The following is a 56,301-nucleotide window of genomic DNA, read 5'->3' as shown; positions in this document are numbered from 1 at the left end:
CCCGCTTGCGGGCATGCCATCGCGCTTACAGCTGCGTAGCGCTGAAGTAATGCTCCGGTTTGGCAATGCGGTCCTGCGCCGCCACCACCTGCAATTCATACTCGTGCATATTTTTGGTGGCCAGCATGATTTCATACACTGCCGCAGTAACGTGCTCAAGGGCATCGCGCAGGCTGGCGCCCTGCAGTAGCTTAACCAGCAGCAGGCCGCTAGTCACATCGCCCACGCCGACCGGCTGACGGCTGCCAAAATCGACCAGCGGGCGGCTGATATGCCAGGCCTCATCCGCTGTCACCAGCAACATCTCAAAGCGATCCATACTCATACCGGCCCGCGCCAGATGCTTCACCAGCACCACCTGTGGCCCTAGTGCTATCAGCTCACGCGCCGCGCTAACGGCTTCGTCAACGTTGGCTACCGGATGGCCGCACAGGATCTCCAATTCGACAAGATTCGGCGCGATGATATCACTGGCCGGCAGCGCATAGCGTACGTGGAATTCAGCCACCCCGGGGGCGACGATACAGCCTTTTTCCGGGTGGCCCATCACCGGGTCGCAAAAATATTTCGCTGCCGGATTCGCCGCTTTAACCTGACGCACGATGCCGAGAATATGTTCGCCCTGCTCGGCGGAGCCAAGATAGCCGCTCAGTACCGCATCGCAGCTCTGCAGCTTATCGATATCGGCAATCCCCTGCACGATTTCGGTCAGATGCGAAGGCGGCATGACGCAGCCGGTCCATTTGCCGTACTGCGTATGGTTGGAGAACTGAACGGTATTGAGGGGCCAGACGTTGGCGCCGAGGCGGCGCATCGGAAATTCAGCGGCGCTGTTGCCCGCATGGCCAAACACAACGTGAGACTGAATGGCGAGGATGTTCTTCATTTTCTTACCACAACCCTAAAAAGAAAAAAGGGCGTGGTTTCCCACGCCCTGGTTTTATTTTTTATTTCCAGCAGACCAGGCAGTAATTCTTCTTACCGCGACGCAGTAAGGTGTAGCGGCCGAACAGGCGGTCGCTATCACTGAATACATATTCCGGATCGGACTGTTTTTCACCGTTAATGGTCACCGCGTTAGAGGCTACGGTTTTACGCGCCTGACCGCGGGACGGCTGCAGCTCGGAATCCACCAGCGCCTGCAGGAGATCGGCGCCTTTTTCCATTTCGATCATCGGCACGCCATCCTGCGCCAGCTGTTCGAAATCTGCTTCGCTCAGGTCGCTCAGATTACCGTTAAACAGGCTTTCGGTAATGCGCTTAGCCGCTTCCAGGCCTTCTTCGCCGTGGACCAGACGCGTCACCTGCTCTGCCAGCACGTACTGCGCGCGCGGCGCTTTACCGCTGTTTTTATCTTCTTCTTCCAGCGCATTGATCTCGGCAATGTCCATGAAGGTGAAGAACTTCAGGAAGCGATAAACGTCTGCGTCGGCGGTGTTAATCCAGAACTGGTAGAATTTGTACGGACTGGTTTTCTTCGGATCCAGCCATACCGCGCCGCCTTCTGTTTTACCGAACTTGGTGCCGTCGGCCTTGGTGATCAGCGGAACGGTCAAACCGAAGACCTGATTCTGGTGCAAACGACGAGTCAGGTCGATACCTGAAGTGATGTTGCCCCACTGATCGGAACCACCGATTTGCAGCGTCACGCCGTGCAGTTTATTCAGGCAAGCAAAGTCATAACCCTGCAGCAGGTTATAGGAAAACTCGGTGAAAGAGATCCCCTGATCGTCACGGTTCAGACGCTGCTTCACCGCTTCTTTGTTGATCATCTGGTTCACAGAGAAGTGCTTGCCGATATCACGCAGGAAGGTCAGCACGTTCATGCCGCCGAACCAGTCGTAGTTATTCGCGGCAATCGCCGAGTTGTCGCCGCAGTTGAAATCGAGGAATGGCGCAACCTGTTTACGGATTTTATCCACCCACTGCTGCACGGTATCTTCGGTATTGAGTTTACGCTCAGCGGCTTTAAAGCTCGGGTCGCCAATCAGACCGGTCGCGCCGCCGACCAGCGCCACAGGCTTATGGCCTGCCTGCTGGAAGCGTTTCAGGCATAACAATGGAACAAGATGCCCCAAGTGCAAGCTGTCAGCGGTAGGATCGAAGCCGCAATAGAGCGCGATCGGGCCTTGCGCCAGTCGCTCTGCTAACGCTTCCTCGTCCGTCACCTGGGCTACCAGCCCCCGCTCTTGCAATTGTTTAATCAAGTTACTGCTTGCCATCAAATTCTCCATGTATAAACGACTGCACCTTTGCCGGTACACGACTTTTCGCCAGACGCGAAAGGTACATAGAATAAAGCGCCGGAGCACGTAGCACCAGCGCTTAAAACAACATTTTGCGTCCTTTATGGCGCCAGACGGTCGATTTGCCAGCCATCATTTTGCCGCTGGTATAAAAAGCGGTCGTGCAGACGATGTTCACCGCCCTGCCAGAACTCCATTTGTTCAATACTGACGCGGAAACCGCCCCAGAAACTTGGCAACGGGACTTCGCCTTGCTGGAATTTCTGTTTAAGCTCGAGGAATTTACTTTCCAGGATCCCACGAGCGGAGATACGGCTGGACTGTTGGGAGACCCAGGCGCCAATCTGGCTATCGCGCGGTCGGCTGTGGAAATACTTAACCACTTCCAGCGTCGACAGACGTTCTGCCTGGCCTATTACCATCACCTGGCGCTCCAGCATATGCCAGGGAAACAGCAGGCTGATATGGGGATTTTTTTCGATCTGGTGCGCCTTACGGCTGCCCAGGTTGGTATAAAACACCAGCCCTTTTTCATCATAGTGTTTTAACAATACGATGCGTTGATAGGGCTGGCCGTTTTCATCAACGGTCGCGACTACCATCGCCGTCGGGTCGGCGAGCTTAGCGTCGCAGGCCTGACGCAACCAACGTTCAAATAACGTCAGGGGTTCAGCGGGAAGATCGTGGCGACGAAGGCCGCCACGGGTATATTCACGGCGCAGATGCGCGATTTGCTGCAATTCGTCGTTATCAGACATAACCATTGAGATCGTTGTCATAGGGTGGCGTTATTGTGCGCCCCCGCTACGGAAATCTCAACGTTTGGCGGTTTGTAACTGGCAGTTGTCCAGTACGGCGCGGTCGCGCTTATACACGGTGGCGCTGTCGCCCTTCGACCAGAAGACATAAACGCCATCAGTGTAACGAGAACCGGAAGCCGAGAGCCCCTGGGTCAGATTGAGTTGCTGATTATCATAGATAAAGCTCACCTGCTGACGAGCGTTGTTCAGATGGACGGTCAGCGGTTTTTGATCGCACTGATATTCAAGGGTGTCGGTCTGCATCCGTTCAACGAATTGGTTGTAATAGCTACACCCCGCCAGCATAAAAGGAACTACCGCAATAAGAAATTTTTTCATGAGTATGCCTTCGACTTTCCCGGTCAGGAGGGCAAACCGCCCTCCCGGAATTTCGTCCAGTTTACCGGTAAATAAAAAATAGCGACTTCAGTTAACTCTGATTCTGCGCTCGATTCGCGGGATAAATGGCGCCAAGAATGGTCGCTTCGCTGGCGCCGGTGACGGAAGGAAGATTACCCGGCAGGCCGGCAAGCGTACGCCATGCCAGCCACGCAAAAGCCAACGCTTCCATATCGTCACCGCTGATACCGGCATCATCGGTGGTCGTGACTTCCGTTCCTGGCAGCAGCGCCGCCAGACGCGCCATCAACAGCGGATTACGCGCCCCGCCGCCGCAAACTAACAAACGCTCGCAGCCGCCGCTTAACAAAACCTGCTCACTGATGGTCACCGCCGTCAGTTCAGTCAGCGTGGCCTGAACATCCTGCCCTCGCAGATTAGCGTAACGTGCCAGATGTTTTTCCAGCCAACCATAATTGAAATACTCGCGACCGGTGCTCTTCGGCGCGGGTAACGCAAACCACGGGTCGCTTAGCATATCCTGCAGCAGCGGTAACAATACTTTGCCTTCACTGGCCCATTGCGCGTCTTTATCGTAGGGTTTACCGCACTGGCGCCAAATCCAGGCGTCCATCAACATATTTCCCGGTCCGGTGTCGTAACCGCGTACCGGCTGCCCTGGAACCAGCAAGGAAAGGTTGGCTATGCCGCCGATGTTAAGCACCATACGTCTTTCAACCGGGTGCGCCAGCAGCGCCTGATGGAAAGCCGGGACAAGGGGCGCGCCCTGGCCGCCAAGCGCCATATCGCGGCGGCGGAAATCCCCCACCACGGTCACGCCGGTATGCGCTGCGATCTGATTGTTATCGCCTATTTGCATCGTGTGCGGCGCATCGCCGGTCGGTTCATGCCACACTGTCTGGCCATGGCAACCGATAGCGACAACATCCTCAGGCTGAAGATTTTGCTGGCGCATCAGCGCTAATACTGCATCCGAAAAAAGCCGTCCCAAACGGGTATCGAGTCGCCCCAGTTGCGACAAGGTCAGCTGTTGCCCCTGGCAAATCGCTAAAATATCTTCTTTCAGATTGACCGGGATGGGGTACGAGAGGCTCGCCTGCTGCGCCACCATGTTTTCATTTATTGCCGCCAGAACAACATCAACGCCATCAAGGCTGGTGCCAGACATTACGCCAATAAAACGACCTGATTTCATACGCCTACCCTCATTCCATGACTTTTGCAGTGCCATCAGTGCATCATAAAGCAGCGTGCAATGCTATGGCGCACTAATACTTTTTAACAATAGTTCTGCCGCGACAATTTGTTATGTAAAGTACTTACGTTTATCCGTCGTTAAAGCGAACCTTATTATTTTTAAACAGTCCATAAGGAAGCTATGCCAGCGAACGCTTAAATGCCATATAATTGACCACATGGAAGTTCACTGGAACATTTTGGTACACAGGAGATTCATAAATGATTTTACGTGTTTTGGCTGTCTCGATGATTGGCTTAACCCTGGCGGGTTGCGTCAGCAGCAGCGGTCTATCCGGCGATGTTTACACAGCATCAGAAGCCAAGCAGGTGCAAAGCGTGACCTACGGTACCATCGTACATACCCGTGCGGTCCAGATCCAAAGCGGCGATGACAGCAATGCTATCGGCGCGATTGGCGGCGCGGTACTCGGCGGCTTCCTTGGTAATACCATCGGCGGCGGTACCGGTCGTTCTCTTGCAACTGCTGCAGGCGCGGTTGCCGGCGGCGTAGCCGGTCAGGGCGTACAGGGCGCGATGAACAAAACGCAGGGCGTTGAGCTGGAGATCCGCAAAGATGACGGTAATACCATCATGGTGGTTCAGAAACAGGGCAGCACCCCGTTCTCCGTCGGCCAGCGCGTAGCCATTGCCGGCAGCGGTAGTCAAGTGACGGTTTCCCCGCGTTAAGCCTCCCTAATGCGGCCTTAATTGGCCGCATTAATTCCCCAGATTCATTATTTATCACCAAAACATTCATCATACATATATCAATATTATTGATGTTTCTGCACAGCAACTTGCGTTTGCGCAATATTTCCCGTTGATTAATTCGTTAGCCTGAAGATGTTTTTCATTTAGCGACCAGCGCGTCGTTTTTATCCGCCCTTTTATCGCGGGAGTTTGCCTGTGCCTCTGAATTTAAACCGGTTATCGCACCGCTTATTTGCTTATATCTTTGCCTGCAGCCTGGCAATTATTACGATTGATTTACTATCTCATTCAGTCGTTAATCGTATTCCTACGACTTCATCACCACTTTTTCCTTTGTTGACAATAATATTAATGATTTTTCATATTACTATTGCCTGTTTCATGAGCATGAAATATTGGTGTGATAAAAACCGCCTGTATTTAATGCCTATCGCCATCGCCTTTGCCAGCTCCGCCCTGCTGATGCTGGGTACCCTGAGCAGCTATCCCGGCTGGCTATTGTACAACAGCGAATATATTGTTAAACAAAATGACGCACTGATCTTTTATTCATTCCGTAATATCCTGATGGCGGTGTTGTTCATCACCGCTATTGTTATATACCGTTTTCGTCAGTATCTTAATCAAGCGTCCGGCGCACATACTATAGTACTGACGGGGTGTTTTCTTTTTAGTGCTATCACTCTTATTTTGTCGTGGCTACACTCCAGTAACAGTCCATTATTAAGCATCGATTTCATCGACGATCTCACCAGCACTTTTACTCCGTTATGGCATAACTGGATGGGCTGGTTGCTTTTTTTAGTCTGGGTAGTGACATTGGTATTATTGGTTACTCTCACCCGGCTAAGAAATATATTCTGGTACAGCGGGGCATTTTTCTGCGCCGCCTATTTGTTTACGCTAAACGTATTACTCACAGCGACAAATAGCCAACATATCATCGCATGGAATCAGGCACGCCTGTTCGAAACCTTAAGTACCTTATTTATGCTGTTCGTCCTGTTAAGCGACGTTTTTCTTCTCTATCGCGACTCTAACAACAAATACATCAATTCATATCAGAACTCTATCCGCGATCCGCTGACCAGACTGTACAACCGCAGCTACTTTTACGACACGCTCAACGGTCTGCTGCCGCAAGTTTCAGCAACACAACCGCTGTCGGTTATCGTCAGCGATCTCGACCACTTTAAGCGTATCAATGACAACTACGGTCATGTTCAGGGTGACAAGGTGATTCAGTTTACCGCCGACGTATTACGGACGCACGTGCGCCATGATGATATTGCCGCGCGCATCGGCGGCGAAGAGTTCGCCCTGCTGCTGGTAAATACCCATGCTGATGATGCGCTGGCGATAGCCGAGCGAATTCGTCAGATGGTCAGCGCCGGACAGACATCGCTGCCGGAACGAATGACCATTAGCATGGGAGTTTACACCGTTACAAGCTCAAGCATTGGGGCTGAGGAGTGCGTCAAGCGCGCGGATACGGCTATGTACGCGGCGAAAAACGGTGGCCGCGACCGCGTGGTGGTCTGGCAGGAATAATAGAAAGGGCTTTGCGAACGCAAAGCCCTTTTCCCGGCTAGTCTTTTGCCTGAAGATCGAGGATATTGTTTTCAAGTTTACGGATTAAGTTGAGTAGCGTTTCGACTTCCTGCTTTGAGACACCCGCAAGGATTTCATCACGCGTTTTGCCAATCACCGCTTCCATTTCATTGATCAGCGGTTCAGCCTTTTCCGTTAACTTAATACGTTTCGCCCGGCGATCGTTTGCACAAGTCTGGCGAGAAATGAGCCCTTTCTCCTCCAGTTGATCCAGCGTGCGCACCAAAGAGGGCTGTTCGATACCAATGGCCTTGGCCAGCTGGATTTGCGACTGCTCAGGAGGTAGCTGATGAATGTTATGCAGCGTGACCCAGTGCGTCTGCGTTAACTCCAGAGGTTTCAGGCGATGGTCGATCAGCGCGCGCCAAACGCGTACCAAACGTGCCAGATCAGAACCAAGTGGCGATTCCAATTTCATCTCCTTATAATTAGCTTGCTAAGTTATTATACTGCTTTTAGAATAGTGTGCAGCATTTAAATTACCAAAACAAATGAATTACTTGATTCACTAAATTCAAGACAATGATTTACAATGTGAACTAATTCATCACCAAGAACATTATCCCTGCAACGGCAAAGGATTTTTGCTTGTGAAACTGAGTCTTAACACTCCCGGATTGTCGCTACAGGACCTGGTGTTCGGCGCTTCTATCTATTTTCCCCCGTTATTTAAAGCCGTCGTGCTTGGTTTCTTTATCTGGTTAATCGTTCATCGTCAGCTACGCGACTGGATGTATGCCGGCGAAATCTGGCATCCCCTGCTGATGGACCTTTCCCTGTTTGCGCTGGCCGTTTGCCTGGCGCTGGTTCTCCTGACTCTCCTGTGATGCTCATTTCATGAAGAAACTAAAATATCTCTCAACCTTAATTATTGCCGCTATTGCGATTATCGCCGCCTGGCTGGTATGGAACTACTACACCCAGTCTCCGTGGACGCGCGATGGCAAAATTCGCGCCGAACAGGTCGGTATCACCCCGCAGATTTCCGGCAGTATTTTGCAGTTGAATGTTAAAGATAACCAATTGGTCAAAGCCGGCGACGTTTTGTTCCGTATTGACGATACGCCGTATCGCATCTCGGTATTAAACGCACAAGCGCAGCTGGCAAAAGCCAAAGCCGAACTGGCTAAAGCCAAAGCCGAGCAGACTAAAGCCGCCAGCGATGTCGCTCGTCGCCGCAGTCTTTCGCAAAACTTCATATCTGCTGAAGATATGGAAACCGTTAATACCACTCTGAATACCGCCAATACGACTTATGAAGCGGCAAAAGCGGTGGTTGGCGTAGCGCAAGCCGCGCTGGAGCATGCGCAGTGGCAGCTGGCGCAAACCGTGGTCAAAGCCCCGGTTGATGGCTGGATCACTAATTTGTCAACGCGAGTCGGGGATTACGCCTCCGTCGGCCATCCGGTATTTGCGTTGGTTGATAGTCATTCTTTTTATGTTCTGGGTTATTTTGAAGAGACCAAACTGCGTCACATCCGCGAAGGTGATAGCGCTCAGGTCGTTCTCTATAGCAGCAAACAAACGTTACAGGGTCACGTCTCCAGTATCGGCCGCGCCATCGTTGACCAGAGCGTTGAAGGCGGTTCGGCGCTGGTCGCTAATATTAAACCCAACATTCCATGGGTACGCCTTGCGCAACGCGTACCGGTACGTATCGAGTTCGATAAACTCCCTGCGGATGTCACGTTGGTTTCAGGTACCACCTGTACCGTGTCAATTGGCGGACAATAATGAAGCTGCAGGCTCTGCGCTGGCAATCACTGCCGTGGTTTAAGGCCAGTCGCCCGCAATGGCGCTACGCATTGCGCAACGGCATTGCCATGTGTCTGGCGCTCAGCATCGCCTATGCGTTGGACCTTGATGAGCCCTACTGGGCGATGACCTCGGCCGCGGTAGTCAGCTTCCCGACCGTCGGCGGCGTTATCAGTAAGAGTTTTGGACGTATCGCCGGCAGCCTGCTCGGCGCCTGCGCCGCCCTGCTACTGGCCGGCCATACCCTTAATGACCCCTGGCTATTCCTATTCAGTATCTCAGCCTGGATTGCGCTCTGTACCTGGGCCTGCGCGATGTTTACCAATAATGTCGCTTACGCCTTTCAGCTGGCAGGCTATACCTGCGCCATTATCGCCTTCCCGGTTATTAATGTTACCGACGCGAATGAACTGTGGACTATCGCTCAGTCGCGTGTCTGTGAAGTGATTGTGGGGATATTGTCCGGCGGATTCATGATGATGATCCTGCCCAGTACCTCGGATGGCGTCACGCTGCTGACGGCACTGAAGAATATGCACTCCCGATTATTAGAGCATGCCAGCCTGCTGTGGGTGCCGGAAACCACCGATGCGATTCGTAGCGCTCATGAAAGCGTCATCGGCCAGATCCTGACCATGAATCTGCTGCGTATCCAGGCCTTCTGGAGCCACTACCGTTTCAGACGGCAAAATCCATTGCTGAATTATCTGCTACACCAGCAGTTGCGAATGACCAGCGTCATCTCCAGCCTGCGGCGAATGTTATTGAACTGGCCGGATGCGCCCGGTAATACGCGGGCGGTGCTCGAAACGCTACTCAGCGAGCTCGCCAACCCGCACGCGACTGCTTATAGCGTGGCGCGGATACTGGTGCCGCTTGCTCCTGGCCCCAACGCCGACTATCGCCATCTGGCGTTCTGGAAACGGCTGCGCTATTTCTGTCGTATCTATCTCGAAAGCAGCCGCTGGATCCGCCGCATCGAGAATGCCAGCGCTATCACCGAGTTTAACGTCCCTTCGGCGCCTGCGTTGTCGCGTCATACCGATCAGGCGGAGGCGTTATGGAACGGCTTGCGTACCTTCTGCGCGTTGGTGGCCGTGGGTGCCTGGGGCATCAGCACCCAATGGCAGGCCTGCGCCGCCGCGCTTACCCTTGCCGCCATTAGCTGCGTACTGTACTCGGTGTCACCTTCGCCTTTTAAATCGCTCACCTTATTGATGCGTACCCTGGTGCTGTTGTCGCTGTTCAGCTTTGTGGTGAAGTTTGGCTTAATGGTGCAGATAACCGACCTGTGGCAGTTTTTACTGTTTCTGTTCCCGCTGCTCACCACCATGCAATTATTGAAACTTCAAATGCCGAAGTTCGCAGGGCTATGGGGGCAGTTAATCGTCTTTATGGGATCGTTTATTTCGGTCACCAACCCTCCGGTCTATGACTTCGCCTCGTTTCTTAATGATAATCTCAGCAAAATCATCGGCGTCGGTCTTGCATGGCTTGCCTTTGCGATTATCAGTCCCGGTTCGGATGCGCGGAAAAGCCGCCGCCATATTCGTGCGTTACGGCGTCACTTCGTCGATCAGCTGAGCCGCCGCCCGCAGCATAGCGAGCACGAATTTGAGTCACTGGTGTACCACCACATTAGCCAGTTAAGCAGCAGCCAGGACGCACTGGCGCGACGTTGGCTGCTGCGCTGGGGCGTGGTGCTGCTCAACTGCTCGCATGTCGTGTGGCAACTACGTGATTGGGAGACACGCTCCGATCCGCTTTCACAAGTGCGCGACTTGTGTATTAGCCTGCTACGCGACGTCATGAGCGAACGCGGCGTCCAGCAACGCCCACTTGCCTCGACGTTACTGGAACTGCAGCGGATATGCGATACCCTTAACCACCATCATCAGCCGGCGGCTAAAGAGCTGGCGGCGATTATCTGGCGGTTATACTGCTCGCTATCGCAGTTAGAACAGGCGCCGATTGCCGGCACCATTACCGAACGGGCTACTTAATCACCCCGCAGGCAAAACGCTCGCCGCCGCCGCCCAGCGGCTGTGGACTATCGGCCATATTATCACCTCCGACATGCACCATCAGCGCTTTGCCCTTCACTTCCGCGAGCGTTTTCAGGCGCGGGGCAATAACTGGTTGATTAGCCACGCCATCGTCGTTCACCACCAGCAGAGGGAGATCGCCGAGATGCCCCGCCCCTAATGGCCCTTCATGTTTGCCGGTATGTTGCGGGTCGAAATGCCCGCCCGCCGCGCCGGCGGCGACCGCTTTACCGTCTTTTATCGCCGGCTGGCAGCTCCCTTCAGCATGAATATGAAAACCGTGTTTACCCGGCGGTAACGCGCGTAAATCAGGAGCAAATTCGAGTCCCCTGTCGGTTTCAGTAATTTTAACGCTGCCGACGGCCTGGCCAACGCTTTGGCTGGTGACAAGATTGAGGGTGACATCTTCACTGGCGGCCTGAGCGCCAGCGCAAAATGCGAGAGTGAAAATAGCGAGTAAACATCGTTGCATAACACCTCCGGATTGGCTGTTTCCCTGATAAGTGTAAACCAGGCAGCGGCATCCGGAGGCGTAATCTGGCTTATGGGACGTCGTATCCCAGCGCCGCTTTGCGAATGCGGAACCACTGCTGGCGCGTCATATGCAGTTTTTCCGCGACAATCGCCGAGCGCACGCGCTCGATTTTCCCCGAGCCGATAATCGGCAACGGTTTCGACGGCAGGCGCAACACCCACGCGTAAACTACCTGTTCGATGCTTTCGGCGTTAAGCTCCTGGGCAATTTGCGCCAGTTCGTCGCGCAGCGGCTGGAAGCTCTCGTCGTTGAACAGGCGTCCGCCGCCGAGGCAGGACCAGGCCATCGGGCGAATGCGTAGCTGCTGCAGTTGATCGAGGGTGCCGTCAAGCAGCAGCGGCTGATATACCGGCGAGAGCTCGACCTGGTTAGTCGCCAGGGTGAAAGGCAGGCGCGATTGTAAAAGCGTAAACTGCGCCGGCGTAAAGTTAGACACGCCAAAGTGGCGCACTTTCCCACTATGATGTAGCGCGAGGAAAGCCTCAGCGACCTCGTCGGCATCCATCAATGGATCCGGGCGGTGAATCAGCAGTAAATCGAGATGATCGGTCGCCAGGTTGCGCAGGGATTGCTCGGCGCTGAGAATGATATGGTCACGGTCAGTAATATAGTGGCCAATGGTATTTTCCGCACGCGCTTTGGTAGCAATGCCGCATTTGCTGACGATTTCCATTCGGCTACGTAGATGCGGAGCTCGTTTAAGCGCTTCGCCAAAGGCAGATTCGCATTGATAATCGCCGTAGATATCAGCGTGGTCGACGGTAGTAATTCCCAGATCCAGGTGCTGCTCAATAAAGCCGACCAGCGCCTCGGCGGACATATTCCAGTCCATTAGCCGCCAGTAACCCATAACAAAACGTGAAAATTCCGGCCCCTGCGGAGCCATAGCAATACGCTGAACCATAAACGCTTCCTCGACAAAAAAGTGCTCTGAGTATACGCATATTTATCTTCAAAACAGTGAGGGTTGCTGCGGTTCTTCCGCCGGCTCCGGCTTAGCCGCTCGAATTTTACGCAGTAATCGCTGACGGCACAGGCGCAGAACCTCTTGTTTTTGCGCATCGCTCAGTTTTTGCCAGTTGAAGCGCTCATCACGGCTACGAAAACAGCCACGGCAATACCCGCGTTCATCGGACTGACATATTCCCCGACACGGACTTTGTACCGGGAAAAACTCAAGCTGCTCTGCCACAACCGATCTCCTGTTTGTTCTCTCTGCTTCTCATTGAAGACGCTCTGCCGCTCGCGCGCAACTTTTGTTGGTTTGTTATCCTCGCAGAATGATCATTTTGCTTGCATTAGACCAATCGGTCTACTACAGTGTGCCGCATGAACAGACACAGCGAATGCGATACCCGAGAACACATCCTCGTCACCGGCGAACAACTATGCATGCATCGTGGTTTTACCGGAATGGGCTTAAGTGAACTTCTGAAAACGGCGGAAGTGCCGAAAGGCTCTTTCTATCATTACTTTCGCTCAAAAGAAGCCTTCGGCGTCGCGTTGCTTGAACATCACTACACCGGCTATCTGCAGCGCCTGGTTGACCACTTCGACCATGGCGAAGGCAACTACCGCGACCGACTGCTGGCCTACTATCAGCACACGCTGAATCAGTTTTGCCAACAGGGCATTATCAGCGGCTGCTTAACCGTGAAGCTGTCGGCGGAAGTGTGCGACCTGTCGGAAGATATGCGTACCGCCATGGATAAAGGCGCCAGTCAGATTATCGCCCTATTGGGCGAAGCACTGGAAAAAGGCCGTCTGGAGGGTAGCCTGCTGTTTGAGGGGGAAGCTATCACCCTTTCACAGGTGCTGTACTCGTTGTGGTTGGGGGCCAATCTACAGGCCAAAATTACGCGTAGCGCAACGCCGCTGGAAAGCGCCCTTGCTCACGCCAAACAGATCATTGCAGCGCCTGCGGTTTAACAGGCGTTTTTATTTAACCAGTTACAAGACGACCGGTCTACTCAGGAGTCATTATGTCAGAATCTAAATTGTTCAGCCCGTTAAAAGTCGGTGCGGTGACCGTACCTAACCGCGTATTTATGGCTCCGCTGACCCGTCTGCGCAGCATCGAACCTGGCGACATCCCTACTCCGCTGATGGCTGAGTACTATCGTCAGCGCGCCAGCTCCGGCCTGATTATCACCGAAGCGACGCAAATTTCCGCCCAGGCGAAAGGTTATGCCGGCGCGCCGGGCCTGCATAGCGCAGAGCAAATGGCCGCATGGCAAAAAATCACCGCTGGCGTTCATGCTGAAAACGGTCATATCGCCGTGCAACTGTGGCACACCGGGCGGATTTCCCATAACAGCCTGCAACCGGGCGGCGCAGCGCCGGTCGCGCCATCGGCACTGAGCGCAGGCACGCGTACTTCGCTGCGTGATGAAAACGGCCATGCGATTCGCGTTGATACGTCAATGCCGCGCGCGCTGGAAACGGACGAAATCCCAGGCATCGTTGATGATTTCCGTCAGGCGGTAGGCAATGCCCGTGATGTCGGATTCGATCTGGTAGAGCTGCACTCCGCGCACGGTTATCTGCTGCACCAGTTCCTGTCGCCTTCTTCTAACCAGCGTACCGACCAGTACGGCGGCAGCGTTGAGAACCGCGCCCGCCTGGTGCTCGAAGTGGTCGATGCCGTCAGCAAAGAGTGGAGCGCCGACCGTATCGGTATCCGCGTGTCGCCAATCGGTAGTTTCCAGAACGTCGATAACGGCCCGAACGAAGAAGCCGATGCGCTCTATCTTATTGAGCAACTGGCAAAACGCGGTATCGCTTATCTGCACATGTCCGAACCAGACTGGGCCGGCGGCCAGCCGTATAGCGACGAATTCCGTCAGAAAGTCCGCGATCGTTTCCCTGGCGCGATTATCGGCGCTGGCGCCTATACGGTGGAGAAAGCCAACGACCTTATTAATAAAGGGCTGATCGATGCCGTGGCCTTTGGCCGCGATTACATCGCCAACCCGGATCTGGTGGCCCGTCTGCAGAAGAAAGCGGCGCTAAACCCGCAGCGCCCGGAAAGCTTCTACGGCGGCGGCGCGGAAGGTTATACCGATTATCCAACCCTGTAATCCCTCCATTGATAGCGGCGTACCAACGCCGCTATACTCAAGACTCTGATGTATCAAAACAAACTGCATAGGGGAAATTATGCGCTTACTTCACACCATGCTGCGCGTTGGCGACCTGCAACGTTCTATCGAGTTTTATACCAACGTGCTGGGCATGAAGCTGCTGCGTACCAGCGAAAACCCTGAATATAAATACTCGCTGGCTTTCGTCGGCTACGGCGAAGAGAGCGATACCGCGGTTATCGAACTGACCTATAACTGGGGCGTGGATAGCTACGAGCTCGGTACCGCCTATGGCCATATTGCGCTGAGCGTCGACAACGCGGCGCAAGCCTGCGAACGTATTCGCCAGAACGGCGGCAACGTCACTCGCGAGGCCGGCCCGGTGAAAGGCGGCAGCACGGTTATCGCCTTTGTTGAAGATCCGGACGGCTACAAAATTGAGCTGATCGAAGAGAAAGATGCCGGAAAAGGTCTCGGCAACTAAGCTAATTCGGGCGCGTTCGCGCCCGATGTTTTATCCCTACCTGCTGCAAGCCGCGGCAAAATTTGCCATAATGCGCGCTACTTTTTTCCAGCTAAGAGAATCTGATGTCCGAGAACGCTCAACTTAATGGTCTGTGCGGCCGTTTTCGCGGTTTTTACCCAGTGGTGATTGATGTTGAGACCGCCGGGTTTAATGCCAAAACCGACGCCCTGCTGGAGATCGCCGCTATTACGTTGAAGATGGATGAGCAGGGCTGGCTGATGCCGGACGAAACGCTGCATTTTCACGTGGCTCCCTTCGAAGGGGCCAACCTGCAGCCGGAAGCGCTGGCTTTCAATGGAATTAACCCAAACGATCCTGAGCGCGGCGCGATAAGCGAATACGATGCGCTGCACGCCATTTTTAAAATGGTCCGCAAAGGGATGAAAGAGAGCGATTGTAGCCGCGCGATTATGGTGGCGCATAATGCGACTTTCGATCATAGCTTTACGATGGCCGCCGCCGAGCGCGCCGGGTTGAAACGCAACCCGTTCCATCCTTTCGTGACCTTCGATACCGCCGCGCTGAGCGGGTTGGCCTTAGGGCAAACGGTATTGTCTAAAGCCTGCATTGCCGCGGGAATGGAGTTTGATGGCAGCAAGGCTCATTCTGCGTTGTATGATACCGAGCAAACCGCCCAGCTATTCTGCGAAATCGTCAACCGCTGGAAGCGCCTTGGCGGTTGGCCCTTACCTGCGCTTGAAGCATAAGCGATAAAAAAAGCGACTTCCGGGGAAGTCGCTTTTTCTTTGCTGCAAAGAATTACTCTGCTTTCGGCTCGTCAGCGCTGTGCTTGGCTGCCGTTTCTTTGATCAGCTGCTGCAGTTCGCCGCGCTGATACATTTCGATGATGATGTCGCAACCGCCAACCAGTTCGCCGTCAACCCACAGCTGCGGGAAGGTCGGCCAGTTAGCGTATTTCGGTAATTCAGCGCGGATATCCGGATTCTGCAGGATGTCCACGTAGGCAAAACGTTCGCCGCAAGCGGAAAGCGCCTGTACTGCCTGAGCGGAGAAACCGCAGCTCGGCAGCTTCGGAGAACCTTTCATATACAGCAGGATCGGGTTTTCAGCGATTTGACGTTGGATTGTTTCTAAAGTGGTGCTCATTGTCGTGCTTCCTTAAACATCTTTACGGCAGTAATTTGTCATTGTAGCGTCCTGGACGCAGGACCGATAATAACATTTTTTTCACTCGCCACATTTTATCTTCTGTCGTCTGAAGTTGCCTTAAAAATATCACTTTGTGACGTCAGTGCGGGGCGGGTTGCGCATTTTTTGTACGCAGCGGCGATTCTCTGACTTATTTTTTTGCAATCGTTAACCAAACGACATTTTAGATACAAAAGAGTATTAACTTTCTGGCTTTTTATGCTTTAGAATCATTCCGGTTTGTCATTCACCGTCAGGCATTAGTATATGTCTGTAATTTAATCAGGGGATTGCTCAGTGGCGCGGCTCAATAAAATCGCGATATCGCTCTGTGCATTACTGTTTACATCTATCTCGCTTACGCCATTGGCGCATGCTTCAGGGCATACGCACGCTTCGGCTACGCCGAAGGCGCATCCGGCAAAAGGCTCCACCGCCGAGCGTAAGAAGAAAGCGGCACAGAATAAATCCAAATCCACCGCTAAAACTACCCGTAAAAAAACCTCCAGCTCTAAGCTCCCTACCCGCACTACCGCAGCAAGCCAAACCGCGCTTAATCGTCAAGCCGCCGGCGCCACCAAAAAATGCGTGTTGCGCAAAGGTTATAAAAAACAGTGTGCGAAAACGGTAAAATCCGGCGAAGCATCGACGCTGGCGTTGAACAACGTGAAAAGCAAATGCGTAGTGCGTAAAGGCTACAAAAAACGCTGTAAGCCCGTTGTCGACGAGCCGAATCTGACGATTGCCGACGCACACAAAGCCCGCGTGCAAAAAGCGCAAAGTACCGCAATGAATAAACTCATGGATCAGCTGGGCAAGCCTTATCGCTGGGGAGGCTCCTCACCGCGTACCGGTTTCGACTGCAGCGGGCTGGTTTATTACGCCTATAAAGATCTGGTAAAAATTCATATTCCGCGCACCGCTAACGAAATGTACCACCTGCGCGATGCCCGGCCGGTTGACCGCGATGAACTGCAAAGCGGCGACCTGGTCTTCTTCCGTACCCGTGGACGTGGCACCGCCGACCACGTAGGCGTTTACGTTGGAAACGGTAAGTTTATCCAGTCGCCGCGTACCGGTCGTGATATTCAGATAACCTCCTTAAGCGAAGATTATTGGGTTCGCCACTACGTCGGCGCGCGCCGCGTAATGACGCCAAAAACCATTCGTTAAGAGACGCTGGCCTCGGTTTGCCGCTGCGCCGGCAAACCGCTCTTCTGTACATCCCCCCCCTCTTCCAGATTCAGCGGATACTGCATTCGCTCCTCCAGTTGCGTGGGGTGGCGGCGATAACTGGTCGGCGACATACCAAAATGACGACGGAAAGTACGGCAGAATGTCGCCTGGCCTTCAAAACCGAGCAGCAATGAGATACTCAACGCCGAATCCTTCGTCTGTTTGAGAATGCCGGCGGCAATAGTCATTTTGCGTCGGCTAACATACGTTCCCAGCGTATAACCGGTAATCAGCGCAAACTGGCGCTGAAAGTACCAGTGCGAATAACCCGATTTCCTCGAGATCGCGGTAACGGGGAGCGCGGTAAAAATGTTGTCTTCGATCCATTCGATAATATCTATGACGATCGGGATAATATGTCCGCTGACCATTTCATGTTTGTGCGCCATCTCTTTTCATCCATCAATTATGAGCTTTATGCTTGTTCAATAACGATTTCTTACTCCGAGGTCCGTTGCCTGCAGAGACAATTATATTTGTCATACAATTAAAATAGATCCCAATGATTATTGGGCATGAAAGTCATTCCTATTACGCATAATGCTAACAAGCTAATGATTTATCGCATTTTAAAAAGATAACAAGCGGTGAGGATATGCAGCGTTTTAGTCGTATGCAGGAGCGTCGATGGGGACTTTGCGAATCATATCGCTCGTCATGCGCCAGACTGGCGAAGGCTTAATCAGTCGCGTTAGCAATGAATAACCTTTGTTGTTGTAAGTCTTTTAACTGACTTCAGCAAATGTTAACATTCTCAACACAATAACATGTAACACTCGCGACAGCGTTACACAGTAAATACTGTATTCAGGTGAACTTTCACCTAATTAATGTGAGAAAAAACAAAAAGTTATAAGGAGAGTAGCAATGTCGTTCGAATTACCTGCATTACCATATGCAAAAGACGCCCTGGCGCCGCACATTTCCGCAGAAACCCTGGAATACCATTACGGTAAGCATCACCAGGCCTATGTGACCAACCTCAACAACCTGATCAAAGGCACCGCTTTTGAAGGCAAATCTCTGGAAGAGATCGTTCGCTCTTCTGAAGGTGGCGTCTTCAATAACGCAGCGCAGGTCTGGAACCACACTTTCTACTGGAACTGCCTGGCGCCGAACGCCGGCGGTGAGCCGGAAGGAGAGCTGGCCGCAGCGATTAGCAAATCTTTCGGTAGCTTCGCTGATTTTAAAGCGAAATTCACCGATGCCGCGGCGAAAAACTTCGGCGCAGGCTGGACCTGGCTTGTTAAAAACGCAGACGGCAGCCTGGCTATCGTCTCCACCAGCAACGCCGGCACTCCGCTGACTACCGATGCAACGCCGCTGCTGACCGTTGATGTCTGGGAACACGCCTACTACATCGACTACCGCAATGCCCGTCCTAATTATCTGGAACACTTCTGGGCGCTGGTAAACTGGAAATTTGTTGCCGCCAACCTGGCAGCATAAAACAAAACCGCAGCAGGCTTGCCCCGCTGCGGTTTTTTCTTAGTACAACTTAGTGATTCGCTAACGCTTCTTCTGGTTGAGAACGCCCGCCAAACAGCACTACTGCCAACGCCAGCCCGGCAATAATCGCCCCCATCACCGGCACAAAAGCATAACCGAGACCGCCGGAAATCACCGCGCCGCCCGCCGCCGCACCCAACGCGTTACCGAGGTTAAAAGCGCCAATATTCACCGACGATGACAGACCCGGCGCTTCGTGCGCCACGCGCATTACGCGCATCTGCAGCGGCGGAACCACCGCGAAGGTTGCCGCGCCCCACACGACCATGCTGACGGCAGCACCCAACTGCGATTGCGCCAGCAGCGGAATGGCCAACATGATGGCAATCAGTAACAACAGGAACCCTTTCAACGTTCCGGAGACTGAACGGTCGGCAAATTTACCGCCCAGATAGTTGCCAAGTGAGAAACCAACGCCGATTAATACCAGCATGGCGGTAACAAACAGCGGTGAAGCATTGGTAATGGTATGCAGTACCGGAGAAATATAGGTATACAGCGTGAACATCGCCCCGGCGCCCAGCACGGTGGTCAACAGCGCGGAGAGTACCTGAGGACGCATCAACACCGACAGCTCGCGCTTCACGTTCGGACGCTCGCCGGCGCTACCCTTCGGCAGGGAGAACCACAGGCTGACCATCGCAATTAATCCCAGACCCGCCGTGGCGAGGAAAGACATTCGCCAGCCGATGGTTTCGCCAAGCCAGGTAGCCGCCGGTACGCCGCCGATATTGGCAATGGTCAGCCCCATAAACATGGTCGCGACCGCACTGGCCTGTTTGTGTTTTGGCACCACACTTGCGGCAACGACCGAGCCGAGGCCGAAGAACGCGCCATGATTGAGGCTGGTGATAATACGCGACAGCAGTAGCGTCGTGTAATCCGGCGCAATTGAAGAGAGCACGTTGCCGAGGGTGAAGATCCCCATCAGGAAGATCAATGCATTGCGGCGAGCGCGATGCGACAGCAGTAACGTCATTAACGGCGCGCCGACCATCACGCCAATGGCATAGGCGCTAATCAGCATCCCCGCGGCCGGAATAGAAACATCTACGCCTTTGGCGATAACCGGCAGTAATCCCATCGGGGAAAACTCGGTGGTACCGATACCAAAGGCACCGATCGCCAACGCGAGTAAGGGAAAGTTGATTTTCATTCAGAGACTCCATCAGGCCGATTCAGGACTCGGCATTACATCAGAAGCCAAAAGCATGACATCAATCACAGAAAAACAGAAGTAAACGAAATGACAAAAGATTTTTGCAGATTTGCTAATAATGGCGGGATGGGAGGGGAAGCCCCCTCCCTGCTGGAATCAGTGCAGTACCGCGGTCAACGCGGCGGCGACGATCAGACCCAAAACAATAACCGTCGTTGTCAGCGAAAACTTTAAATTTGTGTCCATCAATTTTCTCCCCTGATTATCCCCACATAGAAAGTGAGCTTGCTCATTTTTGCACAAAAATATGCAAAAATCTTCCCGGATTTAGAGTGATGCACATTTTTGCTCTTCCCCTTTGCTTCGAGATAGGACAAAATCCCACGCTAATTTGAAAGCGTATCGGCCATTGACCCCTTCCTGTCGTTCTGTGTCGTTTTCCCAGGTGTTGCAATGTTGAGCATTGTATACAGGGTGTGTATAGGCAAACGTTTACGTATCGATAATCAGACGATCAGGTCAAGGTCTGGAGTGAGAAGTAATGGCAACTATTAAAGATGTAGCGAAACGCGCAAACGTTTCCACTACAACTGTATCACATGTGATTAACAAAACCCGTTTCGTGGCGGAAGAGACGCGCAATGCGGTGTGGGCGGCAATTAAAGAACTCCACTATTCGCCAAGCGCCGTGGCTCGCAGCCTGAAAGTCAATCACACTAAATCGATCGGTTTGCTGGCCACCAGCAGCGAAGCGGCCTATTTCGCTGAAATTATCGAATCCGTAGAAAAGAGCTGCTTCCAGAAAGGCTATACCCTGATTCTGGGCAACGCCTGGAACGATCCGGAAAAACAGCGCGCCTACTTGTCTATGATGGCGCAAAAGCGCGTCGACGGCCTGCTGGTGATGTGTTCCGAGTACCCGGAGTCCGTACTCAGCATGCTGGAAGAGTATCGTCATATTCCGATGGTGGTGATGGACTGGGGCGAAGCCAAGGCGGACTTTACCGACTCGGTTATTGATAATGCCTTTGAAGGCGGCTATATCGCCGGCCGTTACCTGATTGAACGCGGCCATCGCGAAATTGGCGTTATTCCGGGCCCGCTTGAACGCAACACCGGCGCCGGACGCCTGGCAGGCTTCATGCAGGCAATGAAAGAAGCGCATATCAATGTGCCGGAAAACTGGATTGTGCAGGGCGACTTTGAACCGGAATCCGGCTACCGCGCCATGCAGCAGATCCTTAATCAGCAGCATCGCCCAACCGCCGTGTTCTGCGGCGGCGACATCATGGCGATGGGCGCTATCTGCGCCGCCGACGAAATGGGCCTGCGCGTGCCGCAGGACATTTCGCTGATCGGGTATGATAACGTGCGTAACGCCCGCTACTTCAGCCCGGCGCTGACCACCATTCACCAGCCGAAGGACTCGCTCGGGGAAGCGGCATTCAATATGCTGCTCGATCGTATCGTTAATAAACGTGAAGAGTCGCAGTCCATCGAGGTGCATCCACGTCTTATCGAGCGCCGCTCGGTAGCCGACGGTCCGTTCGTCGATTATCGCCGCTAACGCCCTCCTCCGGCGCCGGTTATTCCGGCGCCCGCAACCACTCCCGATTCAACGTTTCGCTGTCGCCAAGATAGTCAAGCAGCCAGCTTAAAGCGGGTGAAGCATCGCTTTGTTGCCAGGTCAGGCAGCAGGCAGCATCCGGGAATGGGTTTTCCAACGTCAAGGCCGTCCACTCCCCGCTATCGATATGCGGGCGGGCGAAATGGCCAGGCACCATCCCGACACATAATCCCGCAGAAAGACAGGTGGCTGAAGATTCCCAGTCCGGCACCACCACCCGCTTCTGGTTATCCAGCAGCCAGGTTGTGCGCTTCGGCAACGAGCGCGAGGTATCTTCGCGCACCAGGGACGGCCAGTTGCGCAACACATCATCGCTGAGCGGCCCATCCATCTGCGCCAGCGGATGGCTACTGGCAACGACACAGTGCCAGTTCAGCATCCCCATATCGCGGAAAGCGTAACGCCCGCCCACCGGAATCGAACGCGTCGCGCCGATAGCTAATTCTACCCGCCCATCGGCTAACGCATCCCAGACGCCGTTGAAAACTTCCTGAAAAACGATCAGTTCGACATCGCTAAAATGGCGATAAAAATCAACGATCATCTGGCGCATACGCGCGGGTTTAACGATATCGTCCACCGCAATGGACAACTGGCCACGCCAGCCGTTAGCAATCTGCTGGCACTGCTGGCGGGTGATCTGCATTTTTTTGATAACAGAACGCCCTTCCTGCAAAAACCAGTGCCCAGCGGGGGTTAGTTCAACATCACGATGGCGACGTTCAAAAAGCGGAACCGCCAGCCACTCCTCCAGTTGTCGCACCGTATAGCTCACCGCCGAAGGAACGCGGTGTAGCTCCTGCGCCGCGGCGCTGAAACTTCCGTTACGCGCTACAGCATCAACCACTTCTAAGGAATATTCAGACCACATATTCTGCCTGCAAAATTTTTGAATGCATGTGACAAATAATAGCGTTTCACAAGGCGGATTACACTCCCTACACTCTGCGGCATCGTACCTGCATCAGTAGAAAGAGAACGTTATGCAACAACCTGGGAAAGGATTTTTAGTGTGGCTGGGCGGCCTGAGCGTGCTTGGCTTTCTGGCCACCGACATGTATCTACCGGCTTTTGCCGCCATTCAGCAAGACCTCAACACCTCTGCCGCATCGGTTAGCGCCAGCCTGAGCTTATTCCTCGCGGGCTTCGCGCTCGGCCAGCTGTTCTGGGGGCCGTTGTCGGACCGCTATGGCCGAAAACCGATTCTGCTCGCCGGGCTGGCTATCTTCGCTCTTGGCTGTCTTGGGATGCTGTGGGTACGCGACGCGACGCTGATGCTGGTACTGCGTTTTGTCCAGGCGATTGGCGTATGCGCCGCCGCGGTGACCTGGCAGGCGATGGTGACCGACTACTATCCAGCCCAGCGCACCAACCGCATTTTCGCGACGATCATGCCGCTGGTCGGGCTCTCTCCGGCGCTGGCGCCGTTACTCGGCAGCTGGCTGTTAGTTCATCTGGAATGGCAGGCTATTTTCGCCACCCTGTTCGCTATCACCTTACTGTTGATGCTGCCGGCTTTTCGTCTGAAGGCGGTGGTCAAACCTGCTGGCGAAACGCCGCAAAAACTCACCTTTATGGCCCTGCTGCGTTCACGTGAATATAGCGGTAACGTGCTCATTTATGCGGCGTGTTCCGCCAGCTTCTTCGCCTGGCTCACCGGCTCGCCGTTTATCCTTCATGAAATGGGTTATGGCCCAACGGTGATTGGTCTCAGCTACGTGCCGCAAACTATCGCCTTCCTGATCGGCGGTTACGGCTGCCGCGCGGCGCTGCAAAAATGGCAGGGTCATCAGATGCTGCCCTGGCTGCTGGTTGTTTTTGCGCTGAGCGTGGCGGCGACCTGGCTTGCCGGAATGCAGGCTCATCCGTCGCTGGTTGCGCTAATGATTCCGTTTTGCATCATGGCGATTGTAAATGGCGGCATTTACCCTATCGTCGTCGCCCAGGCGCTGAAACCTTTTCCACAAGCGACCGGCCGCGCCGCCGCCCTGCAGAATACGCTGCAGCTTGGCCTGTGCTTCCTGGCAAGCCTGCTGGTATCAAGCCTTATCGCCACTCCGCTTCTGACCACCACCAGCGTGATGTTGATTTCCATCGTCCTGGCAGGCATCGGTTTCTGGATGCAGCAACGACGCGTGCAGTTAGTGAACGAATCCTCTCACGCTTGATGATTTTTTAAAGGAAATCCCGGACCAGTCATTAGCCTGCTAATATATTTTTATTGAAAGGCGGTTTTTAGCGGCCTATACTGGATCCGGCATCACATAAATAGAAAGTTTTTTAGATATTAACGGGGGCAGGAAGCAGCCCGTTTCACCATGGAAGGCCTTTCGGCAAGGGTTATCTCCCTTCCTCTGTTCTACGTCGGATAGCACCCTCACGATTTTTTCGTGAGATTTCTCACAAAGCCAAAAAAGCGTCTACGCTGTTTTAAGGTTCTGATCACTTGGGCGTGATGGAGAAGCTATGAGTTCATCGTGTATAGAAGAAGTAAGTGTACCAAACGATGATTGGTACCGGATTGCAGCTGAATTATTGGGCCGTGCCGGAATTGAAATCAATGGTTCCGCACCCTCCGATATCCGGGTAAAAAACCCGCTCTTTTTTAAACGTGTGTTACAGGAAGGGTCTCTCGGATTAGGCGAAAGCTATATGGACGGCTGGTGGGAATGCGAACGCCTGGATATATTCTTTCACAAGGTATTGCGCGCCGGGCTGGATAAGCAACTCCCCCACCATTTCAAAGATACGCTACGTATTGCTGGCGCTCGCCTGTTCAATCTGCAAAGTAAAAAACGCGCCTGGATTGTGGGTAAAGAACACTACGATTTAGGCAACGACCTTTTCCACCGCATGCTCGATCCCTATATGCAATATTCCTGCGGATACTGGAAAGAGGCCGAAAATCTGGAGCAGGCGCAGCAGGATAAATTAGATCTTATTTGTCGCAAACTGCAGCTTGAGCCGGGAATGAAAGTGCTGGATATCGGTTGCGGTTGGGGCGGGCTGGCCTATTACATGGCCAAAAACTATAACGTCAGCGTGACGGGCGTGACTATTTCGGCCGAACAACAAAAAATGGCGCAGGAGCGCTGCGCAGGATTAGATGTCAATATTCTGCTGCAGGACTATCGCGATCTCCATGAGAGTTTTGACCGTATCGTCTCCGTCGGGATGTTCGAGCACGTGGGGCCTAAAAATTACGCCACTTATTTTGAAGTTGTCGATCGCAATTTAAAACCAAACGGTCGTTTTCTGCTGCACACCATCGGCTCAAAAATTACCGATCACAACGTCGACCCGTGGATTAATAAATATATCTTCCCTAACGGTTGCCTGCCGTCGGTACGCCATATTGCCGATGCCAGCGAGAAGCATTTTGTGATGGAAGATTGGCATAACTTTGGCGCCGATTACGACACCACTTTGATGGCCTGGTACGAGCGTTTTCTTGCCAGTTGGCCGGATATTGCCGATAACTATTCAGACCGTTTCAAACGCATGTTTACCTATTATCTGAATGCCTGCGCCGGTGCCTTCCGCGCCCGCGATATTCAGCTCTGGCAGGTCGTCTTCTCGCGCGGTGTTGAACACGGCCTGCGCGTAGCCCGCTAGACTCGCAAAAAAGCCCCCGCAGAAATACGCTTCTACGGGGGCTTTTTTAATTATTCCTCGGCGGTTTTTTGCGCCGCTTCTTTTGCCGCCAGCACGCGCTCCACGGTATCCACCACCGCCTGAGTCTGCGGATCGATTTCGATATTCACTTTATCGCCGAGTTTTTTCACGCCAAGCGTCGTGCGCTGCAGCGTTTCCGGAATCAGGTGCACGCAGAAACGAGTCGGGGTCACTTCACCAACCGTCAGGCTAATACCGTCGACGCCAATGAACCCTTTATACAGGATATATTTCATCAACGCCGGGTCCTGCACCTTAAACCAAATCTGGCGATTATTTTCCGAGGTGAGGATTTTAACGACCTCGGCGGTGGTCATAATATGGCCCGACATCAAATGACCGCCAATTTCATCACTGAATTTCGCCGCTCGCTCAACGTTGACCATATCACCTTCATGGATAGCGCCAAGATTAGTGATACGCAGCGTCTCTTTCATCAAATCAAAGCTGATTCGCGGGCCGTCAATTTCGGTAACGGTCAGGCAACAGCCATTGTGCGCCACCGAAGCACCGGTCTCCAGGCCGTCGAGCATATGCGCCGGCAGCTCCACCACGTGGGTGCGGAAATTCGGTTTCTCATCGATGGACACCACTTTCGCAGTCCCCTGTACAATACCAGTAAACATACTTTGCTCCTGTTGAGAATCGTGACGGTATCATTACCGTTATATATACGCGGAACAATAACAGTTGACCAAACAGGTTGCCAGCGCGCATCGTGCCCCCACCATTTTTTCACTGGCTTAATGGCTAATCCTCGCTACAATAGACTGGAAATTCCTCCTGTATTTTCTTCTTGCTGCCATTTAAGGCGGCTTTTTTAGTCTCAAAATAACAACAATATAAAGGTGTTCACGTGCAGAAGTACTTTATAGAAGCGCGTCAGTTATTAGCATTGGCTATCCCGGTCATTCTGGCGCAGGTCGCCCAGACGGCGATGGGTTTTGTCGATACGGTGATGGCCGGCGGCTATAGCGCAACCGATATGGCCGCCGTGGCTATCGGCACCTCGATCTGGCTACCTGCCATCCTGTTTGGCCACGGTCTGCTGCTGGCGTTAACGCCGGTTATCGCCCAACTTAATGGTTCCGGTCGCCGCGATCGCATCGCCCAGCAGGTACGCCAGGGTTTTTGGCTGGCGGGCTTTGTCTCCGTACTGGTAATGGTGGTGCTGTGGAACGCAGGCTATATCATCAGCTCGATGCACAACATCGACCCACAGCTTGCCGACAAAGCGGTGGGGTATCTGCGTGCTCTGCTATGGGGTGCGCCGGGCTATCTGTTCTTCCAGGTCGCACGTAACCAGTGCGAAGGGCTGGCAAAAACCAAGCCCGGAATGGTGATGGGGTTTATCGGCCTGCTGGTCAACATTCCAGTGAACTACATTTTTATCTATGGTCATTTCGGTATGCCGGAACTTGGCGGCATCGGCTGCGGCGTCGCGACCGCCTCGGTCTACTGGGTCATGTTTGCCAGCATGCTGGCCTGGGTGCGCCGCGCGCGCTCAATGCGCGATATCCGCTGCGCTGAGCGTTTCAGTAAACCTGATTTTTCGGTATTAAAACGGCTGGTACAGCTGGGGTTGCCAATCGCGCTGGCGCTGTTTTTTGAAGTCACGCTGTTCGCGGTTGTGGCACTGCTGGTTTCGCCATTGGGGATTATCGATGTCGCAGGGCATCAAATCGCCCTTAACTTCAGTTCGCTGATGTTCGTTCTGCCACTCTCACTGGCGGCGGCGGTGACCATCCGCGTTGGCTTTCGCCTCGGCCAGGGCTCGACGCTGGATGCCCAGACTTCAGCGCGTACCGGCGTCGGCGTGGGCGTCTGCATGGCGATGATCACCGCGATTTTCACGATCCTGATGCGTAAGCAGATTGCCCTGCTGTACAACGATAACCCGGAGGTCGTGTTACTGGCCTCACAGCTGATGCTGCTGGCGGCGATTTATCAGATTTCCGACTCCATCCAGGTGATCGGCAGCGGTATTCTGCGCGGTTATAAAGATACCCGGTCGATCTTCTTTATTACCTTTACCGCTTACTGGGTGCTAGGCCTGCCAAGCGGTTATCTGCTGGCGCTGACCGATATTGTGGTGCCGCGGATGGGGCCTGCGGGATTCTGGTGCGGATTTATCATCGGCCTGACCTCCGCTGCCATCATGATGATGCTGCGCATGCGCTTCCTGCAGCGTCAGCCGTCAAGCGTGATCCTGCAGCGCGCCGCGCGCTAACCAGAAACGCTAAAAAAAAGGGCAAGCCGATAAAACGGTTTGCCCTTTAATAGCGCTACTTCTCAAGCCATTTGCGCTGCGGCGGCGTATAGCGATGGAATGCGGTTAAAATCTCCTGTACATCATCGCTAAAAGTCAGCATCTCAGCATAGCGGCGGTGCATAAACCCTTCGGCGGCCATTTTTTCCGCCATTGCCTGCAGTGGATTGTAATAGCCGTTCACGTTCAGAAATGCGCAGGGTTTTTCATGAATACCAAGCTGCGCCCAGGTCCACTGTTCAAAAATCTCTTCCAGCGTTCCGGCTCCGCCCGGCATGGCTATGAAGCCGTCAGCCAGCAGCGACATTTTGTTTTTGCGCTCATGCATATTCTCAACGACATGCAGCTCGCTTAATCCGCTATGCGCAATTTCACGCTCCACCAGCCCGCGCGGCATTACGCCAATGACCCGCCCGCCGTGTTCTAATGCGGCGTCTGCCACGGCGCCCATGAGTCCTACTTTACCGCCGCCATATACGAGCTCCACCCCGGCTTGCGCCAGCGCCTTGCCAACCTGTTGCGCGTAAACCTGATAAATCGGGTTTTCCCCGGTAGAAGAACCACAAAAAATGCCAATTGCTTTCATTACTGCGCTCCGTCGTTTATTTGCCGCACACTCTAGCACAAAGTCGGTGAGCGTCTCCCCTGCCAATCCGGGCAGAAAAACGCAACGGAGCAGGAGATTGTTGAAGAAATATCCTTTATCATCAGTAAAATATGGGCGACATGGATAAAAGTTCTGCAAACGCGTCTATTCTGCAAGAAAAGTGACGTTTGCCTCTTGCCACACGGCCTCCCTGCCGTTAATATGCGTCCCCGTTGTCACCACAACATTGCGTTCATAGCTCAGTTGGTTAGAGCACCACCTTGACATGGTGGGGGTCGTTGGTTCGAGTCCAATTGAACGCACCATTTGCGTTTATAGCTCAGTTGGTTAGAGCACCACCTTGACATGGTGGGGGTCGTTGGTTCGAGTCCAATTAAACGCACCATTTGCGTCCGTAGCTCAGTTGGTTAGAGCACCACCTTGACATGGTGGGGGTCGGTGGTTCGAGTCCACTCGGACGCACCATTTCAATCATTATTGATTTGGTGCGCACTTCTCCTATTTCCTCTTGCTTTTATCTATAACGCCATTAGCCGCTGCACCTGAATACTCTCCAGTTTACCCTCCAGTATCGCCAGAAAATCGTCATGATAGGGCATCGCAACGTGCTGTTTCAGATCGTCTTCCGAACGCCAACGCTCAATAAACACAAATGAGATCTTTCCTTGCCGGGAAAGCTGTCTGACATCAAGGATCTCCCGGCTTTCGTGCAGGTCATATTGCAGGCACCCTGCTTCTCTGTGCGTCGGCGGCACCATGGCTAATGCCGCCTCTCTGATGGTATCGATATATTCAGGATGGGGAGTTAGCGTGGCAACAATTTTGACTTCACTCATAAGGTTTCCTCTGGCTCACCGTATTCCCCTGGAGGCTATATCTATCCAGGGCGTGAATTATTCAGCGTAGTGGTGAAGCCAGAATTACGCCAGAGTCCGCGTCAGCGCCCTTTCTCATACACCGTCATGGTAAAGACGACGGGCAACTGACTGAAATTACAATATTCATGTGGCACATCGGTACGTGCTACCGCAGAACACCCTTCAGCCACCTGATATGGGTCATTATTCACCGTCAGGGTGAGTTCTCCCTCGGTCACGTATAGCAGTTCGTAGGTGTCGGCCGGATGCCCCGGTGAACGGAACGATTCGCCAGGCAACATCCGCCACTGCCAGAGTTCAAGCATATCCGGTCCGCTGGTACCGGCCAGCAGCCTGGCACTGCCGCCCTGCTCGCCGCGCCATAATACCGGAATTGCATCACGGTCGATAAGATGAACCATCGGCTCACTGGCAACGTTGACAAACTCCGCCACCGATACCCCCATCGCCGCAGCGATTTTGCACAACAGCGCGATACTGGGATTCGCCCTACATCCTTCGATATCCACCAGCATCCCTTTACTGACGCCGGCGCGACGGGAAAGCTCGTCGAGAGAGATCTTCTTTTCGCGTCGAAACTGCTTAATACGCCGCGATACCGCCTCATTAATGCGGCTTAGATCGTTGCTGTTATCGGTCGTTATATTGACTTTATCGTTCATCGGTCGATATTATGCTCTAAATCAGTCATTACAGGATTATGCAATGTCTCACCCATTACCGTCAATTAGCCCACAGTTAGCCGCGATCGCCCCAGGGTTCCGGGCGCTGAGTATTACCGTCAACGCTGCGCCGCTACGTGATGCTTCTATCGGTGAAGCCGCACTGGCGACAGCCTGTCAGGCGGTATTAGCCGGAGATCCCGCATGGGCGGAGGACCATCTCGCGGCATGGTCTACCGTATTCAAAGCGTTTGGCGCTAAACCGAAACGCACGCCCTGTTCCGCAGAGGCGTTGCGTAAACGCGTACTTCGCGATGGCGACATGCCGGCAATTGACCCGGTCGTTGACCTCTACAATGCCGTCAGCCTGCGGTATGCCGTTCCAGTCGGCGGCGAGAACATCGCCGCCTATTGCGGCGCGCCGCGTCTGGTCATCGCCGACGGCTCTGAGCCCTTTGATACGATGAAGGAAGGCTTAGCCGCCGTTGAATCACCGGAACCGGGAGAGGTCATTTGGCGTGACGATCGCGGCGTGACCTGCCGCCGCTGGAACTGGCGACAGGGTGTTCGTACCCGCCTGAGCGCTCGCGACCCGCAGATGTGGTTTATTCTGGAAAGCCTGCCAGAGATGCCGCTCGAAGCGCTGCATGAGGCCGGCCGCATGCTTACCGGGGGGCTGGAGCAGATGATGCCCGGTTTGAGCCACCAGTCCACGCTAATCAGCCTATAAAGTCAGACACAGGAGCAGGTAATGTCACTATTTTTAACCAGTTTTATCTTTGAGAAGAAAGAGTACGACGATGACTTTTATCAACTGGACGGCGAGATCGAGCGCTATACCCAGTCGCTGGAGGGATTTATCGGTATGGAGAGCTATCATGATGCTGCCAGCGGCCGAATCATCAACAACTACTACTGGCGCGACCGACAGTCTATGGAAATGATGATGAACCATCTGCAACACCAGCAGGCCAAAGCTCAGGGGCAACGCTGGATCGCCGGTTATCAAACCATCGTTGCCGAGATTGAGGGCAGCCACAATATGAACCTGCCCCATCCACTGGCGGAGTATCCACTACGCTATCAAGCACAACATCAGTGATTTTGAACAAGATAGGCAAATTGTTTCGATTTTAAACAATCATCATTGGTTCTATTCTTATCACATCGGAGCAACAGCGCTCCTCACCAAACAAAATCTTTAAGGAATATGACCATGAAATCCATCAAAACTTTTGCTGCAGTTACCGTGCTGTCCCTGATGTCATTCGGTGCTTTTGCCCAGAGCGTGACGGCAACCGCTTCAACCCTCGACCGTGCGGAAGCGAAAATTGCCGCCCAGGCTGCCGAGCAAGGCGCGTCTTATAAGATTACCAGCGCCCAGTTCAATAACCGCGTCTATATGACTGCGGAACTGAGCAAATAATAGTGCGAGTGTGACGCGCCAGGCTTTATCTCTGGCGCGCCGCGCTGCTTTTCAGCTACGACAATGTCGTTGTCCTCTCCACCGATGCTTCAACTACCTGCCACTTGCTCCAGTACCGCCGAGGCCTTTTCCGCTATTTCGGCGCTGACTTTTGTCTCCAGCACGTCAATAAATCCACGCAGCTGCTGCGCCGTCAGCCCGTTGTGCAGGCTAATCGCGTAATGGCTCTTCAGCTGGCTTTCCACGCCTGTTAGTGCGGCCAGCATTGAGATCGTCGCCAGCTCGCGCGTCGGCCAATCCAGGATGTCACGCTGGAAGATATCGCCAAACAGATGCGCCTTCAGATAGCAGTCGATGGCTGGCGCAAAATCAAATAGCGGCCCGCTGACCGTCTGCCCTACCAGTTGTGTCTGATTACGGCTACCGGCCTGCAGGCTATCCCAGTTCTCCGGTAACGGGGCCGCTGTCGCACCCTCGTTATCAATAACGCCTCGCGCCTGGCGCTCGGTTATCACCCTCATCAGGCAGGAGAGCGCATTCAGGCTACGCGGAAAGCCGCAGTAGGCGTACAGCTGCACCAGCGTCTCTTTTAATTCATTTATCGTCAGGCCGGTATCCAGCGCGGTCTCCAGCGCCGAGGCCAATTCCTCGATATTGCCTTCAGCGGCCAGGGCGGCAACCGGGATCAGCGCCTGTTGGCGCGCGTTCAGTGGGTTTTGCATCGTTTGTTCTCCAAACGGAAAGTGTCGACAGGAGAAGACGATTATAGAAAGTTGGCAGGGGGTTGATTAGCCAGGCAAAAACGAACAGACCTATGAGATAGGTTCATGAATGATTTATTACGATGCACAGGGCTTCCTTGCCCTGGGGGGATATTATTCGAAGTAGACTTCCGGGTTTTCCGACAGTGAAACGAAGGTTTTGGTGTCTTTATCCAGCGCGCGAATATCGCCGCTTTCGATATCATAGAACCAGCCGTGCAGACGCAGGGTTTTATCACGCAGGCCAACCGCGACCGATGGATGCGTTTTAATGTTGTTCAACTGGGCAATAACGTTTTCCTGCACCATACCGTTCACTTTATCGGTTTCACTGGCCCAGGTTTTCTTCTCTACCACCGCTTTCGCCGCGTCTGAGTAGCGTAACCAGTGGGAAACGGCAGGCATTGGTTCCAGACACTGGCAGGTGGCGATGGCTTTCATCGCGCCGCAGTTGGAGTGACCGCAAATAACGATATCCGTCACACCGAGGGCGACAACGGCATATTCAATAGTTGCAGACACGCCGCCCGGCTCCGGCCCGAAAGAGGGAACAATATTACCGGCATTACGAATAACGAACAGCTGCCCTGGCTCCTGCTGGGTAACCAGCTCCGGGACCAGGCGGCTATCAGAACAAGAGATGAACAACGCTTTTGGGTTTTGGCTCGACGCCAGGCTGCGGAAGAGCTCTTTGCGTTGCGGGAAAATCTCTTTCTGGAAGTTGAGGAAGCCCTCAATGATATGTTGCATAGCAGTGTCTCTTTTCTCTGTAGTAATTACGATATGACAAAGATCACATTTAGCTAGTGTATCACCGAAGCGCAGAATGGGAATCGTAATTGATAATAGCTGTGCAATAAGCACCCAACCTGCCCGTTGGGTGCTTGCCTCTGTGGGTCTACATAAAGAACTTCACCGCTTGTTGCAAGGTGGTGCCCATTCCCCACAGCAAAGGTATACCGACGGCCAGCCAGCTTAGCGTCAGCAGCAGCGGCGCGGGCGTCGGTTCCCAGCTCAGCTGCGCGTCTTTATTGATAGTATACAGCCCCCTCGCCTGCTGCTGTTGCTCCGCGGTCATGGCATATTTCTGCGGAATCGGCCGAACCAGCTGATTACAAATAAAGCCGATGATAAGCAACCCGGTCAACGCCAGCAGCGTGATGTCATAAATTCTCGCGGGTTCCACGCCTTGCGCCAGCTGGTACTCGCGCAAATAGTTGACCAGCACCGGGCCGCTGATCCCGGCCGCCGACCAGGCAGTCAGCAGACGACCATGGATCGCGCCAACCATTTGTGAGCCAAATACATCGGCAAGATATGCCGGGATGGTCGCGAAACCGCCGCCGTACATAGAGATAATCACGCAGAGCGCACAGACAAAAAACGCCACGTAGCCGCCGTGGTTAATCAACGGCAGTGTGCCGTAAAGGAGGGTTCCCAGAAAGAAGATCAGCGCGAAGGTGGCTTTCCTGCCGCACATATCGGAAACAGAAGCCCAGAAAAAGCGCCCCAGAATATTAAACAGGCTGAGCAGGCCGGTAAATCCCGCCGCCATTGTCGCGATGCGCTTCAGTTGTTCTGCATTGAGTTCCTGCCAGCCCAGATCCAGGGATAGTAGCTTTCCGGCAAAAATCTCCTGCAGCATCGGCGAGGCCATGCCGAGAATGCCAATCCCGGCGGTAACGTTGAGCCACAGCACCAGCCACAGCAGCCAGAATTGCGGGGTACGCCACGCGACGCTGACGTGAACCTGAATGGTTGGCTGTTTGCTGATGGCTTGCTGCGCCTTCGCGCCGTGCGGATGCCAGCCCATTGGCGGCAGACGGTAACCAAAAGTGCCGCAGAGCATGAACAGCGCATAAATCACCGCCAGCGCCAGGATGCTTTGCCATACCCCACTTTCCTGACCATCGGCGAAAAAATTGATCAGCCAATTCGCCAGCGGCGCCCCCACCAGCGCCCCGCCGCCGAAGCCCATGATCGCCATTCCCGCGGCCATCCCTCGCTTATCAGGGAACCAGCGCAACAGCGTTGAGACCGGCGAGATATAGCCAAGCCCCAGGCCAATGCCGCCAATGACGCCGGCGCCCAACCACAGTAGCCACAGCTGATGAAAATAGATTGCCGCGGTCGCCAGCAGCAGGCCGCCGCACCAGCAGAGGGTGGCGACAAAACTCACCAGACGCGGGCCAACCTTCTCCAGCCAGCTTCCCCAGAGCGCCGCGGAGCAGCCGAGAAAAACGAAGAATAGCGTATAGGTCCAGCCGAGCAGGGAAATTTTCCAGTCGCACTGGCGGGTAACCAGTTGCTGCCAGAATGACATATCGACCGGACACTGCAGCGGCGCGCTGCCGCCGATCAGCTGCGACATTGGCAGCCAATAGACGGAAAAGCCGTAGGCCATACCAATGCACAAATGCACCGCCAGCGCCGCGGGTGGGACCAGCCAGCGGTTAAATCCAGGTTTAGCAATAATGCGGGGCTTAGCAAAAAAACGACTCAACGATGAAACGGGCGGAGTCGCGAGATTCTCATTTATCTGCACCATGTTCCTGTCCTTATCATGTTTGTTTGCCGGCTATCGCAGCAGCCGATGGCAAACGGTAAAGGCAAGAACAATGCCAGCCGCTGAAAAAACGAACAGAAAATGGTGACTGAAGCGAGCAAGCAGAGCGGATAAGGACTAACGAGATGAAGTTCAAAGGCGTAAAAAAAGAGAAAATCAGCGGTAGTGATTTTCTCTTTTCCGCGTATAAGGGCATTTTCGTTGCCAGATCAATAACGATCGGCGATTTTGATAAACGTTGCTCTCAGAGTGATACGGCTTATCAAACCCCGACCAGCTCATACTTTTTGATTTTGCGATACAGCGTCGCAATGCCGATCCCGAGCTCATCGGCGGCCTGCTTTTTATTGCTATAGCGCGTCAGGGCGTCGCGGATCATCTGTTTTTCCATCTCCTCCAGCGCCGTTCCCCCCTCTTCTTCTTTCGCAACGCTGGCTGGCGCTGCCCGGGTGCTTTCCCGCTCGGTGACTTTGCCGCTGCTGATAAGATTTGGCGGCAGCAGAGAAAGATCAATCACCTCGCCGGAGGGAACCACGTTAACCAGATACTCCATCAGGTTACTCAGCTCGCGAATATTGCCCGGCCAGCGGTAGTTCTTCAGTAAGGCGATGACTTCCGGGGACACGCCGGGATAGACCAGCTCCAGCCGACGGGTGTGCAGATGCAGGAAATAGTGAATCAGCAATTCGATATCATCCTGACGCTCGCGCAGCGGCGGCAGGCGCAGTGGGATGACATTAAGCCGATAGAACAGATCCTCGCGGAATTTCCCTTCGGCAATGAACTGCTCAAGGTTCTGGTTGGTGGCCGAAATAATGCGGATATCGACCGGTACAGGGTGGCTGGCGCCCACCGGCTGAATTTCGCGCGATTCAATCGCCCGCAGCAGCTTGGCCTGCAGGGTTAATGGCATATCGCCGATTTCATCAAGAAACAGCGTGCCGTGATTAGCCGCCTGAATCAGACCGGTCTTACCGTTGGCCGAGGCCCCGGTAAATGCGCCTTTGACATAGCCAAAGAGCTCGCTCTCCAGTAGCTGCTCGGGGATGGCCGCGCAGTTGATCGCGATAAAAGGCTTCGCCTGTCGGTCGCTCAGCTTATGCACCGCGCGAGCGACCACCTCTTTGCCGGTCCCACTTTCACCGACGATCATCACGCTCGACGGGCTTGGCGCCACGCGGGTAATCAGTTTTTTCAGCTGACGCATTGGCCGACATTCGCCAACCATCTGTTCAATCTGCGGGCCATCCTGCGGTGGCGCCAGATCGGCTGACGAATGCGACTGGTGGAAGGCCATTAAGAACAGCCATTGATCCTGAATAGCGTGCAGCTGACCGATAATCAGTTCTTTCTTATCATCAAATGAAATCACGTGCTGAACATGGCCGCGAATAAAATTTTGCGCAAAAGTCAGCGGACGAAAATGAATAGTTTTGCCAATCATACTGCCGTGATTCGCGCCAAGGATTTTCATCGCCGCCTGATTGGCAAATTTAATTTTTTGATCCTGGCTAACCACCAGCACGCCTTGATCCATGTTTTCAATCATGGTGGAAAACATTTTAAGCATATTGTCTCCCCCACCCTGGTCTTCTAACAGGCGGGAGACGAATATTGAAGAAACGTGGCGTACATAATCTGAGAACTCGTGGAGGTTGTCATTAATGCGCTCCTGCTGTTCGCGAGTTAAGGCGACCAGACTAATAACCCCGACACACTGTTCCTGATAAATCACCGGGGTACCCAGAAATGCCTTCTCTTTACAGTTCTCTTTATTGGTACAACCTTTACACAAGGGATCAAAACGCGAATGAGTTACGACCTTTTCTTTTTTTGTTTCTATTATGTAACGTAAAAGTCGCGAATCTGTATTTAATTTTCGCCCCAGGAATTTACCGTAGGCGCCGGTACCGGCGACCCGGCACAGCGTATTGTCGACAATCTCGACTTCGAGTTGTAACACGCTGGAGAGCATGCGGGCAAAACGTTGAATCGTTGGCTGAATCTGCATTAAAACGGATAGCGAATTGGAGGGAATCATAATTGACCTTTTAATATCAGTAGCCGAAAGAGAATGCTGAAGATCGACTCTTTTTATTCTGCGTTTATCATACTACCGCCGGCCGACCTGAAAAAAGGTGCCAACCCTGCGCTTTTTTACAGCTTAAAGAAAATATGGAAGAGGTATCACATTTTCCTCTCAATATGATAATCCGCAGGTCAAAATTATCATTTTGGTGACAAACTCATCGTCGCAGATCGATATCTACGCTTGTCTGATGGCTCAAATTTAATTTGCCGTAACAACTGGCAAATGAATTTCATTTCCATCAAGTGAGCGTTATAAGCCATTTTTCGTGACCCGCCTCGCATAATTTCCGGCTTTCCTGCCCAGCCACCGTGACTCAATTATAACTGGCACGCTTATTGTTAGTGGTAATACAGCGCTGGCCGTCGCCACTTACATCAATGTCATTTCGACTGCACAGCAATCAATAAGCCGTCATTCACTACCAGGATCGAAATATGAAAACTGTTAACGAACTGATCAAGGATATCAATAAGCTCAACTCTAACCTGCATGAAAAAGACTTTTTGCTGACGTGGGAGCAATCGCCGGACGAGCTGAAGCAGGTACTGGATGTCGCCGCGGCGTTGAAAACGCTGCGGGCGGAAAACATCGCGACCAAAGTTTTTAACAGCGGACTGGGTATTTCGGTCTTTCGCGATAACTCGACCCGCACCCGCTTCTCTTATGCCTCGGCGTTAAACCTGCTCGGCCTGGCGCAGCAGGACCTCGACGAAGGCAAGTCGCAGATCGCCCACGGTGAAACGGTACGTGAAACCGCCAATATGATCTCCTTCTGCGCTGACGCTATCGGTATCCGCGACGATATGTATCTCGGCGCCGGCAACGCCTATATGCGTGAAGTCGGCGAAGCGCTGGATGACGGCCACAAACAGGGCGTACTGCCGCAGCGCCCGGCATTAATTAACCTGCAGTGCGACATTGACCATCCGACGCAGGCGATGGCCGACCTGGCCTGGCTGCGTGAGCACTTCGGCTCGCTGGAAAATCTGAAAGGTAAAAAAATTGCCATGACCTGGGCCTACTCACCAAGCTACGGCAAACCGCTTTCCGTTCCGCAGGGGATTATCGGCCTGATGACCCGCTTCGGTATGGACGTCACCCTCGCCCATCCTGAGGGCTACGATCTGATCCCGGATGTTATCGAAGTGGCGAAGAAAAACGCCGCGGCTTCCGGCGGCAGCTTCCGTCAGGTCACCGATATGGCGGAAGCCTTTAAAGACGCCGATATCGTTTACCCGAAATCCTGGGCGCCATACAAAGTGATGGAACAGCGCACCGAGCTACTGCGCGCCAACGATCATGACGGGCTGAAAGCGCTGGAAAAAGCCTGTCTCGCCCAGAACGCCAATCACAAGGACTGGCACTGTACCGAAGAGATGATGAAGCACACCAAAGACGGTGACGCGCTGTATATGCACTGCCTGCCGGCGGATATTACCGGCGTCTCCTGCGAGGAGGGCGAAGTCACCGAAGCGGTGTTCGAGAAATACCGTATCGCCACCTATAAAGAGGCCAGCTGGAAGCCATACATCATCGCCGCCATGATCCTCTGTCGCAAATATGCCAAACCCGGTCAGTTGTTGGAGCAACTGCTACAGGACGCGCAAAAACGCATCAAATAACTTCGCGAGCCGGTCTGCGGGCCGGCTTCCCCGACTCCAAAGAAGGATAAGGACAGAATATGTCTGCTTTTTCGCTGAAAATGGATATTGCCGACAACCGTTTCTTTACCGGTGAAACTTCGCCGCTGTTCTCTCGTCAGCAGGCGCAACAGGCGCGCCATTTTCATCAAAAAATCGCCGGTTACCAACCGACGCCGCTGTATGCCCTGAAGGAACTGGCGACGCTGTTCGGCGTAAAGAACATCCTGGTAAAAGATGAATCCCAGCGCTTTGGCCTCAACGCCTTCAAAATGCTCGGCGGCGCCTACGCCATCGCTCAACTGTTGTGCGAAAAATACCATCTCGATATTAACGCTTTCTCGTTTGATACCCTCAAATCCACCATCAAAGAGAAGATGACTTTCGCCACGACCACCGATGGCAACCACGGGCGCGGCGTCGCCTGGGCCGCCCAGCAGCTAGGGCAAAACGCGGTGGTGTATATGCCGAAAGGGTCAGCGCAGGAACGCGTGGATGCCATTTTGCGCCTCGGCGCGGAATGTATCGTTACTGATATGAACTACGACGATACCGTGCGTTTTACCATGCAAACCGCACAGAAAAACGGCTGGGAAGTGGTACAGGACACCGCATGGGAAGGTTACACCAAAATCCCGACCTGGATTATGCAAGGTTACGCCACCCTCGCCGATGAAGCGGTAGAACAGATGGCGGCGATGGGCATTGCTCGCCCTACCCACGTCTTCCTGCAGGCCGGTGTCGGCGCGATGGCAGGCGGCGTGCTCGGCTATCTGGTCGACGTCTTCGGCGCCCGCGATTTGCACTCGGTGATTGTGGAACCTGAACTGGCGGACTGCATCTATCGCTCCGGGGTAAAAGGCGACATCGTCAACGTCGGCGGCGACATGGCCACCATCATGGCAGGACTGGCCTGCGGCGAACCTAATCCGCTGGGCTGGGAAATCCTGCGCAACTGCGCCACCCAATTTATCTCCTGCCAGGATGCCGTGGCCGCCCTCGGTATGCGCGTACTCGGTAATCCTGTCGGCAATGACCACCGGGTTATCTCCGGGGAATCCGGCGCCGTCGGGCTCGGAACGCTGGCCGCCGTCCACTTCCATCCCGAGCGCCAGGCGCTAATGAACAAGCTGGGGCTTGATACTCACTCCGTGGTGCTGGTCATCAGCACTGAAGGCGACACCGACGTGCAGCATTACCGCGAGGTCGTCTGGGAAGGCAAGCTGCCGGCAGCACAATAAACGTTCAACTTATTCAACATATTCATCCCGCGAAGCGGGAAACCAGGACCGGAGAGTTAATTCATGGCTAAGCACATTCCTTTCAAACTGATTGTCGAAAAAGCAAACCACTACCAGCAGGATATGACCCGCTTCCTGCGCGATATGATCGCCATCCCCAGCGAAAGCTGTGACGAAAAACGCGTCGTGCATCGTATTAAAGAAGAGATGGAAAAAGTCGGCTTCGATAAAGTCGAGATCGACCCGATGGGCAACGTGCTGGGCTATATCGGCCACGGCCCGCGACTGGTCGCCATGGACGCGCATATCGATACCGTTGGCATCGGTAACATCAAGAACTGGACCTTTGACCCCTATCAGGGAATGGAAACCGAAGAACTGATCGGCGGGCGCGGCGCGTCTGACCAGGAAGGCGGGATGGCGTCGATGGTCTACGCTGGAAAAATCATCAAAGATCTCGGTCTGGAAGATGAATATACCCTGCTGGTGACCGGTACCGTTCAGGAGGAAGATTGCGACGGTCTGTGCTGGCAGTACATCATCGAACAGTCCGGCATTCGCCCGGAATTCGTGGTCAGTACCGAGCCAACAGATTGCCAAATCTATCGCGGCCAGCGCGGGCGTATGGAGATTCGTGTCGATGTCCAGGGGGTCAGCTGCCACGGCTCGGCGCCAGAGCGCGGCGATAATGCGATTTTCAAAATGGGGCCGATTCTTAACGAGCTGCAGGAGCTCTCCCATAACCTGGGCAACGATGAGTTCCTGGGTAAAGGCACCCTCACCGTTTCAGAAATTTTCTTCACCTCGCCAAGCCGCTGCGCGGTTGCCGACAGCTGCGCGGTCTCTATCGACCGCCGTCTGACCTGGGGCGAAACCTGGGAAGGCGCGCTGGATGAAATCCGCGCCCTGCCTGCCGTGCAGAAGGCCGGCGCCGTGGTCTCAATGTACAACTATGAGCGTCCGTCATGGACCGGGCTGGTTTATCCAACGGAATGCTACTTCCCGACCTGGAAAGTGGAAGAGGATCATTTCACCGTGCGCGCGCTCAGCAACGCTTATGAAGGGCTGTTCGGTAAAGCGCCGGTGGTCGACAAGTGGACCTTCTCCACCAACGGCGTTTCCATCATGGGCCGTCACGGCATCCCGGTTATCGGTTTCGGTCCGGGTAAAGAGCCGGAAGCCCATGCGCCAAATGAAAAAACCTGGAAACAGCATCTGGTGACCTGCGCCGCGATGTACGCCGCAATCCCGCTGAGCTGGCTGGCAACGGAGTAAGTTCGTTCGGTTATTCCTCCCGCCGCGCGTCGGCGGGAGTCTGGAGTTTTTATGCGCGTACTGATTAAAAACGGCATCGTGGTCAACGCCGACGGCCAGGCAAAACAGGATCTGCTGATTGAAAACGGCCTGGTCAGCCAGCTCGCCGAACGGATAACCCCAACCGAACCTTGCCAGACTATCGATGCCGCAGGTTGCTATGTCATGCCCGGCGGCATTGATGTTCATACTCATTTTAATATCGATACCGGGCACGCCCGCAGCTGCGATGATTTCTTCACCGGCACCCGCGCCGCCGCCTGCGGCGGTACCACCACTATCGTCGACCATATGGGCTTCGGCCCCGCCGGCTGCCGCCTTCGTCACCAGCTAGAGGCCTATCACGGCTATGCCGCCTACAAAGCGGTGATCGACTACAGTTTTCACGGCGTTATCCAGCATATCAACCATGCCATCCTCGATGAAATCCCGATGATGGTTGAAGCCGGGATTAGCAGCTTCAAGCTCTACCTGACCTACCAGTATAAGTTGAACGATGATGAAGTGCTTCAGGCGATGCGCCATCTCCACCGCGCCGGCGCACTAACCACCGTTCATCCGGAAAACGACGCCGCTATCGCCCGTAAACGGGCCGAATTTCTGGCGGCTGGTAAAACCGCGCCGCGCTACCACGCCCTTAGCCGCCCGCTGGAGTGTGAAGCGGAGGCTATCGCGCGAATGATCAACCTCGCCCAGCTCGCCGACAACGCGCCGCTGTATATCGTTCATCTCTCCAACGGCCTGGGGCTGGATTATCTGCGTCTCGCCCAGCGGCGGCACCAGCCGGTGTGGATTGAAACCTGTCCACAATATCTGCTGCTTGACGACCGGTGCTATGAACGCGAAGACGCGCTGGGATATCTGTTAAGCCCGCCGCTGCGCAACGCCAGCAACAATGATGCGCTGTGGTGTGGTATCGCCGATGGTTCGATCGACGTGGTGGCGACCGATCACTGCGCTTTCTCGATGGCCCAACGCCAGCAGCTCTCCGGCGGCGATTTCAGCCGCTGTCCGAACGGCCTACCGGGGGTGGAAAACCGCCTGTTGCTCATGTTTTCCCACGGCGTCATGACCGGGCGGATCTCAGCGCAGCGTTTCGTCGCGCTAACCAGCGCCACTCCCGCGAAGCTATTTGGCCTGTGGCCGAAAAAAGGACGATTAGCGCCCGGCGCAGACGGCGATGTCGTCATTATCGACCCGCAGCGCACCACCACGATCCGCCATGAGATGTTGCATGACAACGCCGACTATTCACCCTGGGAGGGCTTTATTTGCCAGGGCGCGATTCGCCAGACCTTATCGCATGGTCGGGTCATTTTTGATAATGGCACCTTTACCGGCAGCGCTGGCCAAGGGCGCTTCTTACGCCGCGATCCCTTTTCTACCGCTCACCTTCCGGTCAGCGGAACCACATCTTAAGTGAGGCATTCATGAGTAAGAAAATTGTACTCGCCCTCGGCGGTAACGCGCTTGGCGAGGATCTGGCCGGGCAAATGCAGGCCGTCAAACAAACCGCGCAGGCTATTGTCGACCTGATAGCTCAGGGCCACCAGGTGGTCGTGACCCACGGCAACGGCCCGCAGGTTGGGATGATTAACCTTGCCTTCGAAGCCGCTGCCAAAACCGAGGCCCATACCCCGATGCTGCCCATGTCGGTCTGTGTGGCGCTAAGCCAGGGTTATATCGGCTATGACCTGCAAAACGCCCTGCGCGAGGAGCTGCTGTCGCGATCGATGCATATCCCGGTGGCGACAATCATCACCCAGGTGGAAGTCGACGCCAACGACCCGGCGTTCAAAAATCCGACCAAACCTATCGGCTCTTTTTTCACGGCACAGGAAGCGGAACAGCTGACGCGTCAGGGGTACATCATGAAAGAAGATGCCGGACGCGGCTATCGCCGGGTTGTCGCCTCGCCGCAGCCGGTTGATATTATTGAGAAAGAGACGGTCAAAGCGCTAATGGATGCCTGCCACGTGGTGATCACCGCGGGCGGCGGCGGGATCCCGGTAATCCGCGAAGGCAATCATCTGCGCGGCGCCAGCGCGGTAATTGATAAAGACTGGGCCAGCGCTAAACTGGCGGCGATGATCGACGCCGACATGTTGATCATCCTGACCGCGGTCGAGAAAGTGGCAATCAACTTTGGCAAACCCAACGAGCAGTGGCTGGATAAGCTGTCGCTCAGCGATGCCGAGCAGTTCATTCGTGAAGGCCACTTCGCTAAGGGGTCAATGCTGCCGAAAGTTGAGGCCGCCGCGTCATTCGCCCGTTCACGTCCGGGTCGCAAAGCGCTCATTACCGTATTAAATAAAGCCAAAGAAGGGATTGAAGGAAAAACCGGTACGGTCATTGAAGGGTAAAAAGGCACCGAATGTAGCCCCGGTAAGCGGTAGCGCCACCGGGGATTTTGAGGCCATCAACACCGGCTTCGTGCTGCTATCTACGCCACCGACAATAACTCACTCTTCTCTTTTATTCTTTTATTCATCAGCGTCATCAACGCCTCAAGCACCCCGCCGCCAATGGCGCGCGCCTTATCGGAGACGCTGGTAAAATCGGCGCTGGCGCCGCGCGGGTCGATATCGCCAATTTTAAAGCCGCTCTCGACCACTAACCCATCGCTGAGCAAACCGCGCACCATACCGCTTAATGGCGCAATAATCTCGGCCTCGCCGACGGTGGCGATGATATCACCTTCGTTCACAATATCACCCAGCGCCACCTTCGCGCGCATCACCCCGGCCCCCGGCGCGCGGATCACCCGTCGGGAAGTATGGCCAAGAATATTACCTGGAACCCCGGTGTTCTCCTGCGCTTTGCCATCGTAAATCACCTGCCCCAGCCAATGACCGCGATTGGTTTCAATCACCGCATGGCAATCCACGCCGGCGCAAAAACCAGGACCCAGCGCAATAACCGCTGGCGCCATTTCTCGTTGCGTACCAAAATTCTCTTTCGCCAGAATGGCATCCACCACGCAGACAGGGCGCAGTTCAGTCAGCGATTCGCACAGCGGATCCACCAATACCGGAATCACGCCATTTTCAATTACCCGGATGGCCTCCTGAGCGGATGACACCCGCTTCGCCATCACCCCTTCTACCGTCATTTCACCGTCGAAGACTGCCTGGGCAAAAGCGACGCTACGGCGGATAACCGTCGGCTTCGCCACTTCCAGCATCACCACTTTGAACCCGGCATGCCACAGGCGCAGAGCCACGCCGCTGGCGATATCGCCGGCGCCGCGAATAGCGACCAACTGCTGCTGCGCAGGCGTGGCTGCCGCCATCAGCAAGCCGCCTGGCGCGCGATTTTTTACCTGCAGGATTTCCGCCAGAATGCTAATCGCTATCTCATGCGGCGTTTCGGCGCCAATGTTATAGCCAACCGGCGCATGCAGGCGGGCAATATGTTCTGCGGCAACGCCGTTTTCCCGCAGCTGGCGTAAAAACACCTGGACTTTACGGCGGCTGGCCAGCAGCCCAAGCCAGGCGACCGGCCGTTCAATCAGTTTATCCAGCGCTTCACGATCCTGGTTATTGGTGGCGATTAACACAAAGTCATCGCCGCGGATCGCCAGATTTTCCACCGCCTCACTGAAGGTTTCAGCATGCAGCAACTGCGTTGTCGGCGGAAAATAGTCGGGGTTCAGACTCTCTGGATAGATATCGGCCACCGCCACCTCAAAACCGAGCAGCGCCGCGCTTTGCGCCACCGCGCGGTTCACGTGCCCGGCGCCGATCAGCACCAGACGCGGGCGCAGGCCATGTACGCTAATATAGACCGACATCGCCCCGCCGCAATCGGAGCCGACCGCATCGCTGCCGCTGCGCGCCATCCGCCCATGAAACATGCGCGACGCTTTTTCGCTGAGCGCTTCCAGCGCCTGTTCAATCACTTTGCGCTCAACCATGCCGCCGCCGATGGTGCCGACTATCGAACCATCTTCACGAATTAACATCTGCGCCGAATGGCGCGGCGTTGAGCCGCGGCTATCGACAATCTGCGCCAGCGCAAACGGGCGATTCTGTGCTTCGAGTTTTGCCGCTTCAGAGAAAATATTCATAACAACCTCAATGGATATCCGCTATGCGCCCAAGCCGGGGCGTCACTCTGTTGTTCGTCGTCGCGTTATCGCGGGTTGCTCCTGTACCGCTCCCGCCCACAGTGCGTTAATCCCCCACTGCTGCAACAGCGCCTCCTCCGGTAAATTCTCATTTTGAGAAAGCTGATTCAGCAGCAGGATCCGGCGACTGGATGGCGGAACACCTTTAAATGCTCCCTGCGGATGCGTAATTAAGCGATGCAGCATTGGCCAACTCAGCGTCGTATCCGGCGCCGCGCCGGTGATCCGGGAAAAAAGGGGCCAGCGATGAACGGTCGCTGGCCCAACGTTTTGCCCGAGCCTCCAGGCCCCCATGACGGCAATAACGCAGCAACAGGATTGAGGTATGCAAGGTTCGTGCTCAGCTGGCGCTTTTAAGGCGAAACCGTGAGCCCCGTCAGCTTCTACCAGCACCACATCCACGCGCCCCGCGGCAACCAGCGCATCAAGCTGTTGCGGGCTAAACCCACGAACCTTACCCGCAGGGGCGAGCCATGAGGCGTAACAGGCCTGCAGCGGCCGCTGCCAAACCTCGACAGGCAGCGCCAGCGGTTCGCGGCAAATCACCACAGGTAGTGATGCCGGGAGATACATATGGGTAGTCGTGGTGAGCAGAACTCGCCGGCCAGACTCAAGAAAACGCTGCGCCAGCCACATTAAGGTACTGGTTTTGCCTCCCGCGCCGACGGCGGAAATGAGCAGCGGACCATCATTTACGCCTAAATCACAAAACAGCGATTGCATATGCGGTATATTTTCCATGCGCTGGCCAGGATTCCATTATTCAGGGAGGAGTATGAGACAGGTCGATTGTATTATTACCGCCGCCGGATTGTCCTCCCGGATGGGACAGTGGAAAATGATGTTACCCTGGCGTGGAACGACAATACTTGATGCAAGTATAAAAAATGCCCTGCAATTCTGCTCGCGTATTATTCTGGTGAGCGGTTTTCGCGCAGAGGAGTTACATCAACGCTATTCGGCGCATCCGCAAATAACCCTGGTTTATAATCCCAACTATCAGCAGGGTCTGTTTACTTCTGTTTGCGTCGGCGCAAGCCAGGTGCGAAACAACTACTGTTTTATCACCCTCGGCGATTTACCCTGCCTGCCGGCTGCGCTTTTCCAGCGGCTGTGGCAACATCGCGGAGACAGCGCTCTTCTTCCGCAATATCAAGGCGTACCGGGCCATCCCATTCTTATTGCCGGCACGCACTTGCGCCAACTTATCACTCTCGATGGACCAGGCTCAATGCGCAAACGGTTATTACAAAGCCGCCATCGCTGCCTGGAGTTAGATTTTCCGCAAATGGTCTGGGATATCGATACCCCTGCTGATTTTATTCGCCTGCAAAACCAGGATTAATCATGCCTTTGTCGGGAAATTATCATTGTGATATTTCGCCGTTTATTTTGAGAAATCCCGCCGGATAAAAATATAGAGTGATTTTAATTCTCATTACCATAGCGTGAGCCTATTCACAAAGCCAGGTGTTCTTTCGATCTCTCTCACATTTTTAATTATTCAAACCTTCTGCCTTTAATAACTGGTTCGATTGTTGCTCCTCCTTAACTATCCGTCGGAATAAGCACTACTAACCGGCAAATTTGATTGCACAAATAAAGGAGAGGGTTATGGGGGATATCATGCGTCCCGTCCCGTTTGAGGAATTATTGACGCGCATTTTCGATGAGTATCAACAACACCATTCCATTTTTGGTATTCCTGAGCAGCAGTTCTATTCGCCTGCCAACCAACGCCGGGTAAGCGTCTTCGGCGAAAGCTGCGCCACCCCAATCGGCCCCGCCGCCGGGCCACATACCCAACTGGCGCAGAACATCATCACCGCCTGGCTCACCGGTGGGCGATTTATCGAGTTGAAAACCGTACAGATCCTCGACCGGCTTGAGCTGGAAAAACCCTGCATCGATGCTGAAGACGAATGCTTTAACACCGAATGGTCTACGGAATTTACGCTGCAAAAAGCGTGGGATGAGTATCTTAAAGCATGGTTTATTCTGCATCTTTTGGAAGAGGTTTTCCCGTTCACGCCGGCGAAGAACGGTAAGTCCTTTATTTTCAATATGAGCGTCGGTTATAACCTGGAAGGGATCAAGCAACCGCCGATGCAGCAGTTTATCGATAATATGATGAACGCCGCCGGGCAACCCAAATTTACCCAGTACCGCGACACGCTGAACCGCTGGCTGCATGATGACGCCTTCCTCACCCGCTTGTCGCTGGATGATATTCGCCCACGGCTGGCGACGCTCGTGGAGCGCATTCCGGCAAAACTGGTACAAGGGGTTACTCTCTCGACCATGCATGGTTGCCCGCCAGATGAAATCGAAGCGATCTGCCGCTATATGCTGGAAGAGAAGCAGCTCAACACCTTCGTGAAGCTCAATCCGACGCTGTTGGGCTACCCGCGGGTACGCGAAATTCTCGACACTTGCGGCTTTGACTATATCGGTCTGAACGAAGAATCCTTCGAACACGATCTTAAAATCGGCCAGGCGCTGGAAATGTTGACGCGCCTGATGGCATTGGCGAAAAGTAAACAACTTGGCTTCGGCGTGAAGCTGACCAACACCCTCGGCACGGTCAACAATAAAGGCGCGCTGCCCGGCGATGAGATGTATATGTCCGGCCGCGCGCTGTTCCCCCTCTCCATCAACGTTGCGGCACTGCTCTCGCGTGAATTCGACGGCAAACTCCCGATCTCCTACTCCGGCGGCGCCAGCCAGCTCAATATTCGCGATATCTTTGAAACCGGGATCCGCCCCATTACCATGGCGACCGACCTGCTGAAACCCGGGGGTTATCTGCGTCTTAGCCAGTGCATGCGCGAGCTGGAGCAGGCCGATGGCTGGGAAATGAATCAGGTCGACGTCAAGCGCCTGAACGCGCTGGCGGAAAAAGCGGTCAGCATGGAGTACACGCAAAAACATTGGAAGCCAGACGATCGCATCGACGTTGGCGAGCCGCTGCCGTTAACCGACTGCTACGTCGCCCCTTGCGTCAGCGCCTGCGCCATCAAACAGGATATTCCGGAATACATTCGCCTGATGGGCGAGCAGCGCTATGCCGATGCGCTGGAGCTTATCTATCAACGTAACGCGCTGCCGGCGATCACCGGCCATATCTGCGATCACCAGTGCCAGTACAACTGTACGCGTCTTGATTATGACAGCGCGTTAAATATCCGCGAGCTGAAAAAAATCGCCCTTGAGAAAGGCTGGCCGGAATACCAACGCCGCTGGCATAAACCGGCAGGTTCCGGCAGCCGAAATCCGGTTGCGGTGATTGGCGCAGGCCCGGCGGGGCTGGCGGCGGGTTACTTCCTCGCCCGCGCCGGCCACCCGGTCACACTATTTGAGCGCGAAGCCAACGCGGGCGGAGTGGTAAAAAATATCATTCCGCATTTCCGCATTCCCGCTGAACTTATCCAGCAGGATATTGAGTTCGTTGTTAATCACGGCGTCAATATTGTCTACGGCTGCGACCCGCATCTCACCGTCGAAAAACTCCGTCAGGAGGGTTATCGCTATGTACTGGTCGGAACCGGCACTGACAAAAACAGCGGCGTGAAGCTTGGCGGCGACAATCCGAATATTCATAAGTCGCTCAACTTCCTGCGGGCGTTCAACCAAGGCGATCGCCTGAACGTGGGTAAACACGTGACCATTGTCGGTGCGGGTAACACCGCTATGGACTGCGCCCGCGCGGCGCTGCGCATCCCGGGCGTTGAGAAAGCGACGGTGATTTATCGCCGCTCCCAGCAGGAGATGCCGGCATGGCGCGAGGAGTACGAAGAAGCCCTTCAGGATGGCGTTACGTTCCGTTTTCTCAGTAACCCGGAGCATTTCGCCGCTGACGGCACGCTGACCGTCCGCACCATGGCCCTCGGCGAGCCTGATGAACAAGGTCGACGTCGCCCAATACCCACCGATGAAACCTGGACGCTGCAGGTCGATACGCTGATTACCGCCATCGGTGAACAGCAGGATGGCGAAGCGCTGGCGGCGATGGGGATCCCGCTCAACGACCACGGCTGGCCTGAGGTCAATGCTGATGGCGAAAGCCGTCTGGCTAACGTCTTCCTGATTGGCGACGTACAGCGTGGCCCTTCTTCAATCGTCTCGGCGATAGGCAACGCCCGTCGCGCCAGCGATGCAATCCTTAAGCGCGAGAATATCCGCAGCCACTTCGGCGATAAACAGTGGAATAACGTCGATCCCGCGGACATCTACCGCCGCAAAGGGACCATTGCTATCGCTCAGGTTGATAAAGACGACCGCGATGCCTTTGTCGCGCAGGAGGCGGAGCGTTGCCTCGAATGTAATTACGTCTGCAGCAAATGCGTTGATGTCTGCCCGAACCGCGCCAACGTCTCCATTGCGGTACCGGGGTTCGAAAACCGCTTCCAGACGCTGCACCTCGACGCGTACTGCAACGAATGCGGCAACTGCGCGCAGTTCTGCCCATGGCAGGGAAAACCCTATAAGGACAAGGTCACCGTCTTTAGCCTCGAACAGGATTTCAACAACAGCAGTAATCCGGGTTTTCTCGTGGAGCAACAGCGCGTCCACGTGCGTCAGGATGGCATGACCTGGCTGCTGGATATCGACCAGCGAGGTCAGTTCGTTGAAGTACCGCCGCAGCTGGATGCCATGTGCCGCATCATCAGCCACGTTCATCAACATCATCACTATTTGCTGGGAGCCGTCGAAGTATGAGTATCTTAGTGCTTAAAAATGCCACTCTTGCCCAGCTTCACCCGGCAAAAGTGGAAGAAGGTGTCGATATCGTCATCGAAAATGACAGAATTCTCGAAACAGGCGCGAACCTGAGCCCGCGTTATCCGCAGGCGCGTATTAAAGAAATGCGCGGTCGGCTGGTGATGCCGGGGATGGTCTGCTCGCATAACCATTTTTATTCCGGCCTGTCGCGCGGGATTCAGGCCAATATTGCGCCGAGTCCCGATTTCATATCGACGCTGAAAAATCTGTGGTGGCGGCTCGACCGCGCGCTGGATGAGGAATCCTTATACTACAGCGGGCTTATCTGTTCGCTGGAGGCCATTCGCAGCGGCTGCACCGCCGTCATTGACCACAGCGCGTCGCCGAACTATATCGCTGGATCATTAAGCCAGTTACGTAACGCTTTCATCAAGGTAGGCCTGCGCGGCATGACCTGCTTTGAAACCACCGACCGTAACGGCGGGCTGCAGGAACTTCAGGCAAGCGTGGAGGAAAATATCCGTTTTGCCCGCGAAATCGATCGGTCGCGGGAAATCGGCGACGAGCCGTATCTGGTAGAAGCGCATATTGGCGCCCATGCGCCATTTACGGTTCCTGATGAGGGGCTATTAATGCTTCGCGAAGCATTAAAAACAACCGGGCGCGGCCTGCATATTCATATGGCGGAAGACCGTTACGACGTTTCTCATAGCCACCATCACTACGGTAAAGATCTGCTGGTACGCCTGGCGGAGTTCGATCTCATCGATAGTAAAACGCTGGTAGCGCACGGGCTGTATCTGTCGGAAGCTGATATTGAACTGCTGAACGCGCGTGATGGTTTCCTTGTCCATAACGCCCGCTCTAACATGAACAACCACGTTGGTTATAACCAGCAGTTGACGGCGTTTCGTAACCTGGCGCTGGGTACCGACGGCATCGGCTCCGATATGTTCGAAGAGCTCAAGTTCGCTTTCTTTAAACACCGCGATGCCGGCGGGCCGCTGTGGCCGGATAGCTTTGCGCGGGCATTAAGCAACGGTAACACGCTGCTTAGCCGCAACTTTAACGACCGTTTCGGCCGTATTGAGGCAGGCTATAAGGCGGATTTAACCATCAGCGATTATTTTCCGCCGACGCCGCTGCTGGCGGCGAATCTCGCCGGGCACATCGCCTTCGGTCTGGGGGCCAGCCACGTTCATAGCGTGATGGTGAATGGCGTCATGGTCTATGAGGATCGGCAGTTCGCTATTGATTGCGATACGATTTTCGCTGAAGCGCGGAAGGTGGCGAAAAAGATGTGGCAGCGGATGGATGCATTGCCATAATCCCATCACGCAAAAACAAAACCCGGTCGCTGTACCGGGTTTATTTTTTGGCTTCTACCGGGGATATAAATAGCGCAGGAACATCGTTGGGTAGCCCGGATAAGACGCAGCGCGTCGCCATCCGGGACTCTCCTACAAACTCAATAAGCTAGCGCTGGCGATAGTTCTCTGTTTCTGCAGCGCCGTCAGCGCCTCACCGGTCATCAGCGATATTGCCGCCGTTGGGCACACCGATACACAGGCCGGGCCATCTTCTCGCTGCTCGCAGAGATCGCACTTCACGATAACCGGCGGATGCACTGCCGATGTCTCGATAGTAATCGCGCCAAATGGGCAGGCGACGACGCAGCTCTGGCAACCAATGCAGCGCCCGGCATCGGCCTCGACCCGTTCGGCGCCCATCGCTAATGCGCCGGTCGGACAGACCCCGACGCATGGCGCGTTCTCACACTGATGGCACATCACCGGCACGCTCAACGCATCGAGTCGCATCACCTTCAATCGCGGATGAAATTCCGCCCCTTCCGCTACATGCTCCAGTGCGCAGGCGACTTCGCAGGTACGACAGCCGATACAGGCCTGTGAACTGGCAAGAATAAAATGGGTCATCACCGCTCCTTATGGTCAAATCGCGCCAGCATTTCGCTTGCGGCCTGGCGCCCGGCAACCATTGCCGTCACCACCAGATCGGCGCCATGTACCGCATCGCCGCCGGCATAGATTTTGTCATGGCTGGTCTGCGTGGTGCCGCGACCTTTGCCGCCCGTCACAATCTGCCCCCAGCGGTCAAGTTTGATGCCGTGCCCCCGCAGCCAAGGCATGTCGTGGGCCTGGAAACCAAACGCCAGCACCAGCACTTCGGCCGGGAGTTCGAATTCTGAACCGGCAATTGGCCGCGGGCGGCGGCGGCCATCCGGCCCTGGTTCACCCATTTCGGTACGGATCATCCCGACGGCGCTGACCTGGCCTTTACGGTTACGCAGGATATATTGCGGCTGAACGTTAAACTGAAACGCCACGCCCTCCTCTCGTGCGTTCACCACCTCTTTTTTCGAGCCCGGCATGCTTAACTCATCGCGACGATAGGCGCAGGTCACGCTCTCGGCTCCGCGACGCACCGCGGTGCGCAAACAGTCCATCGCCGTATCGCCCCCGCCGAGCACCACTACCCGCTTACCCTTGATGTCGGTTAACGGATATTCGGCGCTCTCTTCAAGCCCCATCACCTCACGGGTATTGGCAATCAGGAACGGCAGCGCCTGAATGACGCCCGGCGCGTCTTCGCCATCGAGACCCGCGCCCATCAGTCCGTAGGTGCCGACACCTAAAAAGACCGCATCGTAGTTAGCCAGCAGTTCGCTAAAGTCCACGTCGCGCCCCACTTCCTGATTGAGATGGAAACGAATCCCCATGTCGCTGAAGATCTCGCGCCGCAGCGCCATTACCGTTTTTTCCAGCTTGAAAGACGGAATGCCGAAAGTCAGTAGCCCGCCAATTTCAGGATGTTTATCAAAAACATCAACCTGCACCCCAGCGCGCGCAAGAATATCCGCGCAGCCCAGTCCCGCCGGGCCGGCACCGATAATAGCCACACGCTCCCGACGCGGCGCGACCTCGCCTGTGCTTGGCCGCCAGCCCATCGCCAGCGCGGTATCGGTGATATAACGCTCCAGATTGCCAACCGCCACCGCGCCGCCTTCGTTTTTCAGCGTACAGGCGCCCTCACATAGCCTGTCCTGTGGGCAGACCCGGCCGCAAATTTCCGGCAGTGAACTGCTTTGATGACAGAGTTCTGCGGCCTCAATAATTTTTCCCTCACGTACCAGTTTGATGAAATCGGGAATGTGGTTGTGTAACGGGCAGGTCCAGTTGCACCAGGCTTTTTGCGCACAGTACAGGCAACGCTCGCTTTCATATTCGGCATCACATTCGCTAAGGCGCTGGTAGATCTCGGCAAAATGCCCTTTTCGCTCTTCCGCGGCAAGCTTCTTCGCCCCCACCCGCGGCGCTTTATCCAGGATCGCTTCGCGCCTTGCGCCACGTCGCTCGGCCAGCGGCTGCCCCTGGGCGGAGCGGATTTGTCTTTCCCGCTGTAAACGCTGGAGCGCGCTTTCGTCCATTACGCGCAACGCCTGAGTCGGGCAACTGGCCACGCACGCCTGCTCTGCTGAGGGGCGCTCGCGACAAAGATCGCATTTTTGCGCCAGCTGCGGGCCATCTTCCCCGCTGGCGACCATCTCGATTGCGCCAAATGGGCAAGCGACGACGCAGTTTTTGCAACCGATACACTCGGCCTGGGTAAACTGGATGCTGTCGTTGGCGACATACAGCGCCTGAGTCGGGCAGGAGGTGACGCAAGGCGCGTCGTTGCAATGGTGGCAAGTGGTCGCAGTACTGGCATTCCGGTGGAAGACAACATGGATGCGCGGAACAAACGCGCTACGCTGTGCCGGCCAGGCATCCTGATGATGCGCCGTGACGCAGGCCACTTCGCAGGCATGACATCCAATACAGTTCGCAACATCGGCCACAATAAATCGATTCATTTGCTTCCCTTTTATTCTTCTGGAATAGTCTTAGGGATGGATTGCAATATTCGGGCGATATTGGGCGCTCACCTTCTGCTGCTATTCATTTTTGCGAGTTAGCTCAAATTATTACTCTCCTGTCACTCTCGAATAAATAAAAGCTCATCAAATCACCGGGATGGCATCTCAAGCCAGCCCTGACTTTTTATCATTTTTATCTTCTTAGCGCTTATTTCGCCTACCAAAATGAGACTGCATATATCTCAAACTGATATTCGTCATTTTTATTTCTGATGCCCGCTCGCAGCGCTAAACAGGCCAGCAAGAAATAAACATGCCAACCCGTGATTGATTTCACAAATATATTATTCCACTGCCGCATCGCTCATTTTTGGCACAGCTTACGCATAACCCTCCTAACGCATAAGCAACTCCGTGCGCGTTATACGCTGATGAACATCATCAGCAGAGGGAGGCAATGGCCTTCGAATCGTAACTTCTCCCCTTTCAGTTCGGCACGGGCAGAAGTCGTAAAGGAGACAACTACTTCATGAAAGATTTTGCCATTCCGGCCTCACGCAATACGGCGACTGTCGCGCCGGTCGATGAGGTCCTGCCAATTACGCAAATGATTCTCTATGGATTGCAGCACGTGCTGGTGATGTACGCCGGGGCGGTGGCGGTACCGCTCGTGGTGGGTAACGCAGTCGGTTTGCCTGCGGAGCATATTATTTTGTTAATCAGCGCCGATTTGTTTATTTGCGGCGCCGCGACCATCGTGCAATCGATGGGCATCAAGCAGTGGTTGGGCTGCCGCCTACCGCTGATCCAGGGCTGTACTTTCGCCGCGCTGATCCCGATGGTGCTTATCGGTAAAGAGTACGGTATCGGAGCGATCTCCGGCTCGGTTATCGTCTCGGGTATTTTTATCCTCTGCTGCGCGCCGTGGATTAGCCGTCTCATTCGCTTCTTTCCGAAGGTGGTGATGGGCGGCATCGTAACGCTGATCGGCCTCTCGATTATGCCGGTCGCGGGGGGGTGGATCGGCGGCGGCAGTAGCGAGATGGCCGGTTTCGGCGATCTCTTCTCGCTGCTGATGGCGGCCATCACGCTGGTCATTATTCTTAACCTTTATACTTTCGCCACCGGCGTGGTCAAAAACACCTCGGTGCTGATCGGTCTGGTGATCGGCACTATTTTATGGAGCTTCTTCAAGCCGCTGGATTTTAACCTCGTCAATGCTACGCCGTGGCTGCATCTGCCACAGGTGATGCAGTTCGCCCGGCCTGAATTTCATATCGTGCCGGTCGCCCTGCTGTCGATGGTGATGGTGGTGGTGATGGTCGAAACCATGTCGTCCATCATGGCCACCGGCGATATCGTTGGTAAACAGGTCACGGCCAGCATGCTGCGTAACGGCCTGAATACCTGCGGACTGGCGACGACAATCTGCGGTTTCTTCAATCTGTTTCCCTACGCGGCCTTCGCGCAGAACGTCGGCCTGATTGGCCTGACCGGCGTACGCAGCCGCTTCGTGGTGTCGGTCTCCGGCGTCATTCTGATGCTGATGGGCATTTTCGCCAAAATGGCGGCGCTGGTGGTACTGATTCCGAAACCGATCCTCGGCGGCGCCGGTATCGTTATGTTCGGCATGGTTGCCGTTTCCGGTATTCGTACTCTTGGTCAGGTCAACTATCGCAACAATAACAACGGGATGGTCGTCGCACTCACCCTTGGTCTCGGCATGATGCCGGTATTGGTGCCGAATCTGTTTACCCAGTTCCCGCCAATGATGCAGCTGTTTCTGCATAGCGGCATCACTATCGGCACCCTGACAGCAATTGTCGCCAACCTGACGCTGAACGGCAGCGTGCCGTTCCGTATTTCTCACGATGTCCCGGAACCGGACCCGGCGCCGCCGAGCGCGGCTGCCCGCAACATGGCCGTGCGTACGGTGCGCATGTGGCTGCTGCTGCGCAAGGTACAGAAAGGTCAAACCGCCGCTGACGGCCAGGAGTGATTATGTCTATGTCGCAACGTCTGCTTTTTGCACTGTTGATGATGGCACTGATGGCGGTTCCCGCCATCCAGGACGCCATTACCCTCGGAATTAACAGCCGTTTTATCTATCTGTTGCCGTACTATTTTTAAGGAGTCACACGATGGAAAAAGTCACCACCGTCTGTCCCTACTGCGCCGCTGGCTGTAAGCTGCGGCTGGTGGCGGACGACGGCATGGTCGTCGGCGCCGAAGCGGCCATGGGGAAAAACAATCAGGGCACCCTGTGTCTGAAAGGCTATTATGGCTGGGACTTCATTAACGATACCCAGATCCTGACCCCGCGTCTCAAAACCCCCATGATCCGTCGCCAGCGTGGCGGCAAACTGGAAGCCGTCTCCTGGGATGAGGCGCTCGATTACGTCGCCACCCGCCTTGGCGCCATTAAAGAAAAATATGGCCCGGACGCGATCCAGACCACCGGCTCCTCCCGCGGGACCGGCAATGAAACCAACTACGTGATGCAAAAATTCGCGCGCGCCGTTATTGGCACCAATAACGTCGACTGCTGCGCTCGCGTCTGACACGGCCCTTCGGTTGCAGGTCTGCACCAGTCGGTCGGTAACGGCGCCATGAGTAATGCCATCACGGAGATTGATAACACCGATCTGGTGTTTATCTTCGGTTACAACCCGGCGGATTCCCACCCTATCGTGGCGAATCACGTCATTAACGCCAAACGCAACGGGGCGAAAATCATCGTCTGTGACCCGCGCAAGATTGAAACCGCGCGCATCGCCGACATGCACATCGCGCTGAAGAACGGCTCGAATATCGCGCTGCTCAACGCCATTGGCCACGTCATTATTGAAGA

The 56,301-nt window shown here is 54.6% G+C and carries 55 protein-coding genes and 3 tRNA genes; 32 read left to right on the top strand and 26 right to left on the bottom strand.

Annotated features, from left to right (window positions below; all coding sequences use genetic code 11):
* Window positions 1–25: 25 nt before the first annotated feature.
* The 5 genes from pdxY to anmK all read right to left on the bottom strand — a co-directional run bounded on the left by pdxY (window position 26) and on the right by anmK (window position 4,601).
* On the bottom strand, window positions 26–886 hold the full coding sequence (gene pdxY / locus PGR29_RS00290; protein ID WP_087858481.1) for a pyridoxal kinase PdxY: 861 nt from the start codon (window positions 884–886) through the stop codon (window positions 26–28).
* A gap of 61 nt (window positions 887–947) precedes the next feature.
* Window positions 948–2,222: a tyrosine--tRNA ligase gene (tyrS, locus tag PGR29_RS00285; RefSeq protein ID WP_063416172.1), complete on the bottom strand. Its 1,275-nt coding sequence runs from the start codon at window positions 2,220–2,222 to the stop codon at window positions 948–950.
* Window positions 2,223–2,347: 125 nt separating this feature from the next.
* Complete coding sequence (pdxH, locus tag PGR29_RS00280) at window positions 2,348–3,004, bottom strand: pyridoxamine 5'-phosphate oxidase (protein ID WP_032706215.1); 657 nt, start codon at window positions 3,002–3,004, stop codon at window positions 2,348–2,350.
* Window positions 3,005–3,061: 57 nt separating this feature from the next.
* On the bottom strand, window positions 3,062–3,385 hold the full coding sequence (gene mliC / locus PGR29_RS00275) for a C-type lysozyme inhibitor (RefSeq protein ID WP_087858480.1): 324 nt from the start codon (window positions 3,383–3,385) through the stop codon (window positions 3,062–3,064).
* 91 nt (window positions 3,386–3,476) lie between these two features.
* Entirely contained in the window at window positions 3,477–4,601 is a 1,125-nt protein-coding gene (gene anmK / locus PGR29_RS00270; RefSeq protein WP_087858479.1) for an anhydro-N-acetylmuramic acid kinase, read from the bottom strand.
* Between the two features lie 263 nt (window positions 4,602–4,864).
* Between anmK and slyB the strand changes: the two genes are divergently transcribed.
* Window positions 4,865–5,332, top strand: a complete 468-nt coding sequence (gene slyB, locus PGR29_RS00265; RefSeq protein WP_045392464.1) for an outer membrane lipoprotein SlyB — start codon at window positions 4,865–4,867, stop codon at window positions 5,330–5,332.
* Between the two features lie 219 nt (window positions 5,333–5,551).
* On the top strand, window positions 5,552–6,907 hold the full coding sequence (locus tag PGR29_RS00260) for a sensor domain-containing diguanylate cyclase (protein WP_213794734.1): 1,356 nt from the start codon (window positions 5,552–5,554) through the stop codon (window positions 6,905–6,907).
* Window positions 6,908–6,944: 37 nt separating this feature from the next.
* Here PGR29_RS00260 and slyA read toward each other — a convergent pair whose 3' ends face one another.
* Window positions 6,945–7,385, bottom strand: a complete 441-nt coding sequence (slyA, locus tag PGR29_RS00255; RefSeq protein ID WP_087858477.1) for a transcriptional regulator SlyA — start codon at window positions 7,383–7,385, stop codon at window positions 6,945–6,947.
* Between the two features lie 172 nt (window positions 7,386–7,557).
* On the opposite strand from slyA, the gene PGR29_RS00250 reads away from it, so the two are divergent.
* Genes PGR29_RS00250 through PGR29_RS00240 form a run of 3 tightly spaced genes read left to right on the top strand, consistent with a single transcriptional unit; the run spans window position 7,558 to window position 10,725 of the window.
* Window positions 7,558–7,794 carry a DUF1656 domain-containing protein gene (locus tag PGR29_RS00250; RefSeq protein WP_015366868.1) on the top strand — a complete coding sequence of 79 codons (237 nt, stop codon included), beginning with the start codon at window positions 7,558–7,560 and terminating at the stop codon, window positions 7,792–7,794.
* Window positions 7,795–7,804: 10 nt separating this feature from the next.
* On the top strand, window positions 7,805–8,701 hold the full coding sequence (locus tag PGR29_RS00245) for an efflux RND transporter periplasmic adaptor subunit (protein ID WP_087858476.1): 897 nt from the start codon (window positions 7,805–7,807) through the stop codon (window positions 8,699–8,701).
* Window positions 8,701–10,725 (top strand): FUSC family protein, encoded by a 2,025-nt coding sequence (locus PGR29_RS00240; RefSeq protein ID WP_113374669.1) that lies wholly within the window; start codon window positions 8,701–8,703, stop codon window positions 10,723–10,725. The genes PGR29_RS00245 and PGR29_RS00240 overlap by 1 nt, the downstream gene beginning before the upstream one ends.
* On the opposite strand, the gene sodC is transcribed toward PGR29_RS00240, so the two are convergent.
* From sodC to PGR29_RS00225, 3 genes are all read right to left on the bottom strand, one after another.
* The gene (sodC, locus tag PGR29_RS00235; RefSeq protein WP_113374668.1) at window positions 10,718–11,239 is read right to left on the bottom strand and encodes a superoxide dismutase [Cu-Zn] SodC; all 522 of its coding nucleotides are present in this window, start codon (window positions 11,237–11,239) and stop codon (window positions 10,718–10,720) included. The two genes, PGR29_RS00240 and sodC, sit on opposite strands and share 8 nt — an antisense overlap.
* Before the next feature lie 70 nt (window positions 11,240–11,309).
* A complete protein-coding gene (locus tag PGR29_RS00230) occupies window positions 11,310–12,206 on the bottom strand; it encodes an aldo/keto reductase (RefSeq protein WP_113374667.1) in 897 nt (298 codons plus the stop codon).
* A 48-nt stretch (window positions 12,207–12,254) separates the two neighbouring features.
* The gene (locus tag PGR29_RS00225) at window positions 12,255–12,494 is read right to left on the bottom strand and encodes a DUF1289 domain-containing protein (protein ID WP_087858472.1); all 240 of its coding nucleotides are present in this window, start codon (window positions 12,492–12,494) and stop codon (window positions 12,255–12,257) included.
* 137 nt (window positions 12,495–12,631) lie between these two features.
* Here PGR29_RS00225 and PGR29_RS00220 point away from each other — a divergent pair, with 137 nt between their 5' ends.
* From PGR29_RS00220 to rnt, 4 genes are all read left to right on the top strand, one after another.
* Window positions 12,632–13,231, top strand: coding sequence for a TetR/AcrR family transcriptional regulator (locus PGR29_RS00220; protein ID WP_045392477.1), 600 nt, complete (start codon window positions 12,632–12,634; stop codon window positions 13,229–13,231).
* Between the two features lie 53 nt (window positions 13,232–13,284).
* Window positions 13,285–14,382, top strand: coding sequence for an alkene reductase (locus PGR29_RS00215; RefSeq protein WP_015366875.1), 1,098 nt, complete (start codon window positions 13,285–13,287; stop codon window positions 14,380–14,382).
* Window positions 14,383–14,461: 79 nt separating this feature from the next.
* The gene (gene gloA, locus PGR29_RS00210; protein ID WP_015705221.1) at window positions 14,462–14,869 is read left to right on the top strand and encodes a lactoylglutathione lyase; all 408 of its coding nucleotides are present in this window, start codon (window positions 14,462–14,464) and stop codon (window positions 14,867–14,869) included.
* 104 nt (window positions 14,870–14,973) lie between these two features.
* On the top strand, window positions 14,974–15,618 hold the full coding sequence (rnt, locus tag PGR29_RS00205; protein ID WP_047040933.1) for a ribonuclease T: 645 nt from the start codon (window positions 14,974–14,976) through the stop codon (window positions 15,616–15,618).
* Between the two features lie 52 nt (window positions 15,619–15,670).
* Here rnt and PGR29_RS00200 read toward each other — a convergent pair whose 3' ends face one another.
* The gene (locus PGR29_RS00200; protein WP_045392486.1) at window positions 15,671–16,018 is read right to left on the bottom strand and encodes a Grx4 family monothiol glutaredoxin; all 348 of its coding nucleotides are present in this window, start codon (window positions 16,016–16,018) and stop codon (window positions 15,671–15,673) included.
* Window positions 16,019–16,357: 339 nt separating this feature from the next.
* Between PGR29_RS00200 and PGR29_RS00195 the strand changes: the two genes are divergently transcribed.
* Window positions 16,358–17,233, top strand: coding sequence for a C40 family peptidase (locus PGR29_RS00195; RefSeq protein ID WP_087858471.1), 876 nt, complete (start codon window positions 16,358–16,360; stop codon window positions 17,231–17,233).
* Here PGR29_RS00195 and PGR29_RS00190 read toward each other — a convergent pair.
* Window positions 17,230–17,685: a helix-turn-helix domain-containing protein gene (locus PGR29_RS00190; RefSeq protein WP_316423815.1), complete on the bottom strand. Its 456-nt coding sequence runs from the start codon at window positions 17,683–17,685 to the stop codon at window positions 17,230–17,232. The genes PGR29_RS00195 and PGR29_RS00190 overlap by 4 nt on opposite strands.
* Window positions 17,686–18,163: 478 nt before the next feature.
* On the opposite strand from PGR29_RS00190, the gene sodB reads away from it, so the two are divergent.
* The gene (sodB, locus tag PGR29_RS00185; RefSeq protein WP_045373530.1) at window positions 18,164–18,745 is read left to right on the top strand and encodes a superoxide dismutase [Fe]; all 582 of its coding nucleotides are present in this window, start codon (window positions 18,164–18,166) and stop codon (window positions 18,743–18,745) included.
* Window positions 18,746–18,794: 49 nt separating this feature from the next.
* Here sodB and PGR29_RS00180 read toward each other — a convergent pair whose 3' ends face one another.
* Entirely contained in the window at window positions 18,795–19,961 is a 1,167-nt protein-coding gene (locus PGR29_RS00180; RefSeq protein ID WP_087858469.1) for an MFS transporter, read from the bottom strand.
* A gap of 159 nt (window positions 19,962–20,120) precedes the next feature.
* The gene (locus PGR29_RS00175) at window positions 20,121–20,210 is read right to left on the bottom strand and encodes a YnhF family membrane protein (protein WP_032705726.1); all 90 of its coding nucleotides are present in this window, start codon (window positions 20,208–20,210) and stop codon (window positions 20,121–20,123) included.
* Between the two features lie 295 nt (window positions 20,211–20,505).
* Between PGR29_RS00175 and purR the strand changes: the two genes are divergently transcribed.
* A complete protein-coding gene (purR, locus tag PGR29_RS00170; protein ID WP_015366884.1) occupies window positions 20,506–21,531 on the top strand; it encodes an HTH-type transcriptional repressor PurR in 1,026 nt (341 codons plus the stop codon).
* Between the two features lie 19 nt (window positions 21,532–21,550).
* Here the strand turns inward: purR and punR are convergent, their stop codons facing one another.
* Window positions 21,551–22,462 (bottom strand): DNA-binding transcriptional activator PunR, encoded by a 912-nt coding sequence (gene punR, locus PGR29_RS00165; protein ID WP_087858468.1) that lies wholly within the window; start codon window positions 22,460–22,462, stop codon window positions 21,551–21,553.
* Between the two features lie 112 nt (window positions 22,463–22,574).
* On the opposite strand from punR, the gene punC reads away from it, so the two are divergent.
* Window positions 22,575–23,759, top strand: a complete 1,185-nt coding sequence (gene punC, locus PGR29_RS00160; RefSeq protein ID WP_308958302.1) for a purine nucleoside transporter PunC — start codon at window positions 22,575–22,577, stop codon at window positions 23,757–23,759.
* A gap of 298 nt (window positions 23,760–24,057) precedes the next feature.
* Entirely contained in the window at window positions 24,058–25,206 is a 1,149-nt protein-coding gene (gene cfa / locus PGR29_RS00155) for a cyclopropane fatty acyl phospholipid synthase (protein WP_015705219.1), read from the top strand.
* 50 nt (window positions 25,207–25,256) lie between these two features.
* On the opposite strand, the gene PGR29_RS00150 is transcribed toward cfa, so the two are convergent.
* Complete coding sequence (locus PGR29_RS00150; RefSeq protein ID WP_087858466.1) at window positions 25,257–25,892, bottom strand: riboflavin synthase subunit alpha; 636 nt, start codon at window positions 25,890–25,892, stop codon at window positions 25,257–25,259.
* 230 nt (window positions 25,893–26,122) lie between these two features.
* Between PGR29_RS00150 and mdtK the strand changes: the two genes are divergently transcribed.
* Window positions 26,123–27,496, top strand: a complete 1,374-nt coding sequence (gene mdtK / locus PGR29_RS00145; RefSeq protein ID WP_087858465.1) for an MdtK family multidrug efflux MATE transporter — start codon at window positions 26,123–26,125, stop codon at window positions 27,494–27,496.
* Between the two features lie 55 nt (window positions 27,497–27,551).
* On the opposite strand, the gene PGR29_RS00140 is transcribed toward mdtK, so the two are convergent.
* Window positions 27,552–28,121, bottom strand: a complete 570-nt coding sequence (locus tag PGR29_RS00140) for a TIGR00730 family Rossman fold protein (protein ID WP_047058352.1) — start codon at window positions 28,119–28,121, stop codon at window positions 27,552–27,554.
* A gap of 249 nt (window positions 28,122–28,370) precedes the next feature.
* Here PGR29_RS00140 and PGR29_RS00135 point away from each other — a divergent pair.
* The 3 genes from PGR29_RS00135 to PGR29_RS00125 all read left to right on the top strand — a co-directional run bounded on the left by PGR29_RS00135 (window position 28,371) and on the right by PGR29_RS00125 (window position 28,607).
* Window positions 28,371–28,447: transfer RNA gene (locus PGR29_RS00135), tRNA-Val, on the top strand.
* Window positions 28,448–28,450: 3 nt separating this feature from the next.
* Window positions 28,451–28,527, top strand: a tRNA-Val gene (locus PGR29_RS00130).
* A 3-nt stretch (window positions 28,528–28,530) separates the two neighbouring features.
* A tRNA-Val gene (locus PGR29_RS00125) sits at window positions 28,531–28,607 on the top strand.
* Between the two features lie 53 nt (window positions 28,608–28,660).
* Here PGR29_RS00125 and PGR29_RS00120 read toward each other — a convergent pair.
* Together PGR29_RS00120 and PGR29_RS00115 are read right to left on the bottom strand one after the other, a co-directional pair.
* Window positions 28,661–28,978, bottom strand: a complete 318-nt coding sequence (locus tag PGR29_RS00120; protein ID WP_113374665.1) for a putative quinol monooxygenase — start codon at window positions 28,976–28,978, stop codon at window positions 28,661–28,663.
* 101 nt (window positions 28,979–29,079) lie between these two features.
* On the bottom strand, window positions 29,080–29,682 hold the full coding sequence (locus PGR29_RS00115; protein ID WP_087858464.1) for a cupin domain-containing protein: 603 nt from the start codon (window positions 29,680–29,682) through the stop codon (window positions 29,080–29,082).
* Window positions 29,683–29,725: 43 nt separating this feature from the next.
* Here PGR29_RS00115 and PGR29_RS00110 point away from each other — a divergent pair, with 43 nt between their 5' ends.
* From PGR29_RS00110 to PGR29_RS00100, 3 genes are all read left to right on the top strand, one after another.
* A complete protein-coding gene (locus tag PGR29_RS00110) occupies window positions 29,726–30,412 on the top strand; it encodes a B3/B4 domain-containing protein (RefSeq protein ID WP_113374664.1) in 687 nt (228 codons plus the stop codon).
* A gap of 21 nt (window positions 30,413–30,433) precedes the next feature.
* Window positions 30,434–30,784: an antibiotic biosynthesis monooxygenase family protein gene (locus PGR29_RS00105; protein ID WP_032711514.1), complete on the top strand. Its 351-nt coding sequence runs from the start codon at window positions 30,434–30,436 to the stop codon at window positions 30,782–30,784.
* A 114-nt stretch (window positions 30,785–30,898) separates the two neighbouring features.
* Window positions 30,899–31,108, top strand: a complete 210-nt coding sequence (locus PGR29_RS00100) for a YdgH/BhsA/McbA-like domain containing protein (RefSeq protein ID WP_015366896.1) — start codon at window positions 30,899–30,901, stop codon at window positions 31,106–31,108.
* Between the two features lie 89 nt (window positions 31,109–31,197).
* Here the strand turns inward: PGR29_RS00100 and PGR29_RS00095 are convergent, their stop codons facing one another.
* The 4 genes from PGR29_RS00095 to PGR29_RS00080 form a co-directional block, all read right to left on the bottom strand.
* Window positions 31,198–31,872, bottom strand: a complete 675-nt coding sequence (locus tag PGR29_RS00095; RefSeq protein WP_410477024.1) for a carboxymuconolactone decarboxylase family protein — start codon at window positions 31,870–31,872, stop codon at window positions 31,198–31,200.
* Between the two features lie 111 nt (window positions 31,873–31,983).
* Window positions 31,984–32,619 carry a carbonic anhydrase gene (locus tag PGR29_RS00090; RefSeq protein WP_015366898.1) on the bottom strand — a complete coding sequence of 212 codons (636 nt, stop codon included), beginning with the start codon at window positions 32,617–32,619 and terminating at the stop codon, window positions 31,984–31,986.
* 148 nt (window positions 32,620–32,767) lie between these two features.
* Window positions 32,768–34,417 (bottom strand): OFA family MFS transporter, encoded by a 1,650-nt coding sequence (locus PGR29_RS00085; RefSeq protein WP_316423813.1) that lies wholly within the window; start codon window positions 34,415–34,417, stop codon window positions 32,768–32,770.
* Between the two features lie 280 nt (window positions 34,418–34,697).
* Window positions 34,698–36,476: a sigma-54-dependent Fis family transcriptional regulator gene (locus PGR29_RS00080; protein ID WP_316423812.1), complete on the bottom strand. Its 1,779-nt coding sequence runs from the start codon at window positions 36,474–36,476 to the stop codon at window positions 34,698–34,700.
* A gap of 485 nt (window positions 36,477–36,961) precedes the next feature.
* Here PGR29_RS00080 and ygeW point away from each other — a divergent pair, with 485 nt between their 5' ends.
* The 5 genes from ygeW (at window position 36,962) to arcC (ending at window position 43,085) form a co-directional block, all read left to right on the top strand.
* Window positions 36,962–38,149 carry a knotted carbamoyltransferase YgeW gene (gene ygeW / locus PGR29_RS00075; RefSeq protein WP_015366901.1) on the top strand — a complete coding sequence of 396 codons (1,188 nt, stop codon included), beginning with the start codon at window positions 36,962–36,964 and terminating at the stop codon, window positions 38,147–38,149.
* 59 nt (window positions 38,150–38,208) lie between these two features.
* Complete coding sequence (gene dpaL, locus PGR29_RS00070) at window positions 38,209–39,408, top strand: diaminopropionate ammonia-lyase (RefSeq protein WP_087858457.1); 1,200 nt, start codon at window positions 38,209–38,211, stop codon at window positions 39,406–39,408.
* Between the two features lie 63 nt (window positions 39,409–39,471).
* Window positions 39,472–40,683, top strand: a complete 1,212-nt coding sequence (locus PGR29_RS00065; RefSeq protein WP_213794725.1) for a YgeY family selenium metabolism-linked hydrolase — start codon at window positions 39,472–39,474, stop codon at window positions 40,681–40,683.
* A 51-nt stretch (window positions 40,684–40,734) separates the two neighbouring features.
* Entirely contained in the window at window positions 40,735–42,141 is a 1,407-nt protein-coding gene (hydA, locus tag PGR29_RS00060) for a dihydropyrimidinase (RefSeq protein ID WP_316423811.1), read from the top strand.
* An 11-nt stretch (window positions 42,142–42,152) separates the two neighbouring features.
* Complete coding sequence (arcC, locus tag PGR29_RS00055) at window positions 42,153–43,085, top strand: carbamate kinase (protein ID WP_087858454.1); 933 nt, start codon at window positions 42,153–42,155, stop codon at window positions 43,083–43,085.
* Window positions 43,086–43,165: 80 nt separating this feature from the next.
* Here the strand turns inward: arcC and yqeB are convergent, their stop codons facing one another.
* Both yqeB and yqeC read right to left on the bottom strand, forming a co-directional pair.
* The gene (gene yqeB, locus PGR29_RS00050; protein WP_316423810.1) at window positions 43,166–44,791 is read right to left on the bottom strand and encodes a selenium-dependent molybdenum cofactor biosynthesis protein YqeB; all 1,626 of its coding nucleotides are present in this window, start codon (window positions 44,789–44,791) and stop codon (window positions 43,166–43,168) included.
* Between the two features lie 42 nt (window positions 44,792–44,833).
* On the bottom strand, window positions 44,834–45,592 hold the full coding sequence (gene yqeC / locus PGR29_RS00045; RefSeq protein WP_316423809.1) for a selenium cofactor biosynthesis protein YqeC: 759 nt from the start codon (window positions 45,590–45,592) through the stop codon (window positions 44,834–44,836).
* A gap of 34 nt (window positions 45,593–45,626) precedes the next feature.
* On the opposite strand from yqeC, the gene PGR29_RS00040 reads away from it, so the two are divergent.
* From PGR29_RS00040 to ssnA, 3 genes are all read left to right on the top strand, one after another.
* A complete protein-coding gene (locus tag PGR29_RS00040) occupies window positions 45,627–46,196 on the top strand; it encodes an NTP transferase domain-containing protein (RefSeq protein WP_316423808.1) in 570 nt (189 codons plus the stop codon).
* Window positions 46,197–46,465: 269 nt separating this feature from the next.
* Complete coding sequence (ygfK, locus tag PGR29_RS00035; RefSeq protein WP_316423807.1) at window positions 46,466–49,570, top strand: putative selenate reductase subunit YgfK; 3,105 nt, start codon at window positions 46,466–46,468, stop codon at window positions 49,568–49,570.
* Complete coding sequence (ssnA, locus tag PGR29_RS00030; protein ID WP_316423806.1) at window positions 49,567–50,901, top strand: putative aminohydrolase SsnA; 1,335 nt, start codon at window positions 49,567–49,569, stop codon at window positions 50,899–50,901. Before ygfK ends, ssnA begins: the two co-directional genes overlap by 4 nt.
* Window positions 50,902–51,033: 132 nt before the next feature.
* Here the strand turns inward: ssnA and PGR29_RS00025 are convergent, their stop codons facing one another.
* Window positions 51,034–51,510, bottom strand: a complete 477-nt coding sequence (locus PGR29_RS00025) for a 4Fe-4S dicluster domain-containing protein (RefSeq protein ID WP_271032187.1) — start codon at window positions 51,508–51,510, stop codon at window positions 51,034–51,036.
* A complete protein-coding gene (gene ygfT / locus PGR29_RS00020) occupies window positions 51,510–53,447 on the bottom strand; it encodes a formate-dependent uric acid utilization protein YgfT (RefSeq protein ID WP_316423805.1) in 1,938 nt (645 codons plus the stop codon). Before ygfT ends, PGR29_RS00025 begins: the two co-directional genes overlap by 1 nt.
* Window positions 53,448–53,979: 532 nt before the next feature.
* Between ygfT and PGR29_RS00015 the strand changes: the two genes are divergently transcribed.
* The 3 genes from PGR29_RS00015 to PGR29_RS00005 all read left to right on the top strand — a co-directional run.
* Complete coding sequence (locus PGR29_RS00015) at window positions 53,980–55,449, top strand: nucleobase:cation symporter-2 family protein (RefSeq protein ID WP_015366914.1); 1,470 nt, start codon at window positions 53,980–53,982, stop codon at window positions 55,447–55,449.
* Between the two features lie 2 nt (window positions 55,450–55,451).
* On the top strand, window positions 55,452–55,580 hold the full coding sequence (locus PGR29_RS00010; RefSeq protein ID WP_015366915.1) for a hypothetical protein: 129 nt from the start codon (window positions 55,452–55,454) through the stop codon (window positions 55,578–55,580).
* An 11-nt stretch (window positions 55,581–55,591) separates the two neighbouring features.
* Window positions 55,592–56,301 (top strand): molybdopterin-dependent oxidoreductase (locus PGR29_RS00005; protein ID WP_316423804.1); only part of this gene is annotated, 710 nt, incomplete at its 3' end.

The organism is Klebsiella sp. 141203, assembly GCF_032601985.1.
In the GTDB taxonomy this organism is placed as follows: domain Bacteria; phylum Pseudomonadota; class Gammaproteobacteria; order Enterobacterales; family Enterobacteriaceae; genus Klebsiella; species Klebsiella aerogenes.
This window is presented reverse-complemented; position numbering and strand designations above follow the sequence as displayed.

Excerpts from the sequence above, each read along its gene's own strand:
- pdxY (WP_087858481.1), bottom strand. The coding sequence starts at position 886 with ATGAAGAACATCCTCGCCATTCAGTCTCACGTTGTGTTTGGCCATGCG.
- tyrS (WP_063416172.1), bottom strand. The coding sequence starts at position 2,222 with ATGGCAAGCAGTAACTTGATTAAACAATTGCAAGAGCGGGGGCTGGTA.
- pdxH (WP_032706215.1), bottom strand. The coding sequence starts at position 3,004 with ATGTCTGATAACGACGAATTGCAGCAAATCGCGCATCTGCGCCGTGAA.
- mliC (WP_087858480.1), bottom strand. The coding sequence starts at position 3,385 with ATGAAAAAATTTCTTATTGCGGTAGTTCCTTTTATGCTGGCGGGGTGT.
- anmK (WP_087858479.1), bottom strand. The coding sequence starts at position 4,601 with ATGAAATCAGGTCGTTTTATTGGCGTAATGTCTGGCACCAGCCTTGAT.
- slyB (WP_045392464.1), top strand. The coding sequence starts at position 4,865 with ATGATTTTACGTGTTTTGGCTGTCTCGATGATTGGCTTAACCCTGGCG.
- slyA (WP_087858477.1), bottom strand. The coding sequence starts at position 7,385 with ATGAAATTGGAATCGCCACTTGGTTCTGATCTGGCACGTTTGGTACGC.
- PGR29_RS00245 (WP_087858476.1), top strand. The coding sequence starts at position 7,805 with ATGAAGAAACTAAAATATCTCTCAACCTTAATTATTGCCGCTATTGCG.
- PGR29_RS00240 (WP_113374669.1), top strand. The coding sequence starts at position 8,701 with ATGAAGCTGCAGGCTCTGCGCTGGCAATCACTGCCGTGGTTTAAGGCC.
- sodC (WP_113374668.1), bottom strand. The coding sequence starts at position 11,239 with ATGCAACGATGTTTACTCGCTATTTTCACTCTCGCATTTTGCGCTGGC.
- PGR29_RS00230 (WP_113374667.1), bottom strand. The coding sequence starts at position 12,206 with ATGGTTCAGCGTATTGCTATGGCTCCGCAGGGGCCGGAATTTTCACGT.
- PGR29_RS00220 (WP_045392477.1), top strand. The coding sequence starts at position 12,632 with ATGAACAGACACAGCGAATGCGATACCCGAGAACACATCCTCGTCACC.
- PGR29_RS00215 (WP_015366875.1), top strand. The coding sequence starts at position 13,285 with ATGTCAGAATCTAAATTGTTCAGCCCGTTAAAAGTCGGTGCGGTGACC.
- gloA (WP_015705221.1), top strand. The coding sequence starts at position 14,462 with ATGCGCTTACTTCACACCATGCTGCGCGTTGGCGACCTGCAACGTTCT.
- rnt (WP_047040933.1), top strand. The coding sequence starts at position 14,974 with ATGTCCGAGAACGCTCAACTTAATGGTCTGTGCGGCCGTTTTCGCGGT.
- PGR29_RS00200 (WP_045392486.1), bottom strand. The coding sequence starts at position 16,018 with ATGAGCACCACTTTAGAAACAATCCAACGTCAAATCGCTGAAAACCCG.
- PGR29_RS00190 (WP_316423815.1), bottom strand. The coding sequence starts at position 17,685 with ATGGCGCACAAACATGAAATGGTCAGCGGACATATTATCCCGATCGTC.
- sodB (WP_045373530.1), top strand. The coding sequence starts at position 18,164 with ATGTCGTTCGAATTACCTGCATTACCATATGCAAAAGACGCCCTGGCG.
- PGR29_RS00180 (WP_087858469.1), bottom strand. The coding sequence starts at position 19,961 with ATGAAAATCAACTTTCCCTTACTCGCGTTGGCGATCGGTGCCTTTGGT.
- PGR29_RS00175 (WP_032705726.1), bottom strand. The coding sequence starts at position 20,210 with ATGGACACAAATTTAAAGTTTTCGCTGACAACGACGGTTATTGTTTTG.
- purR (WP_015366884.1), top strand. The coding sequence starts at position 20,506 with ATGGCAACTATTAAAGATGTAGCGAAACGCGCAAACGTTTCCACTACA.
- punR (WP_087858468.1), bottom strand. The coding sequence starts at position 22,462 with ATGTGGTCTGAATATTCCTTAGAAGTGGTTGATGCTGTAGCGCGTAAC.
- punC (WP_308958302.1), top strand. The coding sequence starts at position 22,575 with ATGCAACAACCTGGGAAAGGATTTTTAGTGTGGCTGGGCGGCCTGAGC.
- cfa (WP_015705219.1), top strand. The coding sequence starts at position 24,058 with ATGAGTTCATCGTGTATAGAAGAAGTAAGTGTACCAAACGATGATTGG.
- PGR29_RS00150 (WP_087858466.1), bottom strand. The coding sequence starts at position 25,892 with ATGTTTACTGGTATTGTACAGGGGACTGCGAAAGTGGTGTCCATCGAT.
- PGR29_RS00140 (WP_047058352.1), bottom strand. The coding sequence starts at position 28,121 with ATGAAAGCAATTGGCATTTTTTGTGGTTCTTCTACCGGGGAAAACCCG.
- PGR29_RS00120 (WP_113374665.1), bottom strand. The coding sequence starts at position 28,978 with ATGAGTGAAGTCAAAATTGTTGCCACGCTAACTCCCCATCCTGAATAT.
- PGR29_RS00115 (WP_087858464.1), bottom strand. The coding sequence starts at position 29,682 with ATGAACGATAAAGTCAATATAACGACCGATAACAGCAACGATCTAAGC.
- PGR29_RS00110 (WP_113374664.1), top strand. The coding sequence starts at position 29,726 with ATGTCTCACCCATTACCGTCAATTAGCCCACAGTTAGCCGCGATCGCC.
- PGR29_RS00105 (WP_032711514.1), top strand. The coding sequence starts at position 30,434 with ATGTCACTATTTTTAACCAGTTTTATCTTTGAGAAGAAAGAGTACGAC.
- PGR29_RS00100 (WP_015366896.1), top strand. The coding sequence starts at position 30,899 with ATGAAATCCATCAAAACTTTTGCTGCAGTTACCGTGCTGTCCCTGATG.
- PGR29_RS00090 (WP_015366898.1), bottom strand. The coding sequence starts at position 32,619 with ATGCAACATATCATTGAGGGCTTCCTCAACTTCCAGAAAGAGATTTTC.
- PGR29_RS00085 (WP_316423813.1), bottom strand. The coding sequence starts at position 34,417 with ATGGTGCAGATAAATGAGAATCTCGCGACTCCGCCCGTTTCATCGTTG.
- PGR29_RS00080 (WP_316423812.1), bottom strand. The coding sequence starts at position 36,476 with ATGATTCCCTCCAATTCGCTATCCGTTTTAATGCAGATTCAGCCAACG.
- ygeW (WP_015366901.1), top strand. The coding sequence starts at position 36,962 with ATGAAAACTGTTAACGAACTGATCAAGGATATCAATAAGCTCAACTCT.
- dpaL (WP_087858457.1), top strand. The coding sequence starts at position 38,209 with ATGTCTGCTTTTTCGCTGAAAATGGATATTGCCGACAACCGTTTCTTT.
- PGR29_RS00065 (WP_213794725.1), top strand. The coding sequence starts at position 39,472 with ATGGCTAAGCACATTCCTTTCAAACTGATTGTCGAAAAAGCAAACCAC.
- hydA (WP_316423811.1), top strand. The coding sequence starts at position 40,735 with ATGCGCGTACTGATTAAAAACGGCATCGTGGTCAACGCCGACGGCCAG.
- arcC (WP_087858454.1), top strand. The coding sequence starts at position 42,153 with ATGAGTAAGAAAATTGTACTCGCCCTCGGCGGTAACGCGCTTGGCGAG.
- yqeB (WP_316423810.1), bottom strand. The coding sequence starts at position 44,791 with ATGAATATTTTCTCTGAAGCGGCAAAACTCGAAGCACAGAATCGCCCG.
- yqeC (WP_316423809.1), bottom strand. The coding sequence starts at position 45,592 with ATGGAAAATATACCGCATATGCAATCGCTGTTTTGTGATTTAGGCGTA.
- PGR29_RS00040 (WP_316423808.1), top strand. The coding sequence starts at position 45,627 with ATGAGACAGGTCGATTGTATTATTACCGCCGCCGGATTGTCCTCCCGG.
- ygfK (WP_316423807.1), top strand. The coding sequence starts at position 46,466 with ATGGGGGATATCATGCGTCCCGTCCCGTTTGAGGAATTATTGACGCGC.
- ssnA (WP_316423806.1), top strand. The coding sequence starts at position 49,567 with ATGAGTATCTTAGTGCTTAAAAATGCCACTCTTGCCCAGCTTCACCCG.
- PGR29_RS00025 (WP_271032187.1), bottom strand. The coding sequence starts at position 51,510 with ATGACCCATTTTATTCTTGCCAGTTCACAGGCCTGTATCGGCTGTCGT.
- ygfT (WP_316423805.1), bottom strand. The coding sequence starts at position 53,447 with ATGAATCGATTTATTGTGGCCGATGTTGCGAACTGTATTGGATGTCAT.
- PGR29_RS00015 (WP_015366914.1), top strand. The coding sequence starts at position 53,980 with ATGAAAGATTTTGCCATTCCGGCCTCACGCAATACGGCGACTGTCGCG.
- PGR29_RS00010 (WP_015366915.1), top strand. The coding sequence starts at position 55,452 with ATGTCTATGTCGCAACGTCTGCTTTTTGCACTGTTGATGATGGCACTG.